Origin of the sequence: Arthrobacter sp. RT-1 (assembly GCF_003367205.1) — a bacterium.
Taxonomy (GTDB): domain Bacteria; phylum Actinomycetota; class Actinomycetes; order Actinomycetales; family Micrococcaceae; genus Arthrobacter.
Map to the genome: position 1 here is coordinate 171645 of NZ_QRGQ01000012.1, position 56162 is coordinate 227806.

The 56162-nt window shown below is 65.6% G+C and carries 54 protein-coding genes (1 of these 54 only partly in view); 21 read left to right on the forward strand and 33 right to left on the reverse strand.

Annotated elements, in window-relative coordinates; all coding sequences use genetic code 11:
* Window positions 1–1551, forward strand: the 3' portion of a protein-coding gene (locus DXK94_RS11895) for a DEAD/DEAH box helicase (protein WP_115525125.1). 132 nt of this gene lie to the left of the window's left edge; 1551 of the gene's 1683 nt are visible here — the last part of the coding sequence; its start codon lies off the left edge, out of view; the stop codon is at window positions 1549–1551.
* Window positions 1552–1559: 8 nt separating this feature from the next.
* The gene (locus tag DXK94_RS11900) at window positions 1560–2432 is read left to right on the forward strand and encodes a site-specific DNA-methyltransferase (RefSeq protein WP_079597313.1); all 873 of its coding nucleotides are present in this window, start codon (window positions 1560–1562) and stop codon (window positions 2430–2432) included.
* Between the two features lie 71 nt (window positions 2433–2503).
* Here DXK94_RS11900 and DXK94_RS11905 read toward each other — a convergent pair whose 3' ends face one another.
* Window positions 2504–3352, reverse strand: coding sequence for a PHP domain-containing protein (locus DXK94_RS11905; RefSeq protein WP_115525126.1), 849 nt, complete (start codon window positions 3350–3352; stop codon window positions 2504–2506).
* Between the two features lie 80 nt (window positions 3353–3432).
* Here DXK94_RS11905 and DXK94_RS11910 point away from each other — a divergent pair, with 80 nt between their 5' ends.
* On the forward strand, window positions 3433–5013 hold the full coding sequence (locus DXK94_RS11910; protein WP_115525127.1) for an aminopeptidase P family protein: 1581 nt from the start codon (window positions 3433–3435) through the stop codon (window positions 5011–5013).
* A 105-nt stretch (window positions 5014–5118) separates the two neighbouring features.
* Here DXK94_RS11910 and DXK94_RS11915 read toward each other — a convergent pair whose 3' ends face one another.
* Window positions 5119–6069, reverse strand: a complete 951-nt coding sequence (locus DXK94_RS11915; protein ID WP_115525128.1) for a general stress protein — start codon at window positions 6067–6069, stop codon at window positions 5119–5121.
* Window positions 6070–6146: 77 nt separating this feature from the next.
* Between DXK94_RS11915 and DXK94_RS11920 the strand changes: the two genes are divergently transcribed.
* Genes DXK94_RS11920 through DXK94_RS11930 form a run of 3 tightly spaced genes read left to right on the forward strand, consistent with a single transcriptional unit; the run spans window position 6147 to window position 9276 of the window.
* Window positions 6147–7430, forward strand: a complete 1284-nt coding sequence (locus tag DXK94_RS11920) for a magnesium transporter MgtE N-terminal domain-containing protein (protein WP_079597317.1) — start codon at window positions 6147–6149, stop codon at window positions 7428–7430.
* Window positions 7414–8118 carry a DUF1003 domain-containing protein gene (locus DXK94_RS11925; protein ID WP_115525129.1) on the forward strand — a complete coding sequence of 235 codons (705 nt, stop codon included), beginning with the start codon at window positions 7414–7416 and terminating at the stop codon, window positions 8116–8118. The genes DXK94_RS11920 and DXK94_RS11925 overlap by 17 nt, the downstream gene beginning before the upstream one ends.
* 15 nt (window positions 8119–8133) lie before the next feature.
* Window positions 8134–9276 (forward strand): Mrp/NBP35 family ATP-binding protein, encoded by a 1143-nt coding sequence (locus tag DXK94_RS11930; RefSeq protein WP_115525130.1) that lies wholly within the window; start codon window positions 8134–8136, stop codon window positions 9274–9276.
* A gap of 27 nt (window positions 9277–9303) precedes the next feature.
* Here DXK94_RS11930 and DXK94_RS11935 read toward each other — a convergent pair whose 3' ends face one another.
* From DXK94_RS11935 to sigE, 3 genes are all read right to left on the reverse strand, one after another.
* Window positions 9304–9714, reverse strand: a complete 411-nt coding sequence (locus tag DXK94_RS11935; RefSeq protein WP_115525131.1) for a Sec-independent protein translocase TatB — start codon at window positions 9712–9714, stop codon at window positions 9304–9306.
* Window positions 9715–9783: 69 nt separating this feature from the next.
* A complete protein-coding gene (locus DXK94_RS11940) occupies window positions 9784–10626 on the reverse strand; it encodes an anti-sigma factor (protein WP_181884816.1) in 843 nt (280 codons plus the stop codon).
* Window positions 10627–10633: 7 nt separating this feature from the next.
* The gene (gene sigE, locus DXK94_RS11945; protein WP_079597321.1) at window positions 10634–11248 is read right to left on the reverse strand and encodes an RNA polymerase sigma factor SigE; all 615 of its coding nucleotides are present in this window, start codon (window positions 11246–11248) and stop codon (window positions 10634–10636) included.
* 229 nt (window positions 11249–11477) lie between these two features.
* On the opposite strand from sigE, the gene DXK94_RS11950 reads away from it, so the two are divergent.
* Window positions 11478–12110 (forward strand): O-methyltransferase, encoded by a 633-nt coding sequence (locus DXK94_RS11950; RefSeq protein WP_079597322.1) that lies wholly within the window; start codon window positions 11478–11480, stop codon window positions 12108–12110.
* A 67-nt stretch (window positions 12111–12177) separates the two neighbouring features.
* On the opposite strand, the gene DXK94_RS11955 is transcribed toward DXK94_RS11950, so the two are convergent.
* From DXK94_RS11955 to DXK94_RS11970, 4 genes are all read right to left on the reverse strand, one after another.
* Window positions 12178–12345: a DUF3117 domain-containing protein gene (locus DXK94_RS11955; RefSeq protein ID WP_009357720.1), complete on the reverse strand. Its 168-nt coding sequence runs from the start codon at window positions 12343–12345 to the stop codon at window positions 12178–12180.
* 234 nt (window positions 12346–12579) lie between these two features.
* Entirely contained in the window at window positions 12580–13842 is a 1263-nt protein-coding gene (locus DXK94_RS11960) for a hypothetical protein (protein WP_181884817.1), read from the reverse strand.
* Entirely contained in the window at window positions 13839–14258 is a 420-nt protein-coding gene (locus DXK94_RS11965) for a DivIVA domain-containing protein (RefSeq protein ID WP_115525133.1), read from the reverse strand. Before DXK94_RS11965 ends, DXK94_RS11960 begins: the two co-directional genes overlap by 4 nt.
* 30 nt (window positions 14259–14288) lie before the next feature.
* Window positions 14289–15071: a TIGR00730 family Rossman fold protein gene (locus DXK94_RS11970; RefSeq protein ID WP_079597325.1), complete on the reverse strand. Its 783-nt coding sequence runs from the start codon at window positions 15069–15071 to the stop codon at window positions 14289–14291.
* 103 nt (window positions 15072–15174) lie between these two features.
* Between DXK94_RS11970 and DXK94_RS11975 the strand changes: the two genes are divergently transcribed.
* The 4 genes from DXK94_RS11975 (at window position 15175) to DXK94_RS11990 (ending at window position 18476) form a co-directional block, all read left to right on the forward strand.
* Complete coding sequence (locus DXK94_RS11975) at window positions 15175–15930, forward strand: amino acid ABC transporter ATP-binding protein (RefSeq protein WP_079597326.1); 756 nt, start codon at window positions 15175–15177, stop codon at window positions 15928–15930.
* 85 nt (window positions 15931–16015) lie between these two features.
* The gene (locus DXK94_RS11980; RefSeq protein ID WP_115525134.1) at window positions 16016–16903 is read left to right on the forward strand and encodes a glutamate ABC transporter substrate-binding protein; all 888 of its coding nucleotides are present in this window, start codon (window positions 16016–16018) and stop codon (window positions 16901–16903) included.
* An 86-nt stretch (window positions 16904–16989) separates the two neighbouring features.
* Window positions 16990–17640 carry an amino acid ABC transporter permease gene (locus DXK94_RS11985; protein WP_079597328.1) on the forward strand — a complete coding sequence of 217 codons (651 nt, stop codon included), beginning with the start codon at window positions 16990–16992 and terminating at the stop codon, window positions 17638–17640.
* Entirely contained in the window at window positions 17637–18476 is an 840-nt protein-coding gene (locus DXK94_RS11990) for an amino acid ABC transporter permease (protein WP_079597329.1), read from the forward strand. Before DXK94_RS11985 ends, DXK94_RS11990 begins: the two co-directional genes overlap by 4 nt.
* Window positions 18477–18553: 77 nt before the next feature.
* Here DXK94_RS11990 and dapE read toward each other — a convergent pair whose 3' ends face one another.
* Window positions 18554–19729, reverse strand: a complete 1176-nt coding sequence (gene dapE, locus DXK94_RS11995) for a succinyl-diaminopimelate desuccinylase (protein WP_395929114.1) — start codon at window positions 19727–19729, stop codon at window positions 18554–18556.
* Window positions 19730–19780: 51 nt separating this feature from the next.
* Between dapE and dapD the strand changes: the two genes are divergently transcribed.
* Window positions 19781–20809, forward strand: a complete 1029-nt coding sequence (gene dapD / locus DXK94_RS12000) for a 2,3,4,5-tetrahydropyridine-2,6-dicarboxylate N-succinyltransferase (RefSeq protein ID WP_079597331.1) — start codon at window positions 19781–19783, stop codon at window positions 20807–20809.
* 3 nt (window positions 20810–20812) lie between these two features.
* Window positions 20813–21682, forward strand: a complete 870-nt coding sequence (locus DXK94_RS12005) for a hypothetical protein (protein ID WP_115525135.1) — start codon at window positions 20813–20815, stop codon at window positions 21680–21682.
* Window position 21683: 1 nt separating this feature from the next.
* Here DXK94_RS12005 and DXK94_RS12010 read toward each other — a convergent pair whose 3' ends face one another.
* The gene (locus tag DXK94_RS12010; RefSeq protein WP_079597333.1) at window positions 21684–22295 is read right to left on the reverse strand and encodes a hypothetical protein; all 612 of its coding nucleotides are present in this window, start codon (window positions 22293–22295) and stop codon (window positions 21684–21686) included.
* A gap of 99 nt (window positions 22296–22394) precedes the next feature.
* Window positions 22395–23003, reverse strand: coding sequence for a TetR/AcrR family transcriptional regulator (locus tag DXK94_RS12015; protein ID WP_115525136.1), 609 nt, complete (start codon window positions 23001–23003; stop codon window positions 22395–22397).
* Between the two features lie 108 nt (window positions 23004–23111).
* Here DXK94_RS12015 and galE point away from each other — a divergent pair, with 108 nt between their 5' ends.
* On the forward strand, window positions 23112–24125 hold the full coding sequence (gene galE, locus DXK94_RS12020) for a UDP-glucose 4-epimerase GalE (protein ID WP_115525137.1): 1014 nt from the start codon (window positions 23112–23114) through the stop codon (window positions 24123–24125).
* A 72-nt stretch (window positions 24126–24197) separates the two neighbouring features.
* Here the strand turns inward: galE and DXK94_RS12025 are convergent, their stop codons facing one another.
* The 3 genes from DXK94_RS12025 to fdxA all read right to left on the reverse strand — a co-directional run bounded on the left by DXK94_RS12025 (window position 24198) and on the right by fdxA (window position 27213).
* Window positions 24198–25484, reverse strand: a complete 1287-nt coding sequence (locus tag DXK94_RS12025) for a citrate synthase (RefSeq protein ID WP_079597336.1) — start codon at window positions 25482–25484, stop codon at window positions 24198–24200.
* A gap of 243 nt (window positions 25485–25727) precedes the next feature.
* Window positions 25728–26876: a succinyldiaminopimelate transaminase gene (dapC, locus tag DXK94_RS12030; RefSeq protein WP_115525138.1), complete on the reverse strand. Its 1149-nt coding sequence runs from the start codon at window positions 26874–26876 to the stop codon at window positions 25728–25730.
* Between the two features lie 10 nt (window positions 26877–26886).
* Window positions 26887–27213: a ferredoxin gene (gene fdxA / locus DXK94_RS12035; protein WP_009356972.1), complete on the reverse strand. Its 327-nt coding sequence runs from the start codon at window positions 27211–27213 to the stop codon at window positions 26887–26889.
* Window positions 27214–27350: 137 nt separating this feature from the next.
* On the opposite strand from fdxA, the gene DXK94_RS12040 reads away from it, so the two are divergent.
* Entirely contained in the window at window positions 27351–27590 is a 240-nt protein-coding gene (locus tag DXK94_RS12040) for a hypothetical protein (protein ID WP_079597338.1), read from the forward strand.
* 49 nt (window positions 27591–27639) lie between these two features.
* On the opposite strand, the gene DXK94_RS21235 is transcribed toward DXK94_RS12040, so the two are convergent.
* Window positions 27640–28449: a hypothetical protein gene (locus DXK94_RS21235; protein WP_147294372.1), complete on the reverse strand. Its 810-nt coding sequence runs from the start codon at window positions 28447–28449 to the stop codon at window positions 27640–27642.
* Window positions 28450–28676: 227 nt separating this feature from the next.
* Window positions 28677–30605, reverse strand: coding sequence for a translational GTPase TypA (gene typA / locus DXK94_RS12050; protein WP_079597340.1), 1929 nt, complete (start codon window positions 30603–30605; stop codon window positions 28677–28679).
* A gap of 283 nt (window positions 30606–30888) precedes the next feature.
* Here typA and DXK94_RS12055 point away from each other — a divergent pair, with 283 nt between their 5' ends.
* Window positions 30889–31761: an SGNH/GDSL hydrolase family protein gene (locus tag DXK94_RS12055; protein WP_115525140.1), complete on the forward strand. Its 873-nt coding sequence runs from the start codon at window positions 30889–30891 to the stop codon at window positions 31759–31761.
* An 82-nt stretch (window positions 31762–31843) separates the two neighbouring features.
* Here DXK94_RS12055 and DXK94_RS12060 read toward each other — a convergent pair whose 3' ends face one another.
* From DXK94_RS12060 to ychF, 6 genes are all read right to left on the reverse strand, one after another.
* Window positions 31844–33550: an ABC transporter ATP-binding protein gene (locus tag DXK94_RS12060; RefSeq protein ID WP_115525141.1), complete on the reverse strand. Its 1707-nt coding sequence runs from the start codon at window positions 33548–33550 to the stop codon at window positions 31844–31846.
* Window positions 33551–33561: 11 nt separating this feature from the next.
* Window positions 33562–34506: an ABC transporter permease gene (locus tag DXK94_RS12065; RefSeq protein ID WP_079597343.1), complete on the reverse strand. Its 945-nt coding sequence runs from the start codon at window positions 34504–34506 to the stop codon at window positions 33562–33564.
* Window positions 34496–35425: an ABC transporter permease gene (locus DXK94_RS12070; protein WP_115525142.1), complete on the reverse strand. Its 930-nt coding sequence runs from the start codon at window positions 35423–35425 to the stop codon at window positions 34496–34498. The genes DXK94_RS12065 and DXK94_RS12070 overlap by 11 nt, the downstream gene beginning before the upstream one ends.
* Window positions 35426–35548: 123 nt before the next feature.
* Window positions 35549–37234, reverse strand: a complete 1686-nt coding sequence (locus DXK94_RS12075; RefSeq protein WP_115525143.1) for an ABC transporter substrate-binding protein — start codon at window positions 37232–37234, stop codon at window positions 35549–35551.
* Between the two features lie 287 nt (window positions 37235–37521).
* Window positions 37522–39288 carry an ABC transporter family substrate-binding protein gene (locus DXK94_RS12080; RefSeq protein WP_115525144.1) on the reverse strand — a complete coding sequence of 589 codons (1767 nt, stop codon included), beginning with the start codon at window positions 39286–39288 and terminating at the stop codon, window positions 37522–37524.
* Between the two features lie 104 nt (window positions 39289–39392).
* Window positions 39393–40478: a redox-regulated ATPase YchF gene (ychF, locus tag DXK94_RS12085; RefSeq protein ID WP_079597431.1), complete on the reverse strand. Its 1086-nt coding sequence runs from the start codon at window positions 40476–40478 to the stop codon at window positions 39393–39395.
* A gap of 90 nt (window positions 40479–40568) precedes the next feature.
* Between ychF and DXK94_RS12090 the strand changes: the two genes are divergently transcribed.
* On the forward strand, window positions 40569–41795 hold the full coding sequence (locus DXK94_RS12090) for a DNA recombination protein RmuC (protein ID WP_115525145.1): 1227 nt from the start codon (window positions 40569–40571) through the stop codon (window positions 41793–41795).
* A 57-nt stretch (window positions 41796–41852) separates the two neighbouring features.
* Here DXK94_RS12090 and DXK94_RS12095 read toward each other — a convergent pair whose 3' ends face one another.
* Window positions 41853–42932, reverse strand: a complete 1080-nt coding sequence (locus DXK94_RS12095; protein WP_115525146.1) for a 4-hydroxy-3-methylbut-2-enyl diphosphate reductase — start codon at window positions 42930–42932, stop codon at window positions 41853–41855.
* Between the two features lie 9 nt (window positions 42933–42941).
* Complete coding sequence (locus DXK94_RS12100; protein ID WP_115525147.1) at window positions 42942–43793, reverse strand: hypothetical protein; 852 nt, start codon at window positions 43791–43793, stop codon at window positions 42942–42944.
* A 162-nt stretch (window positions 43794–43955) separates the two neighbouring features.
* Here DXK94_RS12100 and xseA point away from each other — a divergent pair, with 162 nt between their 5' ends.
* On the forward strand, window positions 43956–45293 hold the full coding sequence (xseA, locus tag DXK94_RS12105; RefSeq protein ID WP_115525148.1) for an exodeoxyribonuclease VII large subunit: 1338 nt from the start codon (window positions 43956–43958) through the stop codon (window positions 45291–45293).
* Entirely contained in the window at window positions 45290–45508 is a 219-nt protein-coding gene (locus DXK94_RS12110; RefSeq protein ID WP_115525149.1) for an exodeoxyribonuclease VII small subunit, read from the forward strand. Before xseA ends, DXK94_RS12110 begins: the two co-directional genes overlap by 4 nt.
* Window positions 45509–45567: 59 nt before the next feature.
* On the opposite strand, the gene DXK94_RS12115 is transcribed toward DXK94_RS12110, so the two are convergent.
* From DXK94_RS12115 to DXK94_RS12140, 6 genes are all read right to left on the reverse strand, one after another.
* Window positions 45568–46422, reverse strand: coding sequence for a polyphosphate kinase 2 family protein (locus tag DXK94_RS12115; protein WP_115525150.1), 855 nt, complete (start codon window positions 46420–46422; stop codon window positions 45568–45570).
* 52 nt (window positions 46423–46474) lie between these two features.
* Window positions 46475–47695: a pyridoxal phosphate-dependent aminotransferase gene (locus tag DXK94_RS12120; protein WP_079597353.1), complete on the reverse strand. Its 1221-nt coding sequence runs from the start codon at window positions 47693–47695 to the stop codon at window positions 46475–46477.
* Window positions 47696–47829: 134 nt separating this feature from the next.
* Entirely contained in the window at window positions 47830–48789 is a 960-nt protein-coding gene (locus tag DXK94_RS12125; RefSeq protein ID WP_115525151.1) for an ABC transporter substrate-binding protein, read from the reverse strand.
* On the reverse strand, window positions 48786–49529 hold the full coding sequence (locus tag DXK94_RS12130) for an ABC transporter permease (RefSeq protein WP_115525152.1): 744 nt from the start codon (window positions 49527–49529) through the stop codon (window positions 48786–48788). The genes DXK94_RS12125 and DXK94_RS12130 overlap by 4 nt, the downstream gene beginning before the upstream one ends.
* Window positions 49526–50257: an ABC transporter permease gene (locus DXK94_RS12135; protein ID WP_115525153.1), complete on the reverse strand. Its 732-nt coding sequence runs from the start codon at window positions 50255–50257 to the stop codon at window positions 49526–49528. The genes DXK94_RS12130 and DXK94_RS12135 overlap by 4 nt, the downstream gene beginning before the upstream one ends.
* Window positions 50257–51357 (reverse strand): ABC transporter ATP-binding protein, encoded by a 1101-nt coding sequence (locus DXK94_RS12140; RefSeq protein ID WP_115525154.1) that lies wholly within the window; start codon window positions 51355–51357, stop codon window positions 50257–50259. The genes DXK94_RS12135 and DXK94_RS12140 overlap by 1 nt, the downstream gene beginning before the upstream one ends.
* A 250-nt stretch (window positions 51358–51607) precedes the next feature.
* Here DXK94_RS12140 and DXK94_RS12145 point away from each other — a divergent pair, with 250 nt between their 5' ends.
* Window positions 51608–52624 (forward strand): pirin family protein, encoded by a 1017-nt coding sequence (locus DXK94_RS12145; RefSeq protein WP_115525155.1) that lies wholly within the window; start codon window positions 51608–51610, stop codon window positions 52622–52624.
* A 48-nt stretch (window positions 52625–52672) separates the two neighbouring features.
* On the opposite strand, the gene DXK94_RS12150 is transcribed toward DXK94_RS12145, so the two are convergent.
* Both DXK94_RS12150 and DXK94_RS12155 read right to left on the reverse strand, forming a co-directional pair.
* On the reverse strand, window positions 52673–53614 hold the full coding sequence (locus DXK94_RS12150; protein ID WP_115525156.1) for an N-acetylglucosamine kinase: 942 nt from the start codon (window positions 53612–53614) through the stop codon (window positions 52673–52675).
* Window positions 53615–53698: 84 nt separating this feature from the next.
* Entirely contained in the window at window positions 53699–54673 is a 975-nt protein-coding gene (locus tag DXK94_RS12155; protein ID WP_115525157.1) for a LysR family transcriptional regulator, read from the reverse strand.
* A gap of 172 nt (window positions 54674–54845) precedes the next feature.
* Between DXK94_RS12155 and DXK94_RS12160 the strand changes: the two genes are divergently transcribed.
* Window positions 54846–56087 carry an MFS transporter gene (locus tag DXK94_RS12160; RefSeq protein ID WP_079597361.1) on the forward strand — a complete coding sequence of 414 codons (1242 nt, stop codon included), beginning with the start codon at window positions 54846–54848 and terminating at the stop codon, window positions 56085–56087.
* The last annotated feature ends 75 nt before the right edge of the window (window positions 56088–56162 follow it).

Consider the following 56162-nt stretch of genomic DNA (forward strand, 5'->3'; position numbering starts at 1 on the left):
CGCGAAGACATCGTGGAATCGCTGGCCGACGCCGGCATTACCCACCCCTTCCCCATCCAGGCCATGACCCTGCCCGTGGCGCTGTCCGGCCACGACATCATCGGACAGGCCAAGACCGGTACCGGCAAGACCCTTGGCTTCGGCATCCCGGCGCTGCAGCGCGTCGTCGGGCAGGACGACCCCGGCTACGCGAAGCTGGCCGTTCCGGGCGCTCCGCAGGCCCTGGTCATCGTCCCCACGCGCGAACTCGCGGTGCAGGTGGCCAATGACCTGCAGACCGCGTCCCGCAAGCGCAATGCGCGCATCACAACCATCTACGGCGGCCGTGCTTACGAGCCGCAGGTGGAAGCCCTGAAGCAGGGTGTGGAGGTTGTAGTGGGCACGCCCGGCCGCCTGATCGACCTCTACAAGCAGAAGCACCTGAGCCTCAAGAACGTCAAGATCGTTGTGCTCGACGAAGCCGACGAGATGCTGGACCTGGGCTTCCTGCCGGACGTGGAAACCCTTATTGCCGGCACCCCTGCCGTCCGGCAGACCCTGCTGTTCTCCGCCACCATGCCCGGCCCGGTCATCGCCATGGCACGCCGGTACATGACGCAGCCAACGCACATCCGTGCGGCGGACCCCGAGGACGAGGGCCTGACCAAGCGGGACATCCGCCAGCTCATCTACCGTGCACACAGCATGGACAAGACCGAAGTGGTGGCCCGCATCCTCCAGGCCAGGGGCCGGGGACGCACCATCATCTTCACCAAGACCAAGCGCACCGCCGCGAAGGTGGCGGAGGAGCTGGTGGACCGCGGGTTCGCCGCTGCCGCCATCCACGGCGACCTTGGCCAGGGGGCCCGTGAGCAGGCCCTGCGCGCCTTCCGCAACAACAAGGTGGACGTGCTCGTGGCGACGGACGTTGCTGCCCGCGGCATCGACGTCGAGGACGTCACCCACGTCATCAACTACCAGTGCGTGGAAGACGAGAAGATCTACCTGCACCGGGTGGGCCGCACCGGCCGCGCCGGCAACAAGGGCACCGCCGTGACGTTCGTGGACTGGGACGACATGCCGCGCTGGGGCCTGATCAACAAGGCCCTGGGGCTGAGCGTGCCCGAGCCCGTCGAAACGTACTCCTCCTCGCCGCACCTCTACACGGACCTGGATATCCCCGAGGGCACCAAGGGCCGGCTGCCGCGTGACAAGCGCACCCTGGCCGGCGTCGACGCCGAGGTCCTTGAGGACCTGGGCGAAACCGGCAAGAAGAACAGCCGCAGCCCCCGCAGCGGGGACGGCCGGGACCGTGACAGCCGTGGGCGCTCAGGCAAGACCGGTGGCCGCGAAGGTGGCCGCGGCGGCGATTCCGCCGCCCGCTCTGGTGAGCGCCGCCGTCGTTCTTCCGAGCCTGCCGCAGCCTCCGCACCTGCCGCCGAGTCCCCAACCGGGACCGACGGCGAGCAGCCCTCGCGCGCCCGCCGCACCCGCACCCGTACCCGCCGCCGCAACGGTGAAGTGGTTGCCGGCACGGACAAGGGCGCACAGCCTGGCAGCAGCGAGGGCTAACTGCCTTCATGACTGACACTGTTTGGGCGCCGGACGGCGGCAGCCTGGTGGTGCACGCGGACAACGCGGAGTACCTCCCCACCCTGCCGGCCGGCGCCTTCACACTGATTTACGTCGATCCGCCCTTCAACACGGGCAGGCCGCAGCTGCGCCAGGAAACCAGGATGGTGGCCAACGCCGAGGGCAGCGGGGACCGGGTGGGCTTCAAGGGCCGCTCCTACGACACCATCAAGGGTGCCCTGCACCGCTACGACGACGCGTTCAGCGACTACTGGTCCTTCCTGGAGCCGCGGCTCGTGGAGGCCTGGCGCCTGCTGGCAGAGGACGGCACCCTGTACCTGCACCTGGACTACCGCGAGGTGCACTACGCCAAGGTGATGCTGGATGCCATCTTTGGCCGGGAATGCTTCCTGAACGAGATCATCTGGGCCTATGATTACGGCGCCCGCGCCAAGAACCGCTGGCCCACGAAGCACGACAACATCCTGGTGTACGTCAAGAACCCCGCGAAGTACCACTTCGACAGCGCGGAGGTGGACCGGGAACCCTACATGGCCCCCGGCCTGGTGACCCCGGCCAAGCGTGAGCTGGGCAAGCTGCCCACGGACGTCTGGTGGCACACCATCGTCTCCCCCACCGGCAAGGAAAAAACCGGTTACCCCACCCAGAAGCCGGAGGGGCTGGTACGCCGGGTCGTGGCGGCGTCAAGCCGGCCCGGCGACTGGTGCCTGGACTTCTTCGCCGGTTCCGGAACCCTGGGCGCGGTGGCCGCGAAGCTGGGGCGCAGGTTCGTCTGCGTGGACCAGAACCAGCCGGCCGTGGACATCATGGCCAAGCGGCTGGGTGCCCACGCTACCTTCGTGACCCACCAGCCCAACTAGGTAGCGCCAATTGTCGTTGTGGAGCTCCATAACGACAGTTGGCGCTACTCAGTTGGGAAAGCCGGGCAGGATCAGGGGCGGACGACGGCGGTCCCCGTGCCGAGCTCCTCGATCCGGGCCAGGACCTCCGGTGCCGTCAGGTTCTCCCCCAGCAGGTTGGGCTTGCCCGTGCCGTGGTAGTCGGAGGAGCCCGTGATCAGCAGGTCATGCTTCGCCGCCAACCGCCGTAGGAACGCGCGGCCTTCCTCCGGGTTGTCACGGTGGTCGATTTCCAGCCCTGCCAACCCGGCGTCAATCATCTCCTGGTAGACGCGCTCCCCCACGATCCTGCCCCGGGCGGATGCCACCGGATGGGCGAAGACCGGGACTCCGCCGGCTGCGCGGACCAGTTCGACGGCGGTGGCGGGGTCCGGCGCGTAATGCTGGATAAAGTAGCGCGACCGCGAGGTGAGAATGGACGCAAACGCCTCGGAGCGGTCCTCCACCACGCCGGCCGCCACCAGGGCGTCGGCGATGTGCGGGCGGCCGAGCGTAGCACCCGGAGCCACATGGTGGATGACGTCGTCCCACGTGAGCGGGTAGTCCTCGGCAAGAAGCGTGACCATCCGCTCGGCGCGGGTCAGCCGCGCATCCTTCGCCTTGGTGATCTCCTCCAGCAGCCCCGCATGCGCGGGATCGTGCAGGTAGCTCAGGAGATGGACACTGATTCCTTCGCCGGTCCGGCAGGAAACTTCCATGCCGGGCACCAGCGCCACCCCGTGCTCCGCAGCGGCGGCAGACGCTTCCGCCCAGCCATCCGTGGAGTCATGGTCGGTCAGGGCCATCACATCCAGGCCGGCGCGGGCAGCGGAGGCCATGACGTCGGCGGGTTTCTCCGTGCCGTCGGAGACATTCGAGTGGGCATGCAGGTCGATCCTCACCAGTCCAGCCTAGTAGACGGGCTGCCGGCCCGCCGGAAGCCCCGTTCGCATCGCCGGGAAGCTGGTGAGACGATGGTGCCGTGAACCATGCCGATAACACCCCGAACTCTGCTTCCCAGCCGCTGGAAGAGCGGGTCAACAACCGCTCGCAGCGGCCCAGTTCCGACGCTTTCAAGGCCTTCATGGCCAGCAACTGGGCGCCGTCAAACGAGGAGCTTCCCGGCCGCGACGCCGTGGCCGGCTACGCCGCAAACCGACGGAAGGCCATCTCCTCCCAGTTCAAAGGCGAGCGCCTGGTCATCCCCGCCGGCCCGCTGAAGGTCCGGTCCAACGACTGCGATTACCGGTTCCGCCCCCACTCCGGCTTCGCCCACCTGACCGGCCTCGGCCTGGACCACGAGCCGGACGCCGTGCTGATCCTGGAGCCTGTTGAGGAAGGAAAGGGCGACGACGGCGGGCAGCACCGTGCCACGCTCTACTTCCGGCCGCTGGCGGGCAGGGATACCGAGCAGTTCTACGCAGACGCGCGCTCCGGGGAGTTCTGGATCGGGCGCCGGCCCACCTTGGCCGAGTTCGAGGCCCGCCTGGGCCTGGCAACAGCCCACATCGACCAGCTGGAAACGGCCATCACCAAGAATGTGGGCGCCCCGGAGATCGGCGGCATCTCCATCCGGCTGGTCCGCAAGGTGGACGAAAACATCGACGCGCTGGTGGACACGGCCCGCTACAACACGGCGAAGGATCCGGACAACCTGGACCTGGGCGTCCTGGATGCCCTCGACGAGAAACTCAGCGAAGCGCTCTCCGAGCTGCGCCTGCTCAAGGATGACTGGGAAATCGAGCAGATGAAGACCGCCGTGGCCGCCACCGTTGAAGGTTTCGAAGAAGTGGTGAAGGTCCTGCCGCGCGCACTGACCCACGCCCGTGGTGAACGGGTGGTTGAGGGCGCGTTCTTCGCCCGTGCCCGCGAGGTGGGCAACGAGCTGGGCTATGACACCATCGCGGCATCCGGCAACAACGCCACGGTCCTGCACTGGACCCGCAACACCGGAAAGATCAGTGCCGGCGAACTCCTGCTGCTCGACGCAGGCGTGGAAGTCGATTCCCTCTACACAGCTGACATCACCCGCACCCTTCCGGCCAGCGGGGTGTTCAGCGACGTCCAGCGCAAAGTCTACGAGGCAGTCCTCGACGCCGCCGACGCCGGATTCGCCGCGGCGCGTCCCGGCACGAAGTTCCGGGACATCCATACAGCCGCGACCACCGTCCTGGCCGAGCGGCTCGCCGAATGGGGCCTCCTTCCGGTCAGCGTGGAGGAGGCCATCAGCCCCGAAGGCCAGCAGCACCGCCGCTGGATGCCGCACGGTACCAGCCACCACCTGGGACTGGACGTCCATGACTGCGCACAGGCGAAGCGGGAGCTTTACCTGGACGGCATCCTCACGGAGGGCATGGTGTTCACCATCGAGCCGGGCCTCTATTTCAAGGAAGAGGACCTGGCCATTCCCGAGGAATACCGCGGAATCGGCGTCCGGATCGAGGACGACATCCTGATGACCGCCGACGGCCCGGTCAACCTCAGTGCGGCCCTGCCGCGCAAGGCGGAAGACGTTGAGGACTGGATGGCAGGCATCTACCGCGAGGCTGACGCGGCCTCGTAGCCCGCTTTAGGCAGGCAGTCCGCCCGGCTTAGGGGATTCGGCAAACGAAAAAGCGGGACCTCCGGAAGTATCCGGTGGTCCCGCTTTTTCGTGTTCCTGTAACGGCTACTGGCGCGGTCCGGCAGGCCCCTGCTGGCCGTCTCCGTCGCGGTCGGCGTCCGCGGCGGGCACGTTGCCGCCGGGCACCTGGGTGGCACCGGGCTGGTCCACGCCCTGCTGGGCCTGCCCCGGAGCCGGTTCCTGGGGCAACCGGACGCCGTATTGGGGACGTCCGTCCGGCAGGTCAGGGTAACGGACCGTGCGCACCGGCTCCTGGCGTGGGCCGCCGTCGTTGTTCTGTCCGTCCTGCTGGGCACCCTGCTGCTGGCTGCCGGGAGCAGGGTAGCCGCTGTCCTGGGCGGAGGATCCCGAGGACTGGCCGTAGGGGTCGTTCCAGCCCGACGGGCGGGCCGGGCCCTGGCCCGGCTGCTGGTAGTTCTGGTTCTGCTGGAACGGCTGGTTCTGGTAGTCGCGCTGCGTGTAGGGACCGTTGCCCGCGGCCGCGTCCGAGCGGTTCATGGGCAGCTGATGCAGCAGCCGCCGGGCCTCATGCGCCGCCTCAGGCGACACCACGACGTCGTAACTGGTGGCGACCACCTGGCTGGTGGAGGTGAAATCCCGCTTGCCCCGCTGCATGGCATAGGTGACGATGCCGAAGAGCATAAAGAACGCCGCGCCCATCAGCACCGACGTGAGGATCGAGAAGTACCCCGGCGAGGGCGCGAAGAACGAGAGCAGCACACCCACGAACAGGCCGAACCACATGCCGCTCAGTGCGCCGGAAAGGGCCACCCTGGGGTAGCTCAGGCGCCCCGTCACCCGCTCAACCATCTTCAGTTCGTTGCCCACGATGGATACCATGTGTACCGGGAACTGCTGGTCCGCGAGGTAATCCACCGCCTTCTGGGCATCCAGGTAAGAGGTATAGGAGCCGACGGTGTCGCCGGTGGGAACGGCCCTGGCTTCGTCCATGCCGTTGGGGCCACCTGCCTTGGGAGCACCAAAAATGTTTGCCATGGTCCCATTCTTGCCCATCCGTATGGATGCTGCCTGTGAATTCAGCTAAAAGAGAGCAGACTCGGTAGCCTGTAGGGGTGAGCACAACACCTACCCGCGTCTTCGTGGCCCGCCTGCTGGGCCTCGACGTCTTCGACCCGCTGGGCGACCGGCTGGGCCGGCTGCGCGATGTTGTTGTGCTGTCCCGCGGAACCCAGGGCGCGCCCCACGTGGTGGGCATCGTGGTGGAAGTACCGGGAAAAAAGCGCGTCTTTGTGCCCATGACACGCATCACCTCCATCGACCAGACCCAGATCATTTGCACGGGGCTGGTCAATTTGCGCCGTTTCGAGCAGCGCGGCGCGGAGACACTGGTGGTGGCCGAGATGTTCGACCGCCGCGTGACGCTGCGGGACGGCAGCGGCGACGCCACCATCGAAGACATCGCCATGGACCAGACACGCTCCCGCGACTGGTTCGTCAGCAAGCTGTTCGTCCGCCGCGGCCATTCCCTCTCTCCGCTCAGCCGGCTGCGCCGCAACGAAACCCTGATCATCGACTGGGCCGACGCCCTGCAGGGCCCGCGCACCGAGCCGCAGGCCGCCACCCAGTTCGTGGCCAACCACGAGGACCTCAAGCCCGCCGACTTTGCCGAGGCCCTCCAGGAAATGAGCGACAAACGCCGTTTCGAGGTAGCCAGCGAACTGCAGGACGAAAGGCTCGCCGACGTCCTCCAGGAGCTTCCGGAGGATGATCAGGTGGAAATTCTCTCCGCCCTGGACGTGCAGCGCGCCGCCGACGTCCTGGAGGAGATGGATCCGGACGACGCCGCCGACCTCCTTGGCGAGCTCCCCTCCGCCCAGGCGGAGGAGCTGCTCCAGCTGATGGAGCCGGAGGGTGCCGAGGACGTCCGGCGCCTCCTGGAATACGACGAGGACACCGCCGGCGGCCTGATGACACCGGTCCCGGTGATCCTGCCTCCGGAAGCAACCGTGGCCGAGGCCCTGGCCCACGTGCGCCGTGAGGAACTGTCACCGGCCCTTGCCTCCTCCATCTTTATTGCCCGGCCCCCGCTGGAAACACCCACAGGGCGTTTCCTGGGCGTGGTGCACATCCAGCAGCTGTTGAGGTTCCCGCCGTTCGAGCCGCTGGGGAACCTGGTGGACAAGAACCTGGAGCCGCTGTCCGACCAGGCACACATCAGCGAGGTAGCCCGCACCCTGGCCACGTACAACCTGAATTCCCTGCCGGTGGTCAATGACACCGGCCGCCTTGTGGGGGCGGTGACTGTTGATGACGTCCTTGATCATCTGTTGCCGGATGACTGGCGCGCCCATGATGGCGAAGCCCCGATAAGAAAGCTCGGTGGCCGCATTGGCTGACAACACCGCTCCGAAGACCCCCAACCAGCGGATCCCGGGCCGGGCGGCCAAGAACAACATGGGCAGCCTGGACACGCCCCTGAGCGGCCGCCAGCGGATCCTGCCCAAGTTCTCCCCGGACCCGGATGCTTTCGGGCATGCCACGGAGGGTTTCGCGCGCTTCATGGGCACGCCGCAGTTCCTGGTGTACATGACGGTGTTCGTTGTGGTCTGGCTGGCGTGGAACACCTTTGCGCCGCTGGAGTGGCAGTTCGACTCCCGCGACCTCGGCTTTACGCTGCTGACCCTGATGCTGTCCCTGCAGGCCTCGTACGCGGCGCCGCTGCTGCTGCTGGCGCAGAACCGGCAGGATGACCGGGACCGCGTTTCGCTGCAGCAGGACCGCCAGCGCGCCGAACGCAACCTCTCGGACACCGAATACCTCACCCGGGAACTCGCTTCACTGCGGATCGCGCTGCGCGAGGTGGCCACCCGCGACTACGTCCGGGCGGAGCTGCGGTCGTTGCTGGAGGACATGCTGGAGGCCCAGGAAGAGCTGAGGACCCATGACCCTACCGGCCCCGGCAGCCACGAGTCCCCGCGGGACAAGGTCAAGGACAAGCTCCGGGAACAGCGTGACCGGCAGCGGAACCCGCGCACGCAGCAGATTCCCCGGGTCAAGCCCGGCCACTCCACCCAAGACAGGTAAGCCCAGGACCCGATAGTGAGCACCCCCATCGCCAACTCCCAGCTGGCCGAGGCCATTAACAACGCCCTCGCGACTGTCATCGACCCTGAACTCCGGCGCCCCATCACCGAGTTGGGGATGGTGGATTCCGTCAGCGTGTCCGACGACGGCAGGGTCAGGCTGGCAGTGCTGCTCACCATTGCGGGCTGCCCGCTCCGGGACACCATCACATCCGACTCCGAAAAGGCCCTCTTCGCCGTGCCGGGCGTGACCGCCGTCGACGTCGACCTGAAGGTGATGTCACAGGCCCAGCGGGACGCCCTCAAGGAGAAGCTCCGCGGCCCCGGCGGCCAGCGTGGCATCCCGTTCAACCAGCCCGACTCCCTGACCAAGGTATTCGCCGTCGCCAGCGGCAAGGGCGGAGTGGGCAAGTCCTCGGTCACCGTCAATCTGGCGTGCGCCCTGGCCGCGCAGGGACTGCGGGTGGGCATCGTGGACGCGGACGTGTACGGCTTCTCCGTGCCGGGCCTGATGGGCATCACCCAGGCGCCGACCCGCGTGGACGACATGATCCTGCCGCCCGTTGCCTACGGCGTGAAGGTCATCTCCATCGGCATGTTCGTCACCGGCAACCAGCCCGTGGCCTGGCGGGGACCCATGCTCCACCGGGCCCTTGAACAGTTCCTCACGGATGTCTACTTCGGGGACCTGGATGCCCTGTTCCTGGATCTTCCGCCAGGCACGGGGGACATTGCCATCTCGGTGGCCCAGCTGCTTCCCAAGGCCGAAATCCTGGTGGTCACCACGCCGCAGGCCGCGGCCGCGGACGTCGCCGAACGGGCGGGTGCCATTGCCACCCAGACTGGCCAGAAAGTGGCCGGCGTGATCGAGAACATGTCCTACCTGGAGATGCCCGACGGCGGCCGGATGGAACTGTTCGGAAGCGGCGGCGGGGCGGTACTCACCGAGAGGTTGACGGCAACCGTGGGCGCCGACGTTCCCCTTCTGGGACAGATCCCGCTGGATATCCAGCTCCGTGAAGGCGGGGATGCCGGGGTTCCGATTGTGATCGGGCAGCCGGGGACTCCCGCGGCGGAGTCGCTGGCAGGAATTGCAGCCCGGCTCGCAGCTGTGCCGCGCGGTCTGGCAGGAATGAAACTGGGGCTGCAGCCGCGCTGACCCGCCCCGCACCGCTTCCTGGTGTGGTCAGGTGGCTTCGGTGTCGAACGGAGCGGCTTCGCCGGCGGGCAGGGACTGCACCACCCGCTGTGGCCTTGCCGGAGCCGTATCCGCGGCGGCAACGGCCGCTGCGCCGGAAACAGCTGCGACGGCGGCAGGCGCCCCTGCACTGACAGGCTTGGGATCGTCGTCGAGGAGCGCTTCCTTGATGATGCGCCGGGGATCGTACTGGCGGGGATCGTACTTCTTCCAGTCGACATCGTCGATGTCGATCCCCACTTCTTCCTTGATCTGCTCGCGGGCGCCGGAGGCCATGCGCCGGACTTCCTTCACAAGGTTCGCAAGTTTCTGGGTGTATTCGGGCAGCCTCTGGGGGCCGATCACCAGGATGCCGATGAGCAGCAGAAGAAAGAACTCCGGGCCGTTGATTCCAAACACTTTAGGAAGATTACCCTCTCCGGGCTGCCAGTGACGATTCCCGTCACGCGCGGGCGGAAACCACCCTTATTACTGGGTAAAACGGGCCACGATGTTGTTGATTCCGCGCTGCAGCCGGGTGGCCAGTGACTCCGGCGCACTGCTGCTTTCGCCCGTTCCGGCTGAGACACCCTCTCCGGCCTGGCTGGCCAGGCGCTGCAGGATGGGTAGGGCGTCGTCAGCGCGTTCAGCCGGCAGGTTGGACTCGTAGGTAAAGGTGCGGCCGGCGGTCCGGTAGGTGGCAGACCACGGCGAGGAGCCCAGGACCTGCAGTAAGTTGTCCTGCCGGCTGCCAGCATCCGGGGCCGGCGGGTGCTGTTCGGTGACGGTGGCGTAGTGGGATCCGTCCGAGAGCCGAAGATGGACCGCGGGCTGGCCGTCGATGACCACCGCTTGTGCCGACTCGAGGTGGAACCCCATGGCTTCGAGTTCAGGGCACGCCCACCCTTCTGAGCGGAGCATGCTGACCTGTTCGGCGCTCAAGGCCCGCCCGTCTGCCGGCGTCTGCGACGAAACGGGCGACAACGCCGCTGAGGCGTCCGTCCCGGTGAGTGGATCACCGGCTGCAGCAAAAGCGCCAACTGCCAGCACACCGGCGGCCGCTACCGTGCCGCCGGCCGTCATGGCCAACACACGGACCGCTGCCCGGGGCCTCGCGGCGTGGGCAGCAGCAGGCCGGGGCTCGGCGGCCAGCTCCGATGTGCGCGCCAGGAGCCGGGCGGTCAGGTCGTCACTGGCGGGCGGGATGGGGGCGTCCCGGAGCCGCTCCAGGTACTGGCGCTCCCGGCGCACGGCGGAAGCGCATTCATGGCACGAGGCAAGATGGCTGGAGGTTCGCTGGTGCCTGCCGCCAAGGGGAAACGGGGACCTCATGCGCCGTTCAGAGGATGCCCGCGATGCGCGGCATGGAAAGCTTGCGGCGCGCCTGCTGCGGACGTGGATCCCTGTGGGCGAGCTTCTCCCGAAGCATGGTCCGTCCACGGTGGATGCGCGAGCGGACGGTTCCGAGCTTAACGCCCAGGGCCTCTGCCACCTCGTCGTAGGACAACCCTTCCAGGTCGCACAGGACGACGGCGGCCCGGAAGTCCGGCGGGAGTTCCTCCAGTGCTGCCTGGACATCCAGGTCCAGGTTGTTCAGCTCGAAGCTCTGCTCAGGGCCCGGTTCGCGTCCGGGGAGGCGGGATTCCGCGTCCTCGGCCAGGGCATCGAACCGGATCCGTGTTTTGCGCCGCGCCTGGTCCAGGAACAGGTTGGTGGTGATGCGGTGCAGCCAGCCGTCCAGGGTCCCGGGCTTGAAGTTCTCGAGCGAGCGGAAGACGCGGACGAACACCTCCTGGGTGAGGTCCTCGGCGTCATACTTGTTACCGGTCAGGCGGTATGCCAGCCGGTAAACTTTCGCCGAATGGTTGGTGACCACTTCTTCCCAGGTAGGACGGACCCACTCAGCGTCGGGATTATGTACTGCAGGGACAGGTGCCACAACTGAAGATGACATCGTCCACTCCCCTCGTGGAATTGCTAACGCCCGGATACTGTTGACATCTCTGATTCGGCGCCGATCACCTTTTGGATGAGCGGATAATAATCATTTCAAATTTGGCTGGGAATTTCCTGACTGCGGGAAAGTTCAGCCGTGGGCGCAACAGCCCGCCTCCGCTGCCCGCTGCCCCGGACACAGTAGGCTGTAGAAGACATTCCCCCTCCCGCCCAGAAAGCGAAAATTCATGAGCGCCGACAAGTCCATCAGCTGGTCCTATGCAGAAGATCTGCCCGCTGAGGATGAGGTCATGCTTCGGGCCCGGGAGCGTTCCTTCGAACTGGGAGTGACCCCCATCGGACCGGGCGTAGGCGCCGTGCTCACCGTCCTGGCTGCCGCGTCCAAGGCGCAGACCGCCGTCGAGATTGGAACGGGGGCGGGAGTGTCCGGCGTGTGCCTCCTCCGAGGGCTTGGCCCGCAGGCAGTCCTCACCACCATCGACGTCGATGTGGAACACCTGAAGGCCGCGCGGGAGGCCTTTTCCGAGGCTGGCAGCCCGGCCAACCGTACCCGTACCATTTCCGGCCGTGCAGGCGATGTGCTGCCGCGGCTCACGGATGCTGCCTACGACCTGGTGTTCATCGACGCCGACAAGCCCGGCCTGCCCGGCTACGTGGAGCAAGCCATCAGGCTCCTGAAGCGGGCCGGCCTGCTGATCATCAATGACGCCTTGGACAAAGACAAAGTGGCAAACCCTGCCGGCCGCGAGGCCACCACGGTGGTCCTTCGCCAGGTTGGCAAGGCGATCCGCGACGACGACAGGCTCGCGTCAGCCATGCTTCCCACCGGAGACGGCCTGCTGGTCGCCGTCAAGAAGTAGCCACGCGGCAGCTTCAAGATAAAGGACAGGGTCCGCAGCACGGCTGCGGACCCTGTCCTTTTCACGATTATTCGGTAACGCCGACGAGGCATTCCTTGAGGTTTGCCGCTTCGGCAGCGTTCAGTTCGACCACAAGACGCCCGCCGCCTTCGAGCGGGACGCGCATGATCAGGCTGCGGCCCTCCTTGGTGACTTCCATTGGGCCGTCGCCGGTGCGTGGTTTCATAGCCGCCATGAGGAATTCCCCTCCATTTTGTCCCAGGACTGATCAGCCCGGGCGGGCTGTGTCCGCATGTCGATCAAGCCGCTATGGCGGCGGTACTTTCCACCGCCAAGGCTGCGCGTATTCTGAATGCTTTTTGTCCTTGCTTACTTACCATTATCGCGGAATTACCCGCACGTAGCTAATCGATGGACATTTTCGGCGGGCCGGTATTCCTGTCCTGACCTGCACGGAAGTCCAAAAAAACTATGGCGGGTAATCCCCGCCGCCCGGCAATTGCGCCCAGGCCCACAACCACACAATCCATACGATCTGCAGCAGCAGGAACATGGTCACCACCGTGCCCCGGTAGGCCCGGGAGCGGGACAGCAGCACGGCTCCCAGTGCCAGCGGAAACAGCGGCAGCAGCATGCGGAATGTACTGGTCTGCGGATGCAGGAACGCCAGGAGGTACCCCATGTAGCAGGCGCACCACAGGCGGAGTTCGACGCCGAGCCGCACCACGGGCGGCAGGAACAGCATCAGGCCAAAAAGGGCCACAAAGACGAACGGCGCAAGCAGTCCCAATACCGGCCCGAAGAGGTCGACGCCGGTATCAAACCACGGTTTGAACGGCACCAGGTCATGGCCCCGCCACACGGTTTCGGTTTTGGTATACGCCTGGAAGTCGCCGGTAGCGGCCCACGCTGCGGCGGGCCATGCCAGCGCGGAAACGCCTGCGACGGCGGTCAGGCCGGTGAGTGCCGCCATTTCACCAAAGGTGTGGTTGCCGGCTGGCAGGCCAGCCGCGCCGCCGCTCCGGAAGCGTTCCAGCAGGCGATACACCAGGACGAGCCCGAGCATGGCGGCGAAAGGGACGCCGATGGGACGCGAGAGGCACAGGAGCACCACCACCGGTATGGCCATCAGGTAATGCCGGCGCACCACCAGGAGCAGGGCCGCCGCCAGCAGCAGGAGCGACAGTGACTCTGCGTAGGGAACCTGCAGTATGGCCGAGACCGGGAAAGTGGCGAAGAAGGCAACGCCCCACAGCGCCGGGACGTGGGACACCCTGTGCCTGAAAAGGGTGTAAACCACCAGCGCCGCTCCCCAACCGGCCAGCATCGCAAGGAGGGTGAGTGAGGCGGCAGGAATTAGTCCCGTCAGCCTGCTGAGGCCTCCCGCCAGGGCTGGAAACAGGGGGTAGAAGGCCCAGGCGTTTTCCTGGACGTTGCCGGCAGCGTCTGTGGGGAGCTCTGACGGGTATCCGTTGGCGATGACCTCGCCGTACCAGCGCGCGTCCCAGATGTTGATGAAGTTCCAGTAGTCGGGCTTGGCCGGGAACCAGGGATTGGGGCCCTGGTGGAGCGCGGCGGCCATGAAGATGCAGGCGCTGACCAGCCGGGCCGAGGCGTAGATGACCGTGACCTGCACCCACCAGGGCCAGCTGCGATAGGCGGAACCGGCCTGCCCGGCCCAGGCCTGGGCGGCAGTAGCAAAGCCCGTCCGGCGGCGCGCCACCGTACTCACTGCCCGCTCTTCCCTGGCACCGCATTCCCGCCGTCGCGCGCCGCGGCGGTTCCGTCGTCGCGCGTTCCGCCGGGGCTGCCCTGGTTCGGCTCCTCAACGGCCAGCAGCCGGGCGCGCAGCTCGTCCACTTCCTGCTGCCTGGCAGCAAGCTGGTCCCTCAGTTCATCAAGGACCTGGTCCACCTGGTCCATCCGGTAGCCGCGCAGGCCCAGCGAGAAGCGCACGCCGTCCACATCCTCCGCAGCTGCGTTGGCCGGAAGCAGCACCGGGGGAAGGTTGGCCGGCGGCTGCTCGAAGCCACCGTCCAGCAGGGCCGGCAACGGGCGATGGCCCGACTTCCGGGGGCGCCGCCCCAGGCTGGCCCACAAAACCGCCCCTACCAGCACGATGGCGAGGAAAACCAGAAAAAAGCTCACTGCTCCATCGTGCCAGACCTGGCGCTGCCGCTACTCCGGACGCTGCTCCCCGTTCAGGGACGGGGTGATGGCCCCATGGAGGACGCGGTCCACCGCTTCGGCCGGATCGTCAACCACCTGGATCAGGTCCAGGTCCTTTTCGGAGACCATTCCCTCGGCTACCAGGGTTCCCCTGATCCAGTCGATCATGGGGCCCCAGAAATCGACGCCGAGAAGCACGATGGGGAACGACGTCACCTTCCGGGTCTGCACGAGCACCATGGCTTCGAAGAGCTCATCGAGCGTTCCCAGGCCGCCGGGGAGCACAATGAACCCCTGGGCGTACTTGACGAACATGGTTTTGCGGGCGAAAAAGTACCGGAAGTTGATGCCCAGGTCCACCCACTGGTTCAGCCCCTGTTCAAAGGGAAGCTCGATGCCCAGGCCAACGGATATGCCGTTGCCCTCCACCGTGCCGCGGTTGGCTGCCTCCATGGAGCCCGGCCCGCCGCCGGTGATGACCGCGACGCCGGCTTCCGCCAGTTTCCGCCCCACCTCGACGCCCATCTCGTAGTACGGGCTGCCGGGCTTGGTGCGGGCGGAACCGAAAACGCTGACAGCCTTGCCGATGTCCGCCAGCGCGCCGAAACCTTCGACGAATTCGCTTTGGATCCGCAGTACCCGCCACGGATCGGTATGGACGAACTGGCCGGGGCCCTTGGTATCGAGCAGATGCTGATCGGACATTTCCACGGCTGCCTGTTTGCGGCGCAGTTCAAGGGGCCCCTTACGGCGCGGCTGGGAATTTTTGGCCGGATCTGCATTGATGCTCATTCACCTAGGCTAACCTCCCGCGGCAGGTATCTCTTGAATCACGATCCGCAGGAACTTGGGGTGATTCCCGTCATAGCCGCCCGCAGTTCGCTAGATTCTTCCTATGACTACTCATGTGCCCGGCGATACCCTCGTCTCCCTGAACGCCGTAAATAAGCACTACGGCCAGCTGCACGTTTTGAAGGACATCAATCTGCAGGTCCGCAAGGGCGAGGTTGTTGTGGTCATCGGGCCTTCCGGCTCCGGTAAGTCCACCCTGTGCCGCGCCATCAACCGCCTGGAAACCATCGAGGGCGGAACCATCAGCATCGACGGGAAGGTGCTTCCGGAGGAAGGCAAGGAACTCGCCCAGCTCCGCGCCGACGTCGGAATGGTCTTCCAGTCTTTCAACCTCTTCGCGCACAAAACCATCCTGGAAAACGTCACGCTCGGCCCCATCAAGGTCAAGGGCGTGGCCAAGGCCGCCGCGGACAAGGACGCCATGGCGCTGCTCGAACGGGTGGGCGTGGGCCACCAGGCGCCCAAGCTGCCGGCCCAGCTCTCGGGTGGCCAGCAGCAGCGTGTCGCGATCGCCCGTGCCCTGGCGATGAAGCCCAAGGTGATGCTCTTCGATGAGCCAACCTCCGCGCTGGACCCCGAAATGATCAACGAGGTCCTGGACGTGATGATCCAGCTCGCCAAGGAAGGCATGACCATGATCGTGGTCACCCACGAGATGGGCTTCGCCCGCAAAGCCGCGGACCGCGTGGTCTTCATGGCGGACGGCCAGATCGTCGAGGACGCCACCCCGGAGGAGTTCTTCACCAACCCGAAGAGCGACCGGGCCAAGGATTTCCTGTCCAAGCTCCTCACCCACTGATGCACCGCTTTCACTGATTTACCGAACAACCACACTTCAGTTCGCACCCAGGCCGTGACCCACGGCCACCAATGAAAGGAATGTCATGAAGGCATTTATGACCCGGCGGAAGTCATTCTTCGTGGCGGCTACCGCTGCCATCGCCCTGTCCCTGAGCGCCTGTGGCGGTGGCGGCACCGGCACCGGCAGCGACCCCACCGTTGAAGCAGCACCCACCTTCGCCGCCGGCAGCACCATGGAGAAGCTCTCCTCCGCCGGGACCATCAAGATCGGCACCAAGTTCGACCAGCCGCTGTTCGGCCAGGTGGGCCTGGACGGCAAGCCCGTAGGCTTCGACGTCGAAATCGGCAAGCTGATCGCAGCGAAGCTGGGAATTTCCGCCGACAAGATCGAATGGTCCGAGACGGTCTCGGCCAACCGCGAACCCTTCATCGAACAGGGCAAGGTTGACCTGGTCATCGCCACGTACACCATCAACGACAAGCGCAAGCAGGTTGTCAGCTTCGCCGGCCCGTACTACGAAGCCGGCCAGGCCCTGATGGTTAACAAGGACAACGACGCCATCAAGACCCCCGAGGACGTCAAGGGCAAGAAGGTCTGCTCCGTCACCGGTTCAACCCCTGCCGCCACCATCGTGGAGAAGTACGGAGCAGAGCTGGTCCCGGCCGCCACCTACTCAGCCTGCCTGGAGCCGCTGCGCAACAAGCAGGTGGAGGCTGTCACCACTGACAACGTGATCCTCGCCGGCTTTGTGGACAAGGAGCCGGACGCCTTCAAGCTGGCCTCCGATGAAACCTTCACCAAGGAGCCCTACGGCATCGGCCTGAAGAAGGACGACACCGAATTCCGCAACTGGATCAACGACCAGCTGGAGGCATTCGAAGAGGACGGGTCCTACAAGGAGGCCTGGGAAGCCACTGCAGGTTCGGTCATCAAGACTGCACCCGAGCTCCCCGAGATTGACCGCTACTAAGTGAGTCCGGAGCTGCCGGGGCCGGTAGGCCGGCCCCGGCAGCTTTCAGCCTTTAAATCCGTCCACGCCCAAAGCCAAAGGATCCTATGGACGTCATCATTGAAAACCTGCCCCTGTATTGGAACGGTTTTCTCCGCACCCTCTTCCTGTCAGCCGTCTCCGGGATCATCGCGCTGGTCCTTGGCACGCTGCTGGCAGCCGCCAGGGTGTCCCCGGTAGCAGCCCTGCGCGGCTTCAGCACCGTGTACGTGGAGGTTCTCCGGAACACCCCGTTGACCATTGCCTTTTTCTTCGCGGCGATCGTCCTCCCCCGGCTCGGGGTCAAGTTTGAGCAGTTTGAAATTGCCGCGATCATCGCCCTCAGCACGTACACCGCAGCGTTCATCGCCGAAGCTGTCCGCTCAGGTGTCAACAGTGTTCCCGTGGGACAGGCCGAGGCCGCGCGCAGCATCGGCATGAACTTCGGGCAGGTCCTGAACCTCATCATCCTCCCCCAGGCCCTGCGGACGGTGGTCCCGCCGCTGATCAACATCCTGATCGCCCTGGTGAAGAACTCTTCCGTCGCCGGCGCCTTCTTTGTCCTCGAACTGTTCGGCTACGGCCGCCAGCTGGCCAACGCCAACGGGGATGCCGTCATCGCCGTGCTGCTGGGTACCGCGTTCTTTTATCTGCTCCTCACCGTTCCGCTCGGCATCCTTGCCAGCACGGTGGAACGAAAGGTGGCGATTGCCCGATGAGCTCAGTCCTTTACGACGTTCCGGGACCCAAAGCCCGGCGGATCTCCCTGATCGGCTCGATCGTAGGTTCCGTTCTGATCCTGGGTTTGCTGGCATGGATTGTCATGACCCTCGCCCAGCAGGGGATTTTCGAAGGCCGGCGCTGGCAGATCTTCACCCGCGCTGATGTCTGGATGCTCCTGGCCAACGGCCTGAGCGCCACCCTGTCTGCTGCTGCACTGGCAGCGGTCATCGCGTTCCCGCTGGGGCTGCTGCTGTGCCTGCTCCGCATCTCCGATGCGGCTATCATCCGGATCCCCACCCGGGTGGTCCTGGAATTCCTCCGCGGCATGCCCGTGGTCCTGATGATGCTGTTTGTCCTGCTGGGCTTCGGCACGTCACCGTTCATTGCCGTTGTCACCGGCCTGGTGCTCTACAACTCGGCAGTGTTCGCCGAGATCATCCGGGCAGGCATCCAGTCGCTGCCGCGCGGGCAGCGCGAAGCCGGCCTTGCCATTGGCCTGACCAGTTTCAAGTCCCGGATGCTCATCGAACTTCCGCAGGCAATCCGCCGCATGATGCCGTCCTTGGTGGCGCAGATGGTAGTGCTCCTGAAGGACACCTCGCTGGGCTACATCGTGGCGTACGGCGAGCTGCTGCGAGCCGTGCAGGTGATGGCGGACTTCCTGGGCACGCAGTTCCTGTTCCCCATCTTCTTCGTTGCTGCTGCGATCTACATCGCCATCAACATCCTCGTTTCCAGGCTTGCGGTCTGGATTGAGCGCCGGGGGTCGAAGAAGGCAGCCGGAGGTGTGGCCAAGGCCGAGCCCGAAAAGGCAGAGGCCCCGGTTCCCTAGACAGTTCCTACGCCGAACGGCCCGGACCATCAGGTCCGGGCCGTTCGGCATTTAAGCGCGGGCAACGTGCTCCTGGCTCAGCCCGCCAGCCAGTCCTGCAGCGCGCGGAGGCAGGTGCGGATGGCATCCGCGTGGACATGCTCGTTGTCCTTGTGCGCCAGCAGTGCATCACCGGGTCCGAAATTCACCGCCGGTATCCCCAGTTCGCTGAAGCGCGCGACGTCGGTCCAGCCGTATTTGGGTTTCGGCTCGCCTCCCACGGCGGCAACGAAGGAAGCGGCAGCCGGGTGCTGAAGGCCGGGGCGGGCGCCGGCTGCAGCGTCCGTGCGGACCACGTCGAAGCCCTCAAGGAGTTCCCGCACCACGGCTTCGGCCTGGTCCGGTGTCTTGTCCGGGGCGAAGCGGTAGTTGATTTCCACCACGCAGCGGTCCGGGATGACGTTGCCGGCGGTCCCGCCGTTGATCTTCACGGCGTTGAGGCTTTCGCGGTAGTCCAGGCCGTCCACGGTGACCGTTTGCGGTTCGTAGGCTGCGAGCCTTGCCAGGATGGGGGCTGCGGCGTGGATGGCATTGCTGCCCATCCAGGCCCGCGCCGAGTGCGCCGCTTCGCCCACGGTTGTTGCTTCAAACCGGCTGGTGCCGTTGCACCCGCCCTCCACAATGCCGTCCGTAGGTTCCAGGAGGATGGCGAAGTCCCCGTGCAGCAGGTGGCCGTGGTTGCGGACCAGGCGGCCCAGGCCGCTTTTCACCGCTTCCACTTCCTCATGGTCGTAGAAGACGAACGTGACGTCCCGCTTGGGCTGCGCGCCGCCGTCGAACAGCGTGGCCGCCAGCGCGAGCTGTACTGCCACACCGCCCTTCATGTCGGTGGCGCCGCGGCCGTACAGGATGCCTTCGCCCGGGACGCCGGACTCCCAGCTGGAAGGGACCGTTCCCTTGGAGCCCTCGGTCAGCGGCAGCGGCACAGTGTCCAGGTGCCCTGCCAGGATGACGCGTTCGGGGTGCCCCAGTTCCGTGCGGGCGATGATCGAATCCCCGTCGCGGACCACCGTCAGCTCCGGAAGACCCAGCAGCGCCGTTTCCACGGCGTCGGCGAGTTCCTTTTCGTTTCCGGACACGCTGTTGATGTCCATGATGGCGGCGGTCAGCAGCGCAACGTCCTGCCGCAGGTCCAGCCGCGCAGGCACGGGCTCCTGGCCGGATTCCTGGCTGGACAGGACGGACGCGGGGTCTGGAGCGGTTTCGGCAGTCACGAAGCCAGTCTAGTTCGAACCCGGTGCCCCGCCCTCGATAGACTGGAGCACATGACTGAGACCGCTTCTTCCGCCGTGCCCGAAACCCTGAACGCAACCACTGACGAACGCTCTGCCTACGGCTTTGGCGTGGCCACCATCGCCACTGCCAACGGCAGCGCCACCGTTTTGGACGTCTGGTTCCCCGCACCGGCCCTCGGTGTCGCCGCTGAGCACCTGCGTGCCGTGGAAAACGCTGACGATTCCCTGACGCAGATCGCGGAAAACGGCACCGATGAGGACCGCGGCACCGAGCAGAAGGTGGTGTTCGTCCAGATCAACCTTGACGAGGCCCCCGCCGACACCGCCGACGCCTACCTCCGGCTGCACCTGCTCTCGCACCGCCTGGTCAAGCCCAACACCATCAACTTGGACGGCATCTTCGGGAAGCTGCCCAACGTCGTCTGGACCAACTTCGGTCCCGCTGCCGTGGAGGGCTTCGAACTTACCCGTGCCCGGCTCCGCCGCCGCGGCGCCGTCACCGTGTACGGCATCGACAAGTTCCCGCGCATGGTGGACTACGTTGTGCCCTCCGGCGTGCGGATCGCCGACGCCGACCGGGTGCGCCTGGGTGCGCACCTGGCCGAAGGCACCACCGTCATGCACGAAGGCTTCGTGAACTTCAACGCCGGAACGCTGGGCACCTCCATGGTGGAAGGCCGTATCTCCGCGGGCGTCGTGACCGGTGATGGCAGCGACGTGGGCGGCGGCGCCTCCATCATGGGCACCCTCTCCGGTGGCGGCAAGGAAAAGATCACCATCGGCGAGCGGGTCCTGCTGGGCGCCAACTCAGGCGTTGGCATCAGCATCGGGGACGACTCCGTGGTGGAAGCCGGCCTGTACGTCACGGCCGGCACCCGCGTGCGCGTGCCCGGGCCCAAGGACGAGGTGGGAGAGGACACCACCAAGATCGTCAAGGCGGCCGAGCTGTCCGGCGTTTCCAACCTGCTGTTCCGCCGCAATTCCACCACCGGTGCCGTGGAGGTCCTCCCCCGGGCCGGCCAGACCGTGGAACTGAACGACGCCCTGCACGCCAACTAATCTATGGCTCGACGACGCGGCCTGCGCCGCCTGGCGGTACTGCTGCTGGCCCTTGCCCTGGTGGCCGGCGGCATCTATTCAGCGGTGTTCTTCGTGCAGCGTTCCGAAACCCTGGTTTCGGAGCGCTGCACCGCTGTTGTCGGCGACAGGACAGCCGAACTGGCACCCGACCAGGCGGTCTACGCCTCGCTGATCACCGCCGTCGCAGTCCAACGCGGGCTGCCTCCCCGGGCCGCGAGCATCGCCCTGGCCACGGCCATGCAGGAGTCCAAACTCCGCAACATCGCCCACGGGGACCAGGCCGGACCGGACTCGCGGGGACTGTTCCAGCAGCGGCCTTCGCAGGGATGGGGCACCGAGGAACAGGTCATGGACCCGTACTACGCCGTCAACGCGTTCTACGATGCGCTGGTGAAGGTCCCGGACTACGAAACGCTTGACATCACCGACGCCGCACAGCGCGTCCAGCGGTCCGCGTACCCCAGCGCCTATGCGCAGCACGAGGATATGGGGCGGTCCTTCGCCTCCGGGTTGTCCGGCCAGACACCCGAAGCCGTGCAGTGCACGCTGCGTTCGTCGGGCTCCGCCGGAGACGCCGCGGCGGTGGCCGCCGAACTCAGCACGGCGTACGGAGCGCTGGACGCTTCCGTGGAGGGACAGACCGTGGCGGTGAACGCCAGCGGCAGCCAGGCCTGGTCCGTGGCCCAGTGGGCGGTGGCGAATGCCAAAGGCCTCGAGGTGACCCGGGTGGAGGTGGCGGGCCGCAGCTGGGACCGTGCGGATCGGAACGGCTGGCAGGAATCTGCGGCGCCGGACGGACAGGTCCGGATTACGGTAGCCCCGCAAAGCACCCAGGCGGGTGTGGGCCAATGACTCAGACGAGGATCTCCACGACCGGCTGCACGTAGCTGCGGAACAGCTCCGGCTGGCCCATCAGCTGGTGGCTCATAATGATCTTGTCCGGCTCCAGGTACCAGGCCCGCTGCTCGTTCAGGGGCAGTTCGATGATGGTCAGTGTGAAGTCACGGGAATCCCGTCCCACTTCCATCAGCCGGTCGTCCACCAGTTCCTCCAGGAGCTGGTCCGTGCCGCTGGCCAGGCGTTCCGCCTCCAGCCGGGCGTACTCGCTCCTCCGCTCCCGCGCCCAGGTGAGGGCAGCGCCAAAGTGCGCCTGCAGGACCCGCTGCAGGGCGGGTGAGTTGCCGAATGCGCCAAACTCCGGCGGCGACAGTTCCGGCGAGGTCTGCGGATGGGCTTTGACCAGTTGTTCCCACCAGGCTTCCCACTCGGTCTTGAGCGCGCTCAGCCCGCCGACGTCGGCTGTCAGGTGGGTGTGGTCCGCCGGACGGATCTTGGGAACGGCATGGGACAGCGCCGGGTGGCCTGCGCCGTTCAGCCCGACCGTGTCGCGGACGTAGAGTGCGATCATCATGGGTCCGGACGTGTCCGTAGTGATCTGCCACCGTGAACCGCTTGCCTGATGCATCCGAAGTCCTTCCCTGGCGTGCTCCTGCCGGGTCTGCTGATCCGGTTTCGCGCCCCCGGCTATCAGTCTATTCCCGCTCCCTGCCCACGGTAACGCCCCTCAGCGACTCAAGCCGTCAACGTGGCGTTCCAGCACGTCGGAGCACATTTGCGCGGTCATCCACCCCGGTTGCAGCAGGGCATGCATGCATAGTCCGTCCAGTGTGGCCAGGAGGCGTTCCGCTTCCAGCACCAGGCTCTCCTGCGGTTCGTCCTGGGGCATCAGCGCAGCCACCACCTGCCCGGCAATCGCTGCCACCTCCCGGTGGCTGCTGTCGGCAACCGGGGCGAGGAAAGGCCGGATCCTGGCCGCGTTCTTGAACGCCATCCAGGCGCAGGCTTCTACCGCCCGGGACTCATCCAGGGGCAGCAGGCCACCCAACAGGGTTAATACCGCTGCACGCTGCTCAGGGCTGCGCGGCGCTGCGGCGGCGACACCGGGCAACGCCCCCTTGAGCCGGCGGACAATCCGGTCCACCACGGTGGCAAAGGAATAGGTCAGGAGTTCGTCGCTGCCGGCGAAGTAGTGCCGGACGGATCCGACGGCGAGTCCGGCCTCATCCGCCACCTCACGCAGCGAGGCGCGTTCAAGTCCATCCACCGCGATGATCCTGAGCACCGCTTCCACAACGTCCTGGCGGCGGGCTTCGGCATCTACAATTTTGGGCACTGCTCCTTTTTAGCACGGTTGTGCTCCATCGCTTGCCGCGCCTGCCGTCCCTGCCCGGCATCCGGAACATGGCGGCGGCACCGCGGCCCGGTGGGATAGCGTTGAGGCATGAAAATTCTGGTTACAGGGGGCACCGGTTACATCGGTTCCCACACTGTTCTTTCCCTGCAGGAAGCCGGCCACGATGTTGTTGTCATCGACAACCTCATCAACTCCAGCGAGGAGTCACTGCGCCGGGTTGCCGAACTCAGCGGCAAAACAGCTGAGTTCCATAACGTGGACCTGGTGGACGAAGCCGCGGTTGAGGCGGTCTTCGCCGGCAGCGCGATCGACGCCGTCATCCACTTCGCCGGCCTGAAGGCCGTAGGGGAATCGGTGCAGGAGCCGCTGAAGTACTACTACAACAACCTCGTGGGCACTTTGAACCTGATCCGCGTCATGGACCGGCACAACGTCCGGTCTTTTGTGTTCAGCTCGTCAGCGACGGTTTACGGCGAACACAACCCCATCCCCTACGTGGAAAAGATGGAGATCGGCGCCAACAACCCCTATGGCCGCACCAAGGAGCAGATCGAGGACATCCTCTCCGATCTTGGCGCAGCCGACGACCGCTGGCATATAGCCCTGCTGCGCTACTTTAACCCGGTAGGCGCCCACCCGTCCGGACGCATCGGCGAGGATCCGCAGGGCATCCCCAACAACCTGGTTCCGTTCATCGCGCAGGTGGCCGTTGGCCGGCGCGAAAAGCTCATGGTTTTCGGCGGCGACTACGACACCCCGGACGGCACGTGCCTGCGGGACTACATCCATGTGGTGGACCTTGCAGAAGGCCACGTGGCCGCCCTGAACCACGTGGCGGACCGCGCCGGCGTGTTCCGCTGGAACCTCGGTTCGGGCAAGGGTTCCTCCGTGCTGGAGGTCCTGCGCTCCTTCGAAAAGGCCGTGGGCAAGCCCATCCCCTACGAGATCACTGGCCGCCGCGCGGGCGACCTTCCTGCTTTCTGGGCTGACGCCACCTCGGCGCTGGCAGACCTGAGCTGGTCCACCACCAAGACCGTGGACCAGATGTGCGAGGACCACTGGCGGTGGCAGAAAAACAACCCCCAGGGCTACGCGTCCTGACGAGCCCAACTCACCCAAACACGAAACGGCCGCCCACCTCCAGGAGGTGGGCGGCCGTCGTCGTAAGGGATGTCAGCGGGCGGGGTAGTCCCGGGCCGGCTCGCCGATGTACAGCTGGCGCGGGCGGCCGATCTTGGTGTTCGGGTCGCTGATCATTTCACGCCACTGCGCAATCCAGCCGGGGAGGCGGCCGATGGCGAACAGGACGGTGAACATCTTCTCCGGGAAGCCCATGGCTTTGTAGATCAGGCCGGTGTAGAAGTCCACGTTCGGGTAGAGCTTGCGCTGGATGAAGTAGTCATCGTTCAGCGCCTTCTCTTCCAGGCGCAGGGCGATGTCCAGCAGTTCGTCGTTGCCGCCGAGCTTGGTGAGGATCTCGTGGGCCGTGGCCTTGACGATCTTGGCACGCGGATCGTAGTTCTTGTAGACCCGGTGTCCGAAGCCCATGAGCCGGACGCCGTCTTCCTTGTTCTTGACCTTCTCCATGTAGTCCTCGGGCTTGGTGCCCTCGGCCTGGATCTGGCGCAGCATCTTCAGCACGGCTTCGTTGGCGCCGCCGTGGGCGGGTCCGAAGAGTGCGTTGATACCGGCGGAAACGGAGGCGAACAGGTTGGCGTTGGAGGAACCCACCAGGCGCACCGTGGACGTGGAGCAGTTCTGCTCGTGGTCGGCGTGCAGGATGAGGAGCAGGTCCAGGGCCTTGGCGACGACGGGGTCAACCTCGTACTGCTCGGCCGGCAGGCCGAAGCTGAGGCGCAGGAAGTTCTCCACCAGGTTGTGGGAGTTGTCCGGGTACAGCATGGGCTGGCCGATGGACTTCTTGTGCGCGTAGGCAGCGATGACGGGCAGCTTGGCCATCAGGCGGATGGTGGAAACTTCCACCTGCTCGGCGTTGAACGGGTCCAGCGAGTCCTGGTAGAAGGTGGACAGCGCGGAGACGGCTGAGGACAGGACGGGCATGGGGTGCGCGTCGCGGGGGAAGCCGCCGAAGAAGCCCTTCAGCTCCTCGTGAAGCAGCGTGTGGCGCCGGATCTTCTGGTCGAACTCGTCCAGCTCGGTGGGCGTGGGCAGGTTGCCGTAAATCAGCAGGTAGGACACCTCGAGGAAGCTGGAGTGCTGCGCCAGCTGCTCGATGGGGTATCCGCGGTACCGCAGGATGCCCGCATCGCCGTCGATGTAGGTGATAGCCGAGGTGGTTGCTGCGGTGTTCATGAAGCCGGGGTCAAAGGTGACTGCGCCCGTCTGCTTCAGCAGCTTGGAAACGTCGTAACCTTCGTTTCCTTCAATAACCTGGATGCGCGGGAGCTTGAGCTCGCCTCCTGCATGGAGCAGGGTAGCCGCGTTGTTGGTCTCAGTCATGGAGTCCCCTTCATGAGGCTCTCTGGGCCTCTGTCGAAAGCTTGATCCAACATCAGGTGAGCCGCGCACTGACCCTGAGAACACAGGTTCCAACACCCGGGCTGCCTTCTTGTAGAAAGCCACCATTGATAGTCACTTAAAAAGTACCGCTCCTTGGCGGGTGTCACTAATCCGAGACAGCCTAAAGTCCCCTAAAATGCGGGTGGTGTGGCGCGAGTCACACCATTGTTACGCGGCTTTTTGCTACCGGGCTTCCTGCAGCCGGGCCACTGCGGCATCAATCCGCTCATCGGTTCCGGTAAGGGCGACCCGGACATAACCGTTGCCTGCCTCGCCGTAGAAGACTCCCGGCCCCACCACGATGCCCCGTTCTGCCAGGCGCGCCACCGTGTCCCAGGTGTTCTCCCCTGCCGTGGACCACAGGTAGAGCCCGGCATCTGAATCCTTGATTTCCAGGCCGAAGCCCAGCAGTGCCGGAACCAGCCGCTCCCGCCGGCCCCGGTAGAGGTCCTTCTGGGCCTCGACGTGCGCGTCATCGCCGAGCGCCACCCGCATGGCTTCCTGCACGGGGTAGGGAACGATCATGCCGGCGTGTTTGCGGCTGTTGACCAGGCTGGGCATCAGGTCCGGATCGCCGGCGACGAAGGCGGCACGGTAGCCCGCGAGGTTGGACTGCTTGCTCAATGAGTAGACGGAGAGCAGGCCCTGGTGCGATCCGCCTGCCACCCGCGGGTCCAGGATGCTGGGGACGGACTGGCCGCCGCGCTGCACATCCCAGGTTCCCCAGCCGAGTTCTGCGTAGCATTCATCCGAGGCCACCACGGCCCCCAGCTCCCGGGCCTGCTCCACAAGCGCTTTCAGGGAGTCTGCGTCGCGGACGCTGCCTGTCGGGTTGCCCGGGGAATTGACCCAGATGAGCCGGACGCGCGCACGGGTGGCGTCGTCGAGCTCGTCAAGGTTGTCGGTGGCAACGGAGGTGACGCCTGCCAGCGTGGCGCCGATATCGTACGTGGGGTACGCGGCCTTGGGACGTACGACGACGTCACCCGGCTTCAGCCCGAGCAGCAGCGGCAGCCACGCCACAAGTTCCTTGGAACCCACCGTGGGCATGATGTTGCGGGGATCCAGTCCGGCCACACCGCGGCGGCGTTCGAACCATCCTGCGATGGCTTCCCGAAGCGCCGGTGTGCCGTGCACCGTGGGGTACCCCGGCGCGTCGGCAGCAGCCTTCAGGGCATCCTGGACCAGCGCCGGGGTGGGGTCCACGGGTGTGCCGATCGACAGGTTGACGGCACCGCCGGGGTGCTCCGATGCCTTCGCAAGATACGGCGCCATGGCCTCCCACGGGTAATCGGGCAGGTCAAGGCCAAACGTAGTCACTGCTGCGGTCACCTTTTCTGCGTCAGTGGTCTTGGTTCTGCGGGGGCAGCGCGGCGATCATCGGGTGGTCCTTGCCGGTGTTGCCGATCTTGGCGGCGCCGCCGGGTGAACCGAGGTCGTCAAAGAACTCCACGTTGGCCTTGTAGTAGTCGGCCCACTCGTCGGGGGTGTCATCCTCGTAGTAAATGGCCTCGACCGGGCAAACGGGCTCGCAGGCGCCGCAGTCGACGCATTCGTCCGGATGGATGTACAGCGAACGCTCACCCTCATAGATGCAGTCGACGGGGCATTCCTCGATACATGCCTTGTCCTTGACATCTACACACGGCTGCGCGATTACGTACGTCACGTCCCTGGCCTCTCCACGTTGGTTCCGGCAACCCGCCGGTTCTTGCATCCGGCAGCTCTGGCCGGACTCTTGACATCTGAGCCTATTATCTCCCAGGCCGTTCCCGCGAACCTAGCCGGGCCGCCTAGTATGAACTGGTGAGTCAGCCCCCTACCCCCGCAGGGTTCCTTTCCGCCGCCGCACCCGGAACACGGGTGGTGGTGCGGTACCGCATCGAGGACGGCCTGACCGACGCGCTCGGCCACCTGGTCTCGTGCGACGCCGGGGCGTGCACCGTCCGCACCCGGCAGGCCGACGTCGTCATTCCGCTTGATCTTGTGGTGGCGGCCAAGCAGGTCCCGCCGGCGCCCGAGCGGCGCCGCCCCGCGGCACAGTAAAGCGCGCCGCCACTGCGCCGGGACTGCCGCTGCGCACCGAACCCGGGCTTCAGTGCGCCCGCCGGTACGCGGCAAGAGCTTGGTGAACCATCCGCACGAACTCCCCGGGCTCGCCGACCAGCATCTCGAACGTTACGCGGAGCGTGGGAACGCCCCGGACAACAGTGATGTTCCACCGCCGCCGGTCCTCCCTGTACGCCTGCCGGCTGCTGTGATGGGCATACCCGTCCGTCTCGATGCCCAGCAAGCCGTCAACGAGGAGGTCAAGGTGTCCCATTCCGGGAATGTTAACCTGGAGCTCGACTGTCAGGCCGGCTTCTTCCAGCAGGTACCGGGCCATGGTCTCGATGATGGAGCCGGACTGGGGCCGGAATCTTGCCACCAGCCCCAGCAAGGCCTTTTCCCGTGCCGCTGGAAACCGGCCGCGCAGTTCCGAAAGTTGAACCAGGCCCTGTTTGACCGCCGATTCTGCGATAGTCAGGCCTTCGAGCGGCGGCAGGCATCGCAGCGATTGGCCCACGATGTCCAGGTGCGTCAGTGGCAGGTGGCTTCGATGCACCACGCAACCGTTGATGTGCCTGCCGTGGCGAGCGGCCAGATGCGGCTCGACGGGCCTTCGTACGACCCACAGCCCTGCTGCTAGGGCGGCCGTCACGCAGCCAGGCACCGTATGATGGCGACCGGCGTGGACTAAAAAGGGATCCGCGCCGGGCAGCGCATAGACACCCCTGGCCACTCTTTGAACGGATGCATCCAACAGGCCGGCTTCGAGTGTCCGGCGGGTGACGCCGGCCTGCCTCAGTGAGTCAACGCCTGCAACTCCGCCCAGCCCGGCCAGGGCATCAGAAACTGTTCGCATGACTGCATGATCCCCGTCACGGGGTTCCCGGGTACAGCAGGGACAGAAGCCATGTGGACAACGTCCGGGCGCAGTGGCAGAGGGGCTCGGTGCGCTGGGACTGCCGCTGCGGCCCGAACCCGCACTTGAAGCGCAGCCCGGTACAAAATTGGTAAAACAAAAGCTGCCGGCACGGTGGCGGGAATCCCGCCTGCCGTGCCGGCAGCTTTCAAAGAGGTCCTAAAGGACTAGGCCTTGGCGCGGGCGCGGTTGGCCTTGGCACGCTCGTTGGTGTCCAGGATGACCTTGCGGATGCGGATGGCTTCCGGGGTCACCTCGACGCACTCGTCCTCGCGGGCGAATTCGAGGGACTCTTCGAGGGTCAGGTCGCGCGGCGGCGTCAGGTTCTCGAAGGTGTCGGAGGAAGCGGCACGCATGTTGGTGAGCTTCTTTTCCTTGGTGATGTTGACGTCCATGTCGTCGGCGCGGGAGTTCTCGCCCACGATCATGCCCTCGTAAACCTCGGAGGTGGGCTTGACGAAGAACGAGCCGCGCTCCTGCAGGTTGATCATGGCGAACGGGGTCACAACACCGGCGCGGTCGGCGATCATCGAACCGTTGGTGCGGTACTCGATGGGGCCTGCCCACGGCTCGTAGCCTTCGGAGATGGACGCTGCGATGCCGGCGCCGCGGGTGTCTGTGAGGAACTTGGTGCGGAACCCGATCAGGCCACGGGCCGGAACGATGAACTCCATGCGGCACCAGCCGGTACCGTGGTTGGCCATGTTGGTCATGCGGCCCTTGCGTGCGGCCATCAGCTGCGTGACGGCACCGAGGTATTCTTCGGGCACGTCGATGGTCATGTGTTCCATCGGCTCATGGATCTTGCCGTCGATGGTCTTGGTGACAACCTGCGGCTTGCCCACGGTCAGCTCGAAGCCTTCGCGGCGCATCTGCTCAACGAGGATGGCCAGCGCGAGCTCGCCACGGCCCTGGACTTCCCAGGCGTCGGGACGCTCGGTGGGGAGCACCTTGATGGAGACGTTACCGATCAGTTCCTTGTCCAGGCGGTCCTTCACCTGGCGGGCGGTGACCTTGGCGCCCTTGACCTTGCCGGCCAGCGGCGAGGTGTTGATACCGATGGTCATGGAGATGGCGGGATCGTCCACGGTGATCAGCGGCAGCGGCTGCGGGTTCTCGACGTCGGTGAGGGTTTCGCCAATGGTGATGTCCTCGATGCCGGCGACGGCGACGATCTCACCCGGTCCGGCGGACTCGGCAGGAACGCGGTCCAGTGCCTTGGTGGCGAGGAGCTCGGTGATCTTCACGGTCTTGAGCTCGCCGTTGGCACGGGCCCAGGCAACCTGCTGGCCCTTGCGCAGGGTGCCGTTGTAGATGCGGAGCAGCGCGAGGCGGCCCAGGAACGGGGAGGCGTCCAGGTTGGTGACGTGCGCCTGCAGGACACCCTCGGGGTTGTACGTGGGGGCCGGGATGTGCTCGATGATGGTCTTGAACAGCGGCTCAAGGTCCTCATTGTCCGGGGCGGAGCCGTTGGCCGGCTGCTCCAGGGACGCGCGGCCAACCTTGGCTGCGGCGTACACAACGGGAACTTCAAGGACCTTGTCCAGATCGAGGTCCGGAACTTCGTCCGCAAGGTCGGAGGCCAGGCCCAGGAGCAGGTCCATGGACTCGTGCACCACTTCGTCGATGCGGGCGTCGGGACGGTCGGTCTTGTTCACCAGGAGGATGACCGGCAGGTGCGCGGCAAGGGCCTTGCGCAGCACGAAGCGGGTCTGGGGCAGCGGGCCCTCGGAAGAGTCAACCAGCAGCACGACGCCGTCCACCATGGACAGGCCGCGCTCCACCTCGCCACCGAAGTCGGCGTGGCCAGGGGTGTCAATAACGTTGATGGTGATGGTCTCGCCATTGGAGGACGGACCGTTGTAGGCCACCGTCGTGTTCTTGGCCAGGATGGTGATGCCCTTTTCGCGCTCCAGGTCACCGGAGTCCATCACGCGGTCTTCGAGGTGGTTGTGCTCGGCAAAGGAGTTGGTCTGCTTGAGCATGGCGTCGACCAGCGTGGTCTTGCCGTGGTCAACGTGGGCCACAATCGCGACGTTGCGGAGGTCACTGCGTGATGCAGTGGCTACCGCGGTGTTGGTGGTGGTTTCAGACATGCGTAATGGCTCGATTCAGTGGTGAAAGTCAGCTGTTGTATCGCGACATTTCCAACTGGAACGCACGACGGACAAGGCCCTTAGCACAGGGCACCTTCCCTCAGTCTACCGGCAGTGGCATTTATTGGCCTAAATTTCTGGCGGCCGAGGTACAGAGTGCACGCGCAGGGCCAGCGCCACGCCGAAAAATAGTGATGAAAATCACTGGCCTATCAGGCCGGCATGCAACATGATTGCTCTGACGCATCACGCACGCCGCATAACGCAAGCCCGGAGACACCACATGACAAAGGCCTCGGCCCGCACCCGCAATGGCGCATCCCGGGCCGCGGCCGCTCTGGCAGTGTCTTCCCTGATGGCCTTGTCCGGATGCGGCGTCGCCGCCTACTCCCCCGGGATATCCTCAGCGCCGGCGGCCGCTGCTGCGGGCCACCCCCAGGACGGCGGACAGCCCGCCGCGGTGGCTGCCAGCACCAAGGTCCGGAATCCGGCTAACGGTCGGCTGGAAGCGGTTGTCCCCGAGATCACCAGAACAGTCCTCCTGATTGGGGACTCGCAGTCCGAACCGGCCGACGGTTGGCCCCGCCAGGCACTTGCGGCAGCGGGGTACAAGGTCTACTTCTGCGGGCGCGGCGGCACCGGATTCGTCTCCTCCAACGGCAGCACCGGCAATTATGTGGATGCCCTCCTGGAAGGGGACTGGCTGCTCCCTTCGGGAACTCCGGCCCTGATCGTCATCCAGGGCGGCGGCAATGACGCCGCCACCGGGGCCACTGACCGGCAGATCACCGGTAACGCGGAAAAGCTGATCGCCGAACTTCAGGCCCGCTACCCCGGCACCCGGATGGCGATGATCGGCACGTTGGCACGCGGCGCGGACCACGGCGGGGGGCGCCGCAGTGAGGTTGACGCCTTGCTCGGCTCGGTGGCGGCGGCCCACGGGCTGCCCTTTGTGTCAGTGGGCGACTGGCTCACCCGGTACGGCCTGGCCAAGGATCTCGCCGACGCAGTCCACATGAATGCCGCGGGCCGCCAGTCGCTTGGAGCGCTGCTGGAGCGCCGGCTGCGTGAACTTGGCCTGGACCGAAAGGCTACGCCTGACACGGCACCGCTGCTGGCCGCGGGTACGGACGCCACAGGTGCAGTCCAGGATTAGGCGGCAAACAGCGCCACATACGAAAACGGCTGGAGCCGGGCCCATGGGCTCCGGCTCCAGCCGTTCGTTTCGATAAGTGCCGCTACGCCACTTCGGGCGGGAGCATCAGCTTGGCGCCGGGGATGGCGTTGAGCAGTGCCTTCGTGTACTCCTGCCGTGGTGATTCGAAGACTTCATCCGTGGAGCCGGTCTCCACCAGGCGCCCCTTCTCCATGACACACACGTGGTCCGCAATCTGCCGGACCACCGCAAGGTCGTGCGTGATGAAGAGATAGGTCAGACCAAGGTTCGCCTGGAGATCGGCCAGCAGGTTGAGGACCTGCGCCTGGACCAGCACGTCCAAAGCGGACACCGCTTCGTCACAGATGATGACCTCGGGATCCAGTGCCAGCGCGCGGGCAATGGCAACACGCTGCCGCTGCCCGCCGGAGAGCTCGTTCGGGTACCGCTGCATGGCGGACTGCGGCAGCGCCACCTGGTCCAGCAGTTCCCGGACCTTCTTCTCCCGGCTCGCCTGGTTGCCGATCTTGTGGACCCGCAAGGGCTCTTCGATGGTGCGGAAGATGTTGTACATCGGGTCCAGGGAGCCGTACGGATCCTGGAAAATCGGCTGCACGCGCCGTCGGAATTTGAACAGTTCCTGCGACTTAAGCAGCGAGGTGTCCACGCCATCGAACAGGATCCTGCCGTCCGTGGGCTTCTCAAGCTGGAGCACCATCTTGGCCACCGTGGACTTGCCCGAACCGGACTCCCCCACAATCGCCGTCGTGGTTCCACGCTGGACGTCAAAGCTCACGCCGTCCACCGCCGCGAAGTCCGTCGCCTTCCCGAAGCCTTGGCGGAGCTTGTACACCTTCCGCAGGTCCTGGATCTGCAGGACGTTATCCGCGACGGCAGTCTCGGCAGCGGGAGCCAGCAGGTCCGCCGTCTCCACACCCTGTTCCTTGGCGGCCTGGATGCGCCGGCTTGCCAGGGACGGTGCCGACTCGACAAGCCTCCTAGTGTAGGGGTGCTGCGGGTTTCGCAGCAGTTCCAGCGACGGTCCTGCCTCCACCACCCGGCCCTGGTACATCACCACCACCTTGTCGGCGCGTTCTGCCGCCAGCCCCAGGTCGTGGGTGATGAGCAGCACCGAGGTGCCCAGGTCGGTGGTCATGGTGTCCAGGTGGTCCAGGATCTGCCGCTGCACCGTCACGTCCAGGGCCGATGTCGGCTCATCGGCGATGAGCAGCCGCGGCTGGCACGAAAGGCCGATGGCGATCAGGGCACGCTGGCGCATGCCGCCCGAGAACTCATGCGGGTACTGGTTGGCACGACGTTTGGCGTCCGGCAGGCCTGCCTCGGACAGCACCCGGGCGATGTCCTCCGGTCCGCTGGGCCGCCCGTTGGCACGCAGGGTTTCCCGGACCTGGTAGCCGATCTTCCATACCGGGTTCAGGTTGGACATGGGGTCCTGCGGCACCATGCCGATGGTGTTTCCGCGCAGTTCGATCATGCGCTGCTCGCTGGCATGGGCGATGTCCTCGCCGTCGAGCAGGATCTGTCCGCCGGACACCCTGCCGTTGTTGGGAAGCAGTCCGATGGCCGCGAGTGCAGTGGTGGATTTACCGGAGCCGGACTCCCCCACAATCGCCACCGTTTCGCCGGGCATGATGCTCAGGTGAGCATTGCGGACCGCCTGGACGTCGCCGCCGCCGGTCTTGAACGTGATGGCGAGGTCGCGGATTTCCAGCAGCGGCCTGACGCCGGTGGTGCCGGCTTCATCGATGCGGACTTCTGGAGTTGTCATCTCTTTATCTCTCATCGCTGACGGCTCTTGGGGTCGAGGGCGTCACGGACCGCGTCGCCCAGCATGATGAAGCTCAACACCGTGATGGACAGTGCAGCAGCGGGGTACAGCATGATCTCCGGGCTGGTCCTGATGGACGCCTGCGCACCGGCGATGTCATTGCCCCAGGACATGATGCTCTGCGGCAGGCCGATACCCAGGAAGGACAGGGTTGCCTCGGCCACGATGAAGACACCCAGTTCCAGGGTGGCCAGCACGATGATCGGGGCGAGGGCATTTGGCAGCACGTGCCGCACCAGCGCCCCGAATTTGGAGACGCCCAGCGCACGGGCAGCGGTGACGAAATCCGCGTTGCGCACTTCGATCACGGCGCCACGGGTGATGCGCGCCATCTGGGGCCATGCCAGGAGCGAGATGACAAACACCACTGTCCACACACTCTTGTTCTCGCGGAACAGGGGCAGCTGCGTGATGACCAGCGCGCCCAGGATCAGCGGAAGGGCGAAGAAGATGTCACCGAGGCGGGCGAGCACTGAATCGATCCAGCCACCGTAGTAGCCGGCAAGTGCACCAATGGTCACTCCAATCACCAGCACGCACAGCACCGAGAGCACACCCACGGACATGGATGCCTGGGTGCCGTGGATCACGCGTGAGTAGACGTCGCAGCCCTGGAACGTGAAGCCAAACGGATGGCCGGCGGTGGGTCCGCCTTCCGAGTTGGCCAGTTCGCAGCCTGCGTTGGGAGCTACCGAGGTGAAGAGTCCGGGGAACAGTGCCACCACGGTGAGGGCAAGGATGAGCAGCGCCGAAATGATGAACAGCGGACGACGGCGGAGCTTGCGCCATGCGTCGGACCACAGGCTAAGCGGTGCCTGGTCAGTCTTGACCGCGTCCGTTGCCAGCAGCGGGGTTTCGTCAATGGGCGCCACGAAGTGGCTGTTGTTACTGGTCATAGCGGATCCTCGGGTCAAGCCAGGCGTACAGGAGATCAACGAGCAGGTTGGCCACCACGAACACCAGCACCAGAACGCTGACGATGGAAACGATGGTGGGTCCCTCGCTGCGGAGGACGGCCTGGTAGAGCTTGTTGCCGACGCCCGGCACGTTGAAAATGCCTTCGGTCACGATCGCGCCGCCCATCAGTCCGCCAAGGTTGGCGCCCAGATAGGTCACCACCGGAATCAGCGAGTTGCGCAGGATGTGCGCCAGGACCACCCGCGGCCGGGACAGGCCCTTCGCCGTTGCGGTCCGGACGTAGTCGGCGTTCATGTTTTCGCTGACAGAAGCGCGGGTCAGGCGAAGCACGTACGCAAAGGATACGAGGCCCAGGACCACCGCCGGCAGCAGCAGGCTGCCCCAGTCGGCGTTGGCACCAACGGTGGGCTTGGCCCACCCGAGCTGGACACCGAAGACGAGCTGGAATACGAAGCCAAGGACGAACGTGGGGACGGCGATGACCACGAGGGACGCCACCAGGACGGTGGAGTCGAACCAGCCGCCGCGGCGCAGCCCGGCAAAAACGCCGAAGGCAACGCCGAAAATGGCCTGGATGGCCAGGGCTTCTATGGCCAGCATCGCAGTCACGGGAAAGACACGCGCCAGGCTTGCCGATATGGGCTGGCCGGTGAAGTCGTTGCCGAGGTTAAAGGTGAAGAGGTTCTGCAGGAAGAGGCCGTACTGGACCCAGAACGGCTCGTCCAGGTGGTACTGGCTGCGCAGGGTATCGATGACGGCTTGCGGTGGCTGCCGGTCGCCGAAGAGCGCCGCGATGGGGTCGCCGGGCAGGGCGAACACCATGTAATAGACCAGAAGCGTGGTGCCGATGAAGACGGGGATCACCTGGAGCAGTCGGCGCAGGATAAAGCGGACCACGGGATCACCAACCTTCCGGATGGGAAGTAAACAGGTTCATGGGTGCCTTCCTGCCGTTGCAAGCCAATGGGGGCCCGGCCGTGACCGGACCCCCATCTGCCTGGCGGCAAGTTAGATCTGGGACTACTTTGCCCTGATGTCGAAGTAGCGGATGCCGCCGTTCCAGCCGGTCTCGGCCTTCACAACGTTGTTGCTCCAGACAATGGCGCGTGCCTGGTCCCAGAGCGGCAGACCCGGAAGGTCCTCAAAGAGGATCTCCTGTGCCTGGTTGAACTTCGCGTTGGCCTCGTCCGTGGACTTGGCGGCGAGGCCTTCCTGGAGGAGCTTGTCGAACTCGGGGTTCGTGTACTTCTCGTAGTTGGAAGAGGCGTTCGTGGCCCAGATCGGTCCCAGGAAGTTGTACAGCGACGGGTAGTCACCCTGCCAGCCGGCGCGGGTCAGGCCCGGGAGCTCCTGGGACTTGCGCAGGTTCAGCACTTCGGCGAACTTGGCGAAGGGCTGGATTTCAGCCTCGATGCCGAGGTTGTTCTTGAAGCCGTTGGCTACGGCGTCGATCCATTCCTTGTTGCCACCATCGGTGTTGGAGGCAATCTGGAGCGGCTTGGAGTCGTCGTACGGCTGGATCTTTTCAGCCTGTTCCCACAGGTCCTTCGCCTTGGCGGCGTCGAACGTAAGAACTTCGCTGCCCTTGATCCCTTCTTCAAACCCTTCGATAACCGGCGGGACGAAGGCCTTTGCCGGGGTGCGGGTTCCGTTGAAGATCACCTTGCAGATTTCTTCGCGGTTGATGGCGTAGGAGAGTGCCTGGCGGCGGAGCTTGCCTGCTTCACCCTGGAAGTTCGGGTTGTAGCCCGGGATGTTCAAGGTGGAGTTGGTGGCAGTCGCCTTGGTGGCGTTGCGGTCCGGGAAGTCCGTGGTGTAGGTCTTCAGTGCGTTGGACGGGAGAACATCCGTGACATCCAGGTTGTCGGACTGCAGGTCGGTGTAGGCCGGGCCCGGATCGGTGTAGAACTTGAAGTTCACGCCACCGTTCTTCGCCTCGCGGGGACCGGTGTAGTCAGGGTTCTTGACCAGGGAGATGGACTGGTCGTGGACCCAGGCACCCTCTTTTTCCATCTTGTACGGGCCGTTGCCCACCGGATTCTCGCCGAAGGCCTTCGGGTCGGCCAGTGCCGCGGAAGGAAGCGGGAAGAAGGCGGAGTAGCCAAGGCGCAGCGACCAGTCAGCCTCCGGCTGCGCAAGCTTCACCGTGATGGTGGAATCATCGGTGGCAACCAGGCCGGACATGGTTTCGGCCGTGGGTGCAGGAGTGGTGGTCTTTTTGCCGTCAGCACTGGTTTCCTCGGTGACGGCGGAAACTTCCTCGTACCCGGCAATTGACTCAAAGAAGAAGCTGTTGATCTGCAGGTTCTTCGAGTTCGCGGCGAAGTTCCAGGAATCCACAAACGTCTTGGCAGTGATTTCCTCGCCGTTGGTGAACTTCTGGCCCTGCTTGACCTTAATGGTCCAGTTCTGGGCGTCCGCGGATTCAATGGATTCCGCCAGGGCTTCGACCGGCTTGCCTGAGGCGTCGTACGTCCGAAGTCCTTCAAACAGCAGCTCCACCACCCGGCCGCCGTAGACTTCGTTGGTTGCGGCCGGCAGCAACGGGTTCTGTGGTTCGTTGCTGTAGGCGGTGATGACCTTGTTGGGATCGCCGGCGGTGTCGCCGCCCCCTTCGGTGGTGCCGCCTCCAGCGCCGCACCCGGTCAGGGCCAGCGCGGCAATTGCCACGATGCCCAGTGCTTTGGAAGTGCGCGTGAAACGCATTCCGCCTCCTATGAGTTGTGGGAGATATCGAGGGGAATCTTGTGCTTCCCCGTAAGCCCGGCACAGCGTTTTACTGTGACGCAACTTACATATAACGAGTAGCCTAACCGCACGAAGTCCAGATACTGGTACTCCGTTGCCAAACCGTGACCGGGGTCACTCCGACGTGATAGCCGGTGAACGGAAGTTGTGCAAGTCACATGCTACTCGCCGGTAGCTCCGACGGCGAATCGGGCGTGGCGAGTCCCACAAGGCCCCCTGCAGGGTGCTGCTGGAAGCACAAGCCACTAGGAGGCCAGGCGCCACTCCCACACGTTCCACCAGACTCCGAGGGGTCCGGAGCTCGATTTCACTCCGGTGATCCGGGGGCCGAATGCGGTGGTGCCAATGGTTTGGTACAGCGGGAGTCCGTAGGCGTTCTCCCAGATGCGTCGGTCGATCTCAGCAAGTAGTTCGTCCTGTTTGCCAAGGTCCGTGGTCCGGGCCAACTGTTCCATGGCCTTGTCCGCGTCGGCGTCGGAAAATCCGTTAAAGTTGCTGCCCGAGCCGGTGCGGAAGATCTGGGGAACCCGGCTGACTCCGGCCCCGGTCCCGATCCAGCCCAGCAGCGCAGCGTCATAACCCGACCCGCCCAGGGACTTTGCCCAGTCAGCACTGCTTTGCCCGCCGTCGACCACTTGGAACCCGGCCTGGGCCGCCGAGTCCCTGATCAGGGCAAAGGCTTCGGCGCGGTTGGGATTGTCCCTGTTGTACAGGATTCTGACCGTGGGGGTGTCGCCGTCCAGGAGCGCCCTGGCAGCCTCGATGTCCACCTCAGCGAAGTCGGAAGATCCGTTGTTCTTCACCGTGTCCGGGTATTTAGGCTGCGCCGGAAGGAAGACGTGGGAATCGAGCGGTTTGGCGTCGGGAACCAGGTCTCCCACGACGGCGTCAACGATCGCCTGGCGTGGAACTGTCTTCAGGAAAGCCTCGCGGACGTCTTCCTGGGCAAAGGGGCCGGAGAAAATGAGGTCCAGGTGGTCGTAGCCGGACTGGTTGTACCGCTCCAGGGTGTTGCCCTGCTCGGCGAGGCCAGCGAAAAGATCCTCCGTGCCGGCGGACGGCTGCGGCGAGATGATGTCCACCTGACCGTTCCGGAGGGCGTCAACCGCAGCAGGGAGGGCACCCGTGAAACGGATGGTGATTTCATCGAGCCAGGGTTCGGCTCCCCAGACGTAATCGCGGTTGCGGACGAGCCTCATGGAAACCTCAGGAACAATGTCCCGCACAATGTAGGGGCCGCTGGAGAGGTAAAGGGCCGGATCATCGGGAAGGGACTTCGTGTCGAAGCCGGAGTTCCAGAAATCGGCCACCCTCTTCAGCTCAGCGTTGACGGCAGGCTTTTCGGGGTCGCCCCGGGGTGAGTCCTGGATGAGGTCAATCAGGTCCTCTTCATCATTCAGCCCGCTCTTCGCGGCAACGACGTGCGCCGGCAGCCCGACGTCGAACGCGACTTCCCAGTCGGCGTACGGCGTGGCGTACTCCAGGGTGATGGACCGCCGGTCGTCCCCGAGCTCGGGCAAGAGTGTGCCTGCCAGGCCGCTGGTGTCCGAGGCGACGGAGAAGTACCTGGTTCCTGCTCCCGTCATGGGATCGGCATCGTCAAAGTACCCCGAACCGGCCGCCCAGCTCAGGAGCAGGTCCCCGGCGTCGATCGCTTCACCGTCGGACCATTTGACGCCCTCATTAACGGTGTACTTCACCTTCAACGGCTCGTCGGAGACCTTCTCGAACCGCCCGAACTTGTCGTTGCGCACCACGGCGGCGCTGTCATCCAGGTAATAGAACCCGGAGTGGGTGATGTAACCGACTTTGGAGTTGATGTCCGTGTTACCGTCGGCGCTGTAAGGGTTGAAGGACGAGAACGCGTTGACCTCGGCAACAGTGGCGACACCGCCCCGCTTGGCCTCCCCCACCACAACGGGCGTACTGCCGCCGGCTCCGGAGCAGCCGGAGAGAACCAGCGCAGCCGCCACCGCCGCGGTGATGTAGTGCATCAGACGCCTGACCGGCATGCCGCCTCCTCGTGTTTTCCCTCCGGGAGGGGGACCTGGAGTCGCCAGGATCACGCCCTCCATAGTCAGGATAAGGTGTCCGCCCAGTCCGACGGTGAACCGGCTCAGACGTTAAAGCGGAACTCCACCACGTCGCCGTCAGCCATGACGTATTCCTTGCCTTCGATCCGGACCTTGCCGCGGGACTTTGCTTCAGCCATGGAGCCTGCATCCACGAGGTCTTCGAAGGACACCACCTCGGCCTTGATGAAGCCGCGCTGGAAATCGGAGTGGATCACGCCGGCGGCCTGGGGAGCCGTGTCGCCCTGGTGGATGGTCCAGGCGCGTGCTTCCTTTGGCCCTGCGGTGAGGTAGGTCTGCAGCCCAAGGGTGTGGAACCCGACGCGTGCCAGCTGGTCCAGCCCTGACTCGTCCTGGCCGTTCATCTCCAGCATTTCGCGGGCTTCTTCCTCGTCCAGTTCCACGAGGTCGGATTCGAGCTTGGCGTCAAGGAAGATGCAGTCAGCCGGGGCCACCATGGCCCGCAGTTCCTCCTGCTTTTCCGGGCTGCCCAGGATTCCTTCGTCCGCGTTGAACACGTAGATGAAGGGCTTGGCCGTGAGCAGGCTGAGCTCCTTGAGGTGCTCCATCTCCAGCTTGTCGCTCTTGATGGACGAGTAGATGGTGTCGCCGCGTTCCAGCACCGCCTGGGCAGCCTTGATGGCGGCAAGCTCGGCGGCTTCCCGCTTCTTGATCTTGACCTCTTTTTCGATCCGGGGAATAGCCTTCTCGATGGTCTGCAGGTCGGCGAGGATCAGCTCGGTGTTGATGGTTTCCATGTCCGAGCGGGGGTCCACCTTGCCGTCAACGTGGATCACGTCGGGGTCGTCGAACACCCGCACCACTTCGGCGATGGCTTCGGCCTCGCGGATATTGGCCAGGAACTGGTTGCCCAGCCCTTCCCCTTCGGATGCGCCCTTGACGATGCCGGCGATGTCCACGAAGGAGACCGCGGCCGGCAGCACGCGCTGCGATCCGAAGATGCCGGCCAGCTTGTCCAGCCGCGGGTCCGGCAGGTTCACGACGCCCACGTTCGGTTCGATGGTGGCGAACGGATAGTTCGCGGCCAGGACCTGGTTGCGGGTAAGCGCGTTGAAGAGAGTTGATTTGCCGACGTTGGGCAGTCCGACGATGCCAATAGTAAGAGCCACGAGCATTGATTCTACCCGCAGGGCACCCGCGGCCTGTACCGGCGGATGTCATTGCCCCGGATTGTCAGAGCCCCATGCAACAGTGAGGGCATGGATGTTTTTGCGTTGATTCTTGCCTTGTTCATGCTGCTTCTGGGTGCCTTAGCCGGTGCTGCAGCCACGTATTTTGTACTGCGGAAGAACTCGCATGCCCTTGAGGCGGATTTCGACGCCGTCTCGTCCCGGCTGTCCGAAGTCAGCGCCCAGTTCGCCGCTGCCGACGCCGAGCGCCGGCTTTTGGCCGCACAGAACCGGGAGCTGGGCGAGGCACGGACACAGGACGGGAGCGTGCTCCGCGCCCTTGCACCGGTCGCGGAAAAGCTCTCCGCGGTGCAGCAGCAGGTGGCGCTGCTGGAACGTGACCGGGTGGAGCAGTATGGCCAGCTGGCGCAGCAGCTCCAGGAAGCCAGGCTCTCGGACGAACAGCTGATCAGGTCCACGCATGCACTGGAATCGGCCCTGCGGTCCAACAGTGCGCGCGGCCAGTGGGGCGAGGTGCAGCTGCGGCGCGTGGTGGAAGCCTCCGGGATGCTGCGGCACGTGGATTTCGTGGAACAGGTCCACAGCGCCGGTGGTGATTCCGCGGTCCGTCCCGACCTTGTGGTCCAGCTCCCCGGCGACAAGCAGCTGGTGGTTGATGCCAAAGTTCCGTTGTCGTCCTATCTGGAGGCCCAGGAACTGGGAGCGGCCGACGCCCGGCACGGGCAGCAGGGCATGACCACCGCAATGGACCGCCGAAACCAGCAATCGCTGCTGGCAGCGCACGCGAAGGCGCTCCGGGCCCACGTGGACTCACTCAGCAACAAGAAGTACTGGGATATCCCCGGCAACTCCCCCGAACTGGTGATCTGCTTCATCCCGGCCGAGTCCATCCTGGCCGCGGCTCTGACGGCAGACGCGGAGCTCCTGGACCACGCCCTGTCCAGGAACGTGGTCCTGGCATCACCCAGCACCCTGCTGGCCGTCCTGAAGTCGGTCGCCTTCACGTGGCGGCAGGACGTGCTGACGGACAGCGCCCGGGAACTGTTCGACCTGGCGAGGCAGCTCTACGACCGCATGGGTACACTGGGCGAGAACGTCACCAAGCTGGGATCATCGCTGAAAACCTCGGTGGACCGCTACAACGCCATGGTCGGCACGCTGGAAGCACGGGTCCTGCCCACGGCCCGGAAGCTGAACACACTGGAAGAGTCAGGTTTGACCGCCCCGCCGGCTGTGGAGGTCACGCCACGTGCTCTCGCGGCCCCGGAACTCCAGCACGACGAGGCAGCCGCCTAGGACGATACATCCAGGACGGGGGCACCGCTGCCGGAGTAAACCCGGCGGCGGACGGCGTCAGCTGCGCGGCCTGCGCCCGCCGAGCGCGCGGCTGACGTCACCGGCCTGCTTCAGGGTCGCGCGGAGCTCCTTGGGCAGCGAGAAGAGAAGGTCTTCCTCCGCTGTGACCACTTCCTCGACGGTGCCGTAACCGTAGTCGGCCAGCAGCCGCAGCACGTCCTGTACCAGCACCTCCGGCACTGATGCCCCGGACGTCACGCCCACGGTGGCCACGCCTTCGAACCAGGCTTCGTCCACCTCGTTGGCGAAGTCCACCCGGTAGGAAGCCTTGGCCCCGTATTCAAGGGCCACCTCCACGAGCCTGACGGAGTTGGACGAGTTCGCCGAGCCAACCACGATTACCAGGTCCGCCTGGGGCGAGATCTTCTTGATGGCCACCTGCCGGTTGGTGGTGGCGTAGCAGATGTCGTCGCTGGGGGGATCCTGGAGGGTAGGGAACCACTCCTTGAGCAGCCGTACGGTCTCCATGGTCTCGTCAACACTCAGGGTGGTCTGCGAAAGCCAGATGACCTTTTCGGGATCGCGGACCGTGACCTTGTCCACCTCGTGGGGGCCGTTGATGATCTGGATGTGCTCCGGCGCTTCGCCTGCTGTCCCTTCGACTTCTTCATGGCCGTCGTGGCCGATGAGGAGGATGTCGAAGTCGTCCTTGGCGAACCGGACTGCCTCCTTGTGGACCTTGGTCACCAGCGGGCAGGTGGCATCGATGGTGCGCAGTCCCCGTTCCTCGGCTGATTCCACCACGGCTGGAGAAACCCCGTGGGCGGAAAAAATGACCAGGGCACCCTCGGGCACTTCGTCGGTCTCGTCCACGAAGATTGCGCCTTTTTCCTCCAGGGACGTGACCACGTGGACGTTGTGCACAATCTGCTTCCGCACGTACACCGGAGGACCATAGTGTTCCAGCGCCTTCTCAACGGCGATCACCGCGCGGTCAACACCGGCGCAATAACCGCGCGGAGCGGCCAGCAGCACTCTCTTGGTTCCCGCGACGGGGGCTGCCGCTGCTACTTCCTCAGGGGAGCGGCGCCTACGCGGGATGGTGGGCATCGAAAGGGAAACAGCTGAGGAGGTCATTTCTCCATGCTACCGGGTTGCCCGCGGCCGCCTTCGCGATGAGATTCCGGCCACAATGCCCAGCAGTAGCAGCAGCCCGCCGGTGATGGCCGCGCCCGCCGTCCATGCCGCGAAGTCAGCGTTGGCCGCGGCCACGAACTCATCCCGGAACATGTTGGCAACCTCATTTCCGGTGTCCGCGGCCAGCGCCTGGGCCGCACCCACCTGCGCGCCCGCCGCCCAGAGACCTGCAAGCAGCAATCCGCCAATTCCGGCGCCCACCAGCACGGTCCAACGCCGTCGTGCCGCCACGAGGGCCAGGAGGAAGGCGATGCCTGAACCGGCAGCAAGCATGTAGCCCATGGGGGCATAAGTGGCCAGCCGCTCGGTCCACTCCCGTTGTTCGGGCTGGCCAACGTTGATCAGCGTTTCCCCCGGCGGATCGAGCGGAAGGCCGGTGGCCCGGGAAATTTCCCCGGCACCCAGCGCCACCAGCGGGGCCACGTCAAGAGTCAGCGAGGAGACGGACCCGGATGGGTCTGGCTCCGCCGCGGCCTCCGGGAAGCTGAGGCGGTGGCTTTTGCGCAATGTTTCCTCCCATGCCGCGGGGTATCCCGGGAGCCCCGACAGCGACGTGGCCGCATCCTCCAGCACTGGCTGGACCAGATCGGACAGGAAGCCCGGAACTGCGCTGGTGTCAATGGTTCCCACGGCCGCAGCGGCCAGCTGCTGCTGGAATTCGGCGTTTTTTCCCAGGGGCGCCGCCAGCCCTACGAAGCCGTCCTCCTGGACGATGCTGCGGTCAAGCCAGATGGCCGGAACAGCAACGGCGGCCAGCAGGACACCCAGCACGGTGGCGACGGCGGAAACGAAAGTGCGCACAGCAGATCCTTCGGGTTGATGGCGGTAGATCCATCCTAGGCAAGGATCCTGGCCGGGCGCTGTCAGTCCCGCGTGCTACAGCTTATGGATAAGGTTGAATAACCGCCGCACAACAGACGAAGGACCCCATGCCCGCAGCTCCAGCCCCGCAAGGGCGTTTGCATGTCTGACCAGGCTTCCCTTCCCGGCACCGCGCCCTCCACACTGCCCGCCACCGCTGCTGAAACCACCCCGGACAACCCGTGGCCGCTTCAGTTGCTCTCGCAAAAGCTCAAGGCCCACATCGACAGGACACCCTCGGCGTGGGTGGAAGGCCAGGTCATTGAACTGAACCGCCGCGGTACCAACGCCTACCTGACGCTGCGGGATGTTGATGCCGAAGTGTCCCTGCCGGCTTCGGTCTGGACCAAAGTACTGGAGCGCCAGAACCTGCCCCTGGAACGCGGATCACGCGTGGTGGCCCTGTTGAAGCCCGAGTTCTGGATTAAGACCGGACGGTTGAACATGCTGGTCAGGGACATCCGGCCGGTGGGCCTGGGTGACCTCCTGGCCCGGATTGAGAGGCTCCGGCAGGCCTTGTCCGCGGAGGGAATTTTCGCCGATTCCCGCAAGAAGCCACTCCCCCTGTTGCCACACCGCATCGGTCTTATTACCGGCCGGGATTCCGATGCCAAGAAGGACGTCCTGCGGAACGCTGCCCTGCGTTGGCCTGCGGTGGAGTTCGAAATCCGTGAAGTGGCGGTCCAGGGAAACACTGCAGTGTCCCAGATTGTCCGCGCCCTGCGGGAGCTCGACGCGCATCCCGTGGTGGACGTCATTGTCATCGCCCGCGGCGGAGGCGCACTTGAAGACCTGTTGCCCTTCAACAGCGAAGAGCTGGTTCGTGCTGTGGCGGCAGCAGCCACCCCTGTGGTGAGTGCCATCGGGCACGAGGCCGACCGGCCGCTGCTGGACGACGTTGCAGATTTGCGGGCGTCCACCCCCACCGACGCCGCGAAGCGGATTGTTCCGGAGGTTTCCGAGGAACTGGCGGGCGTGCGGCAGGCGCGGGAACAGCTGAGGCGCTGCATGGAGCGCATGGTGGACCGGGAAACGGACCGGCTCGCGTCGCTTCATTCCCGGCCGGTCCTGGCGTCACCGGAGGCACTGGTGACGGTCCGCAGTGAGGAAATTGAGCGGCTGCTGAGGCGGTCTTCTGCTGCCGTGAACTCCACGGTGGTACGCGCCGCCGATCAGCTGGAACACCTCAAGGCACAGGTGCGCGCGCTGTCGCCGCAGAAGACGCTGGACCGGGGGTACGCCGTCGTCGAACTCGCCGGGCAGCAGGCAGGACCCGCAGCCGTCGCCGGGCACGCAGTGGTCCGCCGCCCGGCTGATGCGCCGGCCGGTTCGCCGCTGTCCATCAGGGTGGCGGAGGGCCGCTTCGGTGCAACCTCCACCGGCGCAGCCGCATCCACTGATTCTGGCCAGGACAATCCGAACAACGGGAGAACCGCATGAGTGAGCAAAAGCCGGACGCCGGCACCGCAGGCCTGAGCTACGAGGAGGCCCGTGAGCAGCTCATCGCCGTCGTGGGCAGGCTTGAGGCCGGAGGCGCCAGCCTCGAAGAGTCGCTGGCGCTGTGGGAACGCGGTGAAGCCCTGGCCGCACGCTGCGAGGAGTGGCTCGAGGGGGCACGGAAGCGGCTGGCCGCCGCCCGCGACCAGCCGCTGTAAACGGAAGCCATGCCGGGTAACGCGGAACCAGCCCGGTTCCCGTAACCAGCCGGCAGGGTTCAGGACCGGAGAATCAGCTCCCGCTCGGTGGAGACGTCAAACTCGGCCTTGGGCCATTCCAGGTTCAGTTCCGCAAGGGCACCCAGCAGCAGCTGCTGCACGGCGATCCGGGCGTACCACTTCTTGTTGGCCGGAACCACGTGCCATGGCGCGTCCCTGGTGCTGGTTTCGGCAATGGCGTCCTGGTAGGCATTCATGTAGTCCTCCCAGAAGGCGCGCTCGTCGAGGTCGCCCCGGTTGTACTTCCAGTGCTTGGCGGGGTTGTCCAGCCGGGCCAGCAGCCTGGCCTTCTGCTCCTCGCCGCTGATGTAGAGCATCACCTTCACCACTTTGGTCCCCGAGTCGGTGAGGCGGGCCTCGAATTCGTTGATGGCCACGTAGCGGCGCTTGATCTCGTCGGGGCTGGCCCAACCGTGCACCCGGTGGATCAGAACGTCCTCATAATGGGAACGGTCGAAGACCCCCACCATGCCGGCCGCCGGCACTTCCTTCTCGATCCGCCAGAGGAAGTCGTAGGACTTCTCCTCGTCCGTGGGCGCCTTGAAGGCCTTGAACTGGACGCCCTGCGGATCCATAGCGGCCATGACGTGCTTGACGATCCCGCCCTTGCCGGCGGTATCCATGGCCTGGAGGATCAGCAGGATCCGCTTGCGGCCGCCGAAACGGGACTCGGCGAACAGCTTTTCCTGCAGTTCGGTGAGCTCGTCGTCCATGTCGGCCAGCAGCAGCCTGCCGTCCTCCTTGGAACCGGTGTAGCCGGGAGTGGAATCCGGATCGACGCCGGACAAGGAGAACCCGTCCCCTACCCGAAGGGTTTCAGAAGGATGCTGATCGAAGCGAATGACGCCGGCCATGGGAATTCCTTTCCGCGAAGTGCCACGGGGCTCAAGCGCCCGTGAGCACAGGCTAGTTCCCCTGGTACCTGCTCAGGAAGTCCCCCATCCGGCCCACTGCCTCTTCGATGTCCTTGACGTTGGGCAGCGTGACCATGCGGAAGTGGTCCGGACGGACCCAGTTGAAGGCCCGGCCGTGGGATACCAGGATTTTCTGCTCCCTGAGGAGGTCCAGGACAAATTTCTCGTCATCGCGGATGTGGTAGACCTCAGGGTCAAGCTTCGGGAAGAGGTACAGGGCGCCGCGTGCCTGCTGGGTGCTGACACCGGGGATGGCGTTCAGCATGTCGTAGGCCTTGTTGCGCTGTTCCAGGAGGCGGCCGCCGGGCAGGATCAGGTCGTTGATGCTCTGGTACCCGCCCAGGGCGGTCTGGATGGCGTGCTGGGCCGGCACGTTGGCGCACAGTCGCATGTTGGCCAGCAGGCTGATGCCCTCCAGGTAGTCGGCCGCATCCTTCTTGGGTCCCGAGATGGCCATCCATCCGGCGCGGTAACCGCACACCCGGTATGCCTTCGACAGTCCGCTGAAGGTCAGGCAGAGGACGTGGTCGCCGGTCAGTTTGGCCAGGTTCACGTGGACCGCATCCTCGTAGAGGATCTTTTCGTAGATCTCGTCAGCGAAGAGCACCAGGCCATGTTTCTCGGCAAGGGCCACGATGCGCTTCAGCGTCTCTTCGGGGTACACGGCGCCGGTGGGGTTGTTCGGGTTGATCACCACGATGCCCTTGGTCCGCGGCGTGATCTTGGCTTCGAGGTCTTCCAGGTCGGGCTGCCAGCCGGAGTCCTCGTCGCAGAGGTAGTGCACCGGCTTTCCGCTGGCCAACGCCACCGAGGCCGTCCACAGCGGGTAGTCGGGGGTGGGGATCAGGACTTCGTCGCCGTCGTCAAGCAGGGCCATCAGGGACATCGTGATGAGTTCGCTGACGCCGTTCCCCAGGTAGATGTCGTCCACGTGGATGTTCTGGATGCCGCGGGTCTGGTAGTACTGCGAGACGGCAGTCCGGGCGGAAAAGATGCCTCGCGAATCGCTGTAGCCCTGGGCGTGGGGCAGGTGGCGGATCATGTCCACCAGGATGGCGTCCGGCGCTTCGAACCCAAACGGCGCGGGGTTGCCGATGTTCAGCTTGAGGATCCGGTGCCCCTCTGCCTCCATCTGCTGGGCCGCCTGGAGGATCGGTCCACGAATGTCGTAAAGGACGTTGTTGAGCTTCGTGGACTGCCTGAATTCTGCCATCCCTCAAATATGCCACAGGAAGGATGTGTCACCCGTGAGACCTCGCCCACACACGCACGACGGCGGCTGCCGGACTTTTCGAAGTCCGGCAGCCGCCGTCGTCATCACCTAAATACAGCGCCGTGGCGGGCGTTCTACTTCAGAATGCCCTTTTCCTTCAGCCAGGCTTCGGCTGCTTCCTTGGCACCCTGCTTCTGGCTGCCACTCACCGCACGGTTGAGGTTGATCAGGTCCTCTGTGGTGAGGATCCTGGACACCGAGTTCAGGGCTTCCTTCGCCTTGTCCGTCATCTTGGCCTCGTTGTAAAGCGGGATCACCTGCTGGGCGATGAAGTTGTTCTTGGGATCCTCCAGGACCACCAGGTCGTTGTCCGCGATGGACGGGGTGGTGGTGTAGATGTCCGCCACCTGGACCTGGTCTTCCAGCAGCGCCTTAAGGGTCACCGGACCGCCGCCGTCGCTGAAGGGCTCCAGCTTCTTGGGCTCGCAGTTGTAGTTCTCCTTCAGGCCGGGCAGCCCATAGGCACGTTCAGCAAACGTTGCCGGAGCACCCACCACAATCTCACTGCAGACCTTGGCCAGGTCCTCGATGGACTTCAGCTGGTACTTCTCCGCCGTTGCCTTGGTGACAACCATGGCGTCCTTGTTCTCCGCCTTGGAAGCTTCCGCAACCGCAAGTCCGTCGGGCAGCTTGTCCGGCAGCGCACCGGCGATGTCGTCCGCCGATTCCTCGGTGGCTTCCTTGTCCACGTGGAGCAGCAGGTTTCCGGTGTAGTCCGGAACCACATCCACCGAACCGTCCTGGACAGCCTTGAAGTACACCTCACGGGAGCCGATATTCGGCTTGGTGGTGGCCGTGAGTCCTGCCGCGTTCAGCGCCCCGGCGTACAGTTCGGCGACGATCTGGCTTTCCGGGAAGTCCGCCGAGCCCACCACGAGGGACGTTGCCTCGCCCGAGCCGCCTGCGCTGGTGGCCGGCGGATTGCTCAGGGGATCGGAACCACCGCAGGCGGACAGCGCCAGTGCCACGCCGAGCCCGGCGGCCAGCCCGCCCAGGACCCGCCTGCCGAAGAATTGGGGACGGCTTTCATTCATGACTTACCTCCTTGTACAACAGCCTCCGCGATTACGGGGTCTGTGAGATCGACCGCAGCCTGCTGGCTGCGGCGTGACTGCTTCGAGGCTCCCGATGCGAGGAAGAGCCTCTGGAAGAGGGACAGCACGAGGTCGACGGCGATGGCCAGGGCTGCGATCAGCAGTGAACCTCCCAGCATCTGCGGGAAGTCGCTGAGGACAAGGCCGTCGAAGAGGTAGCGGCCAAGGCCGCCCAGGTTGATGTAGGCAACGACGGAGACGGTGGCGATGACCTGCAGCACGCCGGTGCGGAAGCCGCCGAACATCACGGTCAGCGCGTTGGGCAACTCAGCGCGGAACAGGACCTGGAGTTCGGTCATTCCCATGGCCCGGGCAGCGTCCACCACGTTGCGGTCCACGCTCGAAATTCCGGCGTAGGTGCCCGCGAGGAGCGGCGGTACGGTGAGGATGACCAGTGCCCAGACCGGGGGCATCAGGCCGATACCGGCAAGCAGGACGAAGAGCGTCAGCAACCCGAGGGTGGGCAGGGCGCGCAGGGCCCCTGCGAGTGCAACGATGGCCACCCTCCCCCGGCCAGTGTGGCCGACGTACAGGCCAATGGGGACGGCGATTGCGGCGGCAATGAGCATGACCAGGCCGGTGTACTGCAGGTGCTCCGCGAGCCGGGCGGGAATGCCGGCGCTGCCGGTCCAGTTCTCCGGGTCGGCGAGCCATGCGAAGGTGTCGGTGAAGACGCTCATGCGTTGCCGCCTCCCGTTTTCGGTGCGGAAAGACGACGGGCGGCGGAAGCTTCCCCTGGTGCGTTGCCGCCGGCCAGTTGCGGTGTGCGCCGCTTCCCGGCGCTCTCCCACGGCGTGAGGATCCGCTCCAGGAGGACCAGGAGGGCGTCCATCAGCAGTGCCAGGACCAGGATGGCGATGATCCCCACCACAATTTCGGTAACAAAATCCCGCTGCAGGCCGGACGTAAAGAGCATCCCCAGGTTTCCGATGCCCAGCAGGGCTGCCACGCTGACCAGGGAGATGTTGCTGACGGACACCACCCGAAGGCCAGCAAACAGGACCGGGAGGGACAGCGGCAGATCCACCTGCAGGAACCGTGCCAGCGGCCTGTACCCCATGGCGACCGCAGCCTGGCTGACATCCTCACTTACGGAGTCGAAGGCGTCCAGGGCTGCACGGACCAGCAGTGCGACGGCGTAGATGGTCAGTGCCACCACCACGTTCAGCGGGTCCAGGATCCGGGTGCCGAGGATGGTGGGCAGGATGATGAACAACGCCAGGGACGGGATGGTGTACAGGAGCGAGGAAGCCGTCAGCACCACCGAGCGGAGCGTGCGGTTCTGCCGGGCCAGCTGCGCCAACGGGATGGAGATCAGCAGCCCCAAAACCATGGGGACAAGGGCGAGCAGCATGTGCTGGCCCGCGCGTTCCAGGACCATGCCGCTGTTGGCCAGGAACCACTCCATCAGAGTGCAGCCTGCCGTATCTGGCGTGCCTCTTCAATCAGGGCCAGGACTTCGCCGCCGCGGACCACGCCCAGGACTTTGCCCTCGGAATCGACCGCCACGCCAAGGCCTGACGGCGACGACAGGGCTGCATCCAGCGCCCGGCGCAGGCTCTCGCCCGGCCGGAACAGCGAGCCGCCGGGGATCAGGCCGGTGTCGGTGCCCGGTGTCGCCCAGCCCAGAGGGTGCATGTCCGCATCCACCACAAGCTGCCAGCCGCCGGCGGCTGCGGGGTCGGATTCGTGGCCGGAGGGACCGCGGACGATGGTCGGCACCGGGTGGACCGTGACGCCGTCGGACGGGGTGAACCCGAGGTGGCGGAAACCGCGGTCGCGCCCCACGAAGGAAGCCACGAAGTCGTTGGCCGGTGCACGCAGGATCTCCTCCGGGGTGGCGTACTGGGCGAGCCGTCCGCCGACCGCGAAGACAGCCACTTTGTCCCCCAGGACGGTGGCCTCATCGATGTCATGGGTAACGAAGACGATGGTCTTGGCGAGGTCCTCCTGCAGCCGCAGCAGTTCCTGCTGGAGTTCGTCGCGGACGACAGGGTCCACAGCACTGAAGGGCTCGTCCATGAGGAGGACGGGTGGATCCGCGGCGAGGGCGCGCGCGACGCCCACACGCTGCTGCTGCCCGCCGGAAAGTTGTGCGGGGTACCGCTTGCCCAGATGGCGGGCCAGCCCCACCACGTCCAGGAGTTCCTCGGCCCGTCTGCGCGCATCGGACTTTGATACGCCGTTCAGGCGCGGGACGGTGGCGATGTTGTCCACCACCGAGCGGTGCGGCAGCAATCCGGCGGACTGCATCACATAACCCATGGACCTCCGCAGCTCTGCTGCCGGCACCGAGGTGACGTCCTTGCCGCCAACAGTGATGGTGCCGGACGTGGGTTCAACCATCCGGTTGATCATGCGCAGCGAGGTTGTCTTGCCGCATCCGGAGGGCCCTACAAAGACCGTGATGGAGCCCTTCCCAATGGACATGGAGAGGTCATCCACGGCCGGCTGCCCGCCCTGGTACTGCTTGGTCACGCTCTGAAACTCGATCATCGCCTGGTCCATGGTGCGGACTTACCTGTTCTGCTCGGACGGCGCGGGAAGCACCGCAACATTGTCATCAGCACGCTGATAGTTACGGTAGCCCAATCCTGGGCCGCCATCACCAGCAGCGGCACCAATTCCGGGCAAAGGAATCCCTACTGTGACCATTCGGAGCCGCAGGCGGCCCGGATGGGACGCCGTCCGGGGATGCGGGACCGGCAGGGCGGGGAAGCACTGAGCCGTCGGGGGCATACCGGCCTAGAGTGGGAGCGTGACCAACTTGGAGATATCACCCCAGCAGGAAGTCTGTCCGCCGGCGAGCGCCGAGGGAAGCCCGGGGCCGTGCCTGCAGTTGTGGCCGGAACGGGAAGTGCCGCTGGGTGGCGTGCGTGCCATGAATGTCCAGCGGACGCTGCCGCAGCGCGGCCTTCCCACCATCGGGGCGTGGTGCTTCCTGGACAGCTTCGGGCCGGACCGGACGGCCATGTCTGTCCTGCCGCACCCGCATATCGGCCTGCAGACGGTGACCTGGCCTTTGGCCGGCCACATCCGCCACCGGGACAGCGTGGGCAGCGATGTGGTGGTCCGTCCGGGGGAACTGAACATCATGACGGCGGGTCACGGCGTGTCGCACTCGGAGTTCGCGGTGCTTCCGCCTGCCGGGGAGGAACTGCCTGTGCAGCGGGGCCTCCAGTTGTGGGTGGCGCTTCCGGATGGGGATCGGCACCGCCCGCCGGCCTTCGAACAGCACCGGGCACTGCCCCAGGCCAGAGGGAAAGGCTTCACCGCCACCGTGATGGTGGGTGAGCTCGCGGGAGTCGCCTCCCCGGCCACCATGTACTCACCGATCGTGGGAGCGGACGTTTCCTGTGAGGGGGCGGCGCTGCTGCCGCTGAACCCGGACTTTGAACACGGCATCCTGGTGCTTGACGGCGGCCTGGAGTTGGACGGCCAGGAACTTGCCCCGGGCCCGCTCGGCTATCTGGGCACCGGCCGGCAGGAACTCCAGGTCGAGGCCCTGCCCGGCACGCGCTTCCTGCTTATCGGCGGCGAGCCGTTCGAGGAGGAGCTGCTGATGTGGTGGAACTTCGTGGGCCGCACGCACGAGGAAGTGGAACAGGCCCGGGATGCCTGGGAAGCCCAGGACGGCGTGCCGGCCGCGGAGGCGGCTGCCGCCCGCTACGGCCTGGTAGCGGGCCACGGTCCTGACGCCGGCGCCGAAGCCGGACGCATCCCCGCTCCCCCGCTTCCCGGTGTCCGGCTGACTCCCCGGAAACGCTCTGTCTAAACAGCGGGTCTAAACAGCGCGGCCAGTGCCGGCCGGTGCAGCAAACTGTCAGGCCGGCTCCGCCACCAGCTGCAGCACGCCGAAGACCGGTTCCTGGTCCAGCACCCGGGCGTCCGTTACGCCGGCGCTTTCGAGGTGCCGGCGGAAGGACTCCTGGAGGGGTGCCACGTTCATTCCCAGGCCGCCACCCAGGATGACGGGGCCGGTGATCCGCAGTTGGTCCAGGACCTGGAGCGCCAGGCCTGCCAGGTCCCGGCCGGCCTGGTCGAGCATTGCCTGGCTCGCGGGGTGTCCACCGGCTGCGGCTTCCACCACATGCCGGGCCTGCTGGGCCCAGAAGCGGCGGCCGGTGTGCGGGGAATGGAACAGGGCAATGAGCTTGTTGGGGTGCTCCACACCGCAGGATTGCAACAGCGCTGAGGTGAGCTGGTCAGCCGGCTGGCCCTGGTTCATCTGCCGGAGGCTGTAGCGCACCGCTTCGCGGCCCAGCCAGTAGCCGCTGCCTTCGTCCCCGAGCAGGTAGCCCCAGCCGCCCGCCCGGGCCTCATCGCCGTCGGAGTTCCTGCCCCAGGCGGCGGAACCGGTGCCGGCGATCACCGCCACCCCGGTGCTTGCGTGCCCGGCAGCGAGCAGCAGGCGCGAATCATGCACCACGGTCACCCGGGCGCCGGGAACATGCGGCTGGATCAGCGAGGCAAGGGCTGCGGCGTCCTCATCCGTGTCGATCCCGCCGGATCCTGCATACACCTGGGACACGCTGTCGCCGCCGATCCGGGCGAAGAGGTCGGCGATGTTGCGCGCGGCCTCGTCGCGGGTGACGTTCTGCACGTTGGAGCTGCCTGCGGATTCATCGGCAACGGCGATCCCGTCCTCGAACCGGATGCCGTGGGTCTTGGTGCCGCCGATGTCCAGCCCGATAATGACACCGGCGGGCGGACGTGCTGTGGATGGTTCGGCGGGACGTGCGGTGGGGTTTTCGGTGTTGGTCACGTCACAAGGGTACTGGCCGCGAAGGCGCCGGACCTCCGGGGCTGGACCGCCGCCGTCGGGAATCGCGTCCTCTTGCCCTGACCGTCAGCCGGTCCGCTGCCTGGCCAGCCCGGCCAGCAGCTGCGGGCCCTCGGCAACCACCATCCCCCGGAAGAGCCTGACCTGGACCGGTTCGGCATCGGGCTTCCTGCGCCGCCAGCTGATGCCCACCTCGCGGAAGGCCAGGGCTGAATCAAGGGGAACTTCCACCCACCCCAGGTTTCCCGTTTCCGGGCTGACGGTCCGGCCCGGCGCGTCGCCCCCGGACGGCAGGATGCTGACGCCCAGCCCCGCGGACACCAGCCCGCGGATGGTGTGGGAGTCCTGGCTTTCGAAGGCGATGCGGGGCCTGTATCCCGCTTCGCGGAACAGCGCGTCGGTCAGCGATCGCATGCCATACCCGGGCCCGAGCGCCACAAAAGGCTCCGTCCTGATGTCGGCCAGCGCCGCCGTCGTACACCCCGCAAGGGGGTGACTGTGATGGACCACCAGGCGCAACGGCTCGCGGTACAGCGGGGAGGACTGCAGGTTCCTGCCGGCCGGCGCCACCGGGGCGGTCAGTGCCAGGTCCGCCCCGCCGGTTGCCAGTTCCTCCAGGCAGGCGTTCCGGGAGCCCTGGCTCAGGGTGAAGACGGCGCCCGGGTGGCGGCTGCGGAACACACTGATCAGCAGCGGCAGGGTTGCCTCGCCAAACGTGTGCTGGAAGGACACTGAGATTCTGCCCCGGACCACCTCCGATTCGTTGCGGACCAGGTCCAGCCCGGCCTGGAACTCCGCCAGGGACTGCTCGATGTACGGCAGCAGGGTACGGGCAGCGGGAGTCAGCCGGACGCCCCTGCCGTCCCTCACCAGGAGTTCAGTGCCGACGACGGCGCTGGCCCGCGCGAGTGCCCTGCTCACCGTGGACTGGGGTACTCCCAGCAGTTCCGCCGTTTCCGTTACATGCTCCGTGCGCCCCAGCTCGGCCAGCACGGGAAGGAGGGGCAAGAGCTGCATGAGTTGCTTGTGGTCTGCCTCCACGGCTTGGCCTCCCTTTCCCCGACTCCCCCCAAACTAGGTAGCGCTAACTGTCGTGTTGGGCACCGAAAAGGACAGTTGCCGCTACCCAGTTGGGGAAGTATCCGATTTTGCTATCAGTTTTGCACAAAACATGCATTGGAGGCATGTATCGGGCAAGGGCTACGCTGGCGGCATGCCACACAATGCCAGCCTGACCGGCAGCGGTACGGAGCCGCGCTGGGACGGGCATGCCAAAGGATCGCGGGCCTACGGCCGGATCCTCGCGGGCCTGTCCTTTGCCGGCGTGGCGACCTTTGCCCAGCTGTACTCCACGCAGGCGGTCCTGCCCCTGCTGGCAGCGGACCTCCGGATTTCCGCGGCCGAGGCCGCCCTCACGATTTCCCTGGCGACTGTGGGCCTTGCCGTCACGGTGATCCCCTGGTCCTTCCTCGCCGACCGGATCGGCCGCGTCAAGGCCATGACCTGGGGCATCTCCATCGCCACCGTGCTGGGCCTGCTGGTGCCGCTGGCGGACAGCTTCGGCATGCTGCTGGCCCTGCGCCTCCTGGAAGGCATGGCCCTGGGCGGGATCCCCGCCATCGCCATCGCCTATCTCAATGAAGAGGTGACCAAGGCGCACGCGGCGCTGGCGGCGGGAAGCTACGTGGCGGGCACCACGCTGGGCGGCCTTGCCGGCCGCCTGGTGGCCGGTCCCGCCGGAGAGTTGTGGGGCTGGCGCGCAGCGGCCCTGGCCGTTTCCGTCCTGGCAACGCTTGCCGCCGTCGCCTTCCTGGTGCTGGTGCCCCGGGCCCAGGGCTTCGTCTCCACACGGGCAGCCGGCCTGGGCGGCGCACTGCGCACCCTGGGCGGGCACCTGCGGAACATCCGGCTGCTGGCACTGTACGTCCAGGCCTTCCTCATGATGGGCGGCTTCGTTGCCGTTTACAACTACCTGGGCTTCCGGCTGTCCGGCGAGCCCTTCAGCCTTCCGGCCACCCTGATCAGCCTCATCTTCCTGGCCTACCTGTCCGGCACCGTCTCCTCGCGCTGGGCCGCAGGGCTGACGGTGCGCTTCGGACGGCGGAACATCCTGCTCGCCGGTCTGGGCCTGTCGACGGCGGGACTTGCCTTGACGCTGGCGCCGTCCCTCGCCCTGATCCTGGCAGGCCTGGTGGTGTTCACCGGCGGATTCTTTGCCGCGCACAGCATCGGGGCGGGCTGGACGGGAGCCATCGCCAGCACCGGACGCGCCCAGGCCGCATCGCTGTACAACCTCGCCTACTACCTGGGGTCCAGCGTCATCGGCTGGGCCGGCGGCCTGGTTTTCCAGTCCTGGGGATGGAATGCCCTGGCGGTGACCGTTATGGTCCTCGCCTGCCTCACGGCGGCCGCTGCCGCCGTCGTCCATTCCCGGACGGAACGGCCCTCCGCCTGACGCGCCGCAGGATCTGCCGCCTTCCAGCCTGAGCGAATTATCTGCTCCTCAAGGAGTGCCAGTGTTCCTGAAATT

Excerpts from the sequence above, each read along its gene's own strand:
- DXK94_RS12110 (WP_115525149.1), top strand. The coding sequence starts at position 45,290 with ATGAGTGAGCAAAAGCCGGACGCCGGCACCGCAGGCCTGAGCTACGAG.
- DXK94_RS11985 (WP_079597328.1), top strand. The coding sequence starts at position 16,990 with ATGGACGTCATCATTGAAAACCTGCCCCTGTATTGGAACGGTTTTCTC.
- dapD (WP_079597331.1), top strand. The coding sequence starts at position 19,781 with ATGACTGAGACCGCTTCTTCCGCCGTGCCCGAAACCCTGAACGCAACC.
- DXK94_RS12065 (WP_079597343.1), bottom strand. The coding sequence starts at position 34,506 with ATGACCAGTAACAACAGCCACTTCGTGGCGCCCATTGACGAAACCCCG.
- typA (WP_079597340.1), bottom strand. The coding sequence starts at position 30,605 with ATGTCTGAAACCACCACCAACACCGCGGTAGCCACTGCATCACGCAGT.
- DXK94_RS11975 (WP_079597326.1), top strand. The coding sequence starts at position 15,175 with ATGACTACTCATGTGCCCGGCGATACCCTCGTCTCCCTGAACGCCGTA.
- DXK94_RS12060 (WP_115525141.1), bottom strand. The coding sequence starts at position 33,550 with ATGACAACTCCAGAAGTCCGCATCGATGAAGCCGGCACCACCGGCGTC.
- DXK94_RS12025 (WP_079597336.1), bottom strand. The coding sequence starts at position 25,484 with ATGACTGAGACCAACAACGCGGCTACCCTGCTCCATGCAGGAGGCGAG.
- DXK94_RS21235 (WP_147294372.1), bottom strand. The coding sequence starts at position 28,449 with ATGCGAACAGTTTCTGATGCCCTGGCCGGGCTGGGCGGAGTTGCAGGC.
- DXK94_RS12130 (WP_115525152.1), bottom strand. The coding sequence starts at position 49,529 with ATGAGCGTCTTCACCGACACCTTCGCATGGCTCGCCGACCCGGAGAAC.
- xseA (WP_115525148.1), top strand. The coding sequence starts at position 43,956 with ATGTCTGACCAGGCTTCCCTTCCCGGCACCGCGCCCTCCACACTGCCC.
- DXK94_RS11950 (WP_079597322.1), top strand. The coding sequence starts at position 11,478 with ATGAGCGCCGACAAGTCCATCAGCTGGTCCTATGCAGAAGATCTGCCC.
- DXK94_RS11955 (WP_009357720.1), bottom strand. The coding sequence starts at position 12,345 with ATGGCGGCTATGAAACCACGCACCGGCGACGGCCCAATGGAAGTCACC.
- DXK94_RS12120 (WP_079597353.1), bottom strand. The coding sequence starts at position 47,695 with ATGGCAGAATTCAGGCAGTCCACGAAGCTCAACAACGTCCTTTACGAC.
- DXK94_RS12055 (WP_115525140.1), top strand. The coding sequence starts at position 30,889 with ATGACAAAGGCCTCGGCCCGCACCCGCAATGGCGCATCCCGGGCCGCG.
- DXK94_RS11900 (WP_079597313.1), top strand. The coding sequence starts at position 1,560 with ATGACTGACACTGTTTGGGCGCCGGACGGCGGCAGCCTGGTGGTGCAC.
- DXK94_RS12140 (WP_115525154.1), bottom strand. The coding sequence starts at position 51,357 with ATGGACCAGGCGATGATCGAGTTTCAGAGCGTGACCAAGCAGTACCAG.
- DXK94_RS11980 (WP_115525134.1), top strand. The coding sequence starts at position 16,016 with ATGAAGGCATTTATGACCCGGCGGAAGTCATTCTTCGTGGCGGCTACC.
- DXK94_RS12080 (WP_115525144.1), bottom strand. The coding sequence starts at position 39,288 with ATGCCGGTCAGGCGTCTGATGCACTACATCACCGCGGCGGTGGCGGCT.
- DXK94_RS12125 (WP_115525151.1), bottom strand. The coding sequence starts at position 48,789 with ATGAATGAAAGCCGTCCCCAATTCTTCGGCAGGCGGGTCCTGGGCGGG.
- sigE (WP_079597321.1), bottom strand. The coding sequence starts at position 11,248 with ATGTCATCTTCAGTTGTGGCACCTGTCCCTGCAGTACATAATCCCGAC.
- DXK94_RS11970 (WP_079597325.1), bottom strand. The coding sequence starts at position 15,071 with ATGAGCATCAATGCAGATCCGGCCAAAAATTCCCAGCCGCGCCGTAAG.
- DXK94_RS12160 (WP_079597361.1), top strand. The coding sequence starts at position 54,846 with ATGCCACACAATGCCAGCCTGACCGGCAGCGGTACGGAGCCGCGCTGG.
- DXK94_RS12115 (WP_115525150.1), bottom strand. The coding sequence starts at position 46,422 with ATGGCCGGCGTCATTCGCTTCGATCAGCATCCTTCTGAAACCCTTCGG.
- DXK94_RS12010 (WP_079597333.1), bottom strand. The coding sequence starts at position 22,295 with ATGCATCAGGCAAGCGGTTCACGGTGGCAGATCACTACGGACACGTCC.
- galE (WP_115525137.1), top strand. The coding sequence starts at position 23,112 with ATGAAAATTCTGGTTACAGGGGGCACCGGTTACATCGGTTCCCACACT.
- DXK94_RS12095 (WP_115525146.1), bottom strand. The coding sequence starts at position 42,932 with ATGACCTCCTCAGCTGTTTCCCTTTCGATGCCCACCATCCCGCGTAGG.
- DXK94_RS12075 (WP_115525143.1), bottom strand. The coding sequence starts at position 37,234 with ATGCGTTTCACGCGCACTTCCAAAGCACTGGGCATCGTGGCAATTGCC.
- DXK94_RS11940 (WP_181884816.1), bottom strand. The coding sequence starts at position 10,626 with ATGAGGTCCCCGTTTCCCCTTGGCGGCAGGCACCAGCGAACCTCCAGC.
- DXK94_RS11915 (WP_115525128.1), bottom strand. The coding sequence starts at position 6,069 with ATGGCAAACATTTTTGGTGCTCCCAAGGCAGGTGGCCCCAACGGCATG.
- DXK94_RS12005 (WP_115525135.1), top strand. The coding sequence starts at position 20,813 with ATGGCTCGACGACGCGGCCTGCGCCGCCTGGCGGTACTGCTGCTGGCC.
- DXK94_RS12135 (WP_115525153.1), bottom strand. The coding sequence starts at position 50,257 with ATGGAGTGGTTCCTGGCCAACAGCGGCATGGTCCTGGAACGCGCGGGC.
- DXK94_RS11990 (WP_079597329.1), top strand. The coding sequence starts at position 17,637 with ATGAGCTCAGTCCTTTACGACGTTCCGGGACCCAAAGCCCGGCGGATC.
- DXK94_RS12090 (WP_115525145.1), top strand. The coding sequence starts at position 40,569 with ATGGATGTTTTTGCGTTGATTCTTGCCTTGTTCATGCTGCTTCTGGGT.